Source organism: Alteribacillus sp. YIM 98480 (assembly GCF_009765375.1).
Classification (GTDB): domain Bacteria; phylum Bacillota; class Bacilli; order Bacillales; family Marinococcaceae; genus Alteribacillus.
Window position 1 is genome coordinate 1 of the sequence record NZ_VTOK01000002.1, and the last position, 57,671, is coordinate 57,671.

Sequence of the window (57,671 nt, forward strand, 5' to 3'; positions counted from 1 at the left end):
GTGGTCCTCACCAACGTATTGGCGAGGACCACTCTTTTTAATTACTGGGTTTTGTCCCAGCCTCTTTTGTTTGGGTGATGCTGATTAAAAATTGCTAGCAACATCCACTACTGTAGCAACGATGAAAATTAAGGAAAAGAATACAAAGGATGCTATAAAGGCTACCACGGAGTCATTAAAATCATTCCGTTTACTTTGTACGTCTTTTTCAAACTGATTCACAATGAATCCCTCCTTGCTAGTGCACTCTTTTCCTAGTATAAGACAAGCGTCTGCAAAAATCCATAATGACATAAAAAATCTTATATTACTTAAAAAGAGCAGCAGGAGGACATTGGCCTTGCTGTAAAGAGTTGTCACCTATAAGCACGGCAAACATAGGATATCCTAAAAGAGAAAAGATGAACATCGTTGATGAGAAGGGTTCCTAGGCCTTTTTATCAACGTTTATCATAAATGGAAAGTGCTGAATAAAGCACTTTCCTTTTCTCCATGATTAGTCCTCTTTAGAATCATCATTGCGAAATACAAACGTAATGGATACGATAGATAAAGAAGACAATTAGTATGATAAATGGAGTGCGGATTATATGGATCATATGCAGCTTTCTAAAGATATAGAACAAAAAGGAGTCAAGCCAGTATACTTATTATATGGTAAGGAAGATTTTTTCATTAAAGACATTACGGAAAAAATTGTTTCTTCTGTTTTAACAGAAGAGGAAAGAGATTTTAACTATTCGATTTATGATATGAAAGAAATGCCTGTAGAGGCCGCCGTAGAAGAAGGAGAAACATTGCCGTTTTTTGGAGAAAAAAGAGTGATTCTATTAAGAAACTGTTATTTTTTAACGGGCGTTAAAGATAAAGAAAAAATAGAACACCATTTACCCACTTTTGAACAATACCTAGACAATCCTCCGAATGAAACAATTATGATCGTAACGGTATCATATGAAAAATTAGATGAACGAAAAAAAATCGTGAAGAAACTAAAAAAGCAAGGAATGGTATTAGAAGCTGCTCCGTACGATGAAGCTAAAATGTTTCAATGGATAGATACCTATACAAGAGAAAATCAGCTTTATCTTACACACGAAGCCAAAGAATTATTGGTACAGTTAGCGGGAAAAGAGATGATGATGCTTGCTTCAGAGATGGATAAACTCTCCTTATATGTAACGGAATCAAATGAAATAACAGTCGATATTGTTGAAAAATTAGTCGCAAGAACGCTTGAGGATAATGTGTTTGAATTAGTAGACCATGTCGTGCAAGGCCGTTCAGAAAAAGCTCTTCGTATATATTTTGATTTATTGAAGCAAAACGAAGAACCGATTAAAATTTTAATGCTGCTTGCTAGACAGTTTCGCATGATTTTGCAAGTCAAACAATTAAAGCAGCGAGGTTATTCACGCAAAAAAATGGCATCTCAACTAAAGGTCCATCCCTTTGCTGTAAAAATAGCCGAGGGGCAAATAAAAAATTTTGATGACATTGCACTTAAATACATTTTAAAAGAGTTGGCTGATGCAGATTATGAAATGAAAACGGGAAAAATGGATAAATCTCTTCGGGTAGAATTAGGTATAGCAAAAATCGTGGGCTTTCATAATAATTATAAACAAAAAACGACTCTTTAGGGAGTCGTTTTGTTTACTTATTGAGCAATTTTATTTAATCGTTGCTGCATGTCTGATTTCGTACGCGCTGCAGCGTTTTTGTGAATCATCTTTTTATCAGCGGCTTTATCAACTTTTTTTGTAGCAAGTTGGAAAAGTTCTTTGGCACCTTCCAAATCTTTATTGTCAACTTTTTTATTAAATTCCTTAACCGCCGAACGCATTGATGTTTTAAACGCTTGATGTTTCACGCGTCTGTTTTCGTTAGTAAGTACACGTTTCTTAGCAGATTTAATGTTTGCCATATTAGTCACCTCCTTGTAGTGTTCCATTAATCTTAAAGACCAATAGGAACTCAAGAGGATTCTAACAAAAAACACTTAGAGGCGCAAGATAAGAATAAATTGAGAAAGCTTTCTCATACTAAGAATTAAAAGACAAAGAGTGCTGCAAGAAAGCGGGTGCAATGATGGGAAAACAATTAGATTTGTCAGCTTATTCTGTCCGTACAGATTTGGCGATTGAAGAAAAAGAATTATTAGAAGAAAAAGAACTACAGGGAACTCCTAAAAATACAGAAAAAGGTATTTGGATCCAGGAGAAAGAAGAAAATGGGGTTAAAATTACGAGAGTGAAAATAAAAGAAGCTGGGGCAAAACAAACTGGTAAAAAGCCAGGAGAATATTTAACTTTCGAAGCGCAAGGGATAAGAAAACAAGATACAAAACTTCAACAAAAAGTGGAAGAAATATTTGCTCGGGAATTTTCTGCCTTTATGGATCAGTTAAATATTTCAAAAGATGCTTCTTGTCTCGTAACTGGACTTGGAAATTGGAACGTTACGCCAGACGCTCTTGGACCGATGGTAGTAGACAAACTTGTCATTACTAGACATTTATTTAAAGAAGCACCTGAACACGTAGAAGATGGTTTTCGGCCGGTAAGTGCATTTGCACCTGGGGTAATGGGCATGACAGGTGTAGAAACGAGTGATATTATTTCGGCTGTTATCGATAAAACAAAACCAGATTTTATTATTGCAATAGATGCTTTGGCATCACGGTCAATAGAACGAGTAAATACAACAATCCAAATTTCTGATACAGGGATTCATCCGGGCTCAGGAGTAGGTAATAAAAGAAAAGAATTAAGTAAAAAGACTCTCGGAATACCGGTTATTGCCATTGGTATACCGACAGTGGTAGATGCTGTCTCTATCACCAGTGATACGATTGATTTTATTTTAAAACACCTGGGAAAAGAGATGAATACAGAAGATACTGCAGGAAAAGCATTAACTCCTGCCGGAATGACATTCGGGGAGAAAAGAGAATTAACGGATGAAGATTTGCCCGAAGAAAAAGAGAGAAAAGCTATGCTTGGTATGATTGGAGGATTAGAAGATATAGAAAAACGCCAATTAATACAAGAAGTGCTTGCTCCATTAGGACATAATTTGATGGTAACACCGAAGGAAGTCGACGTATTTATGCGTGATATGGCAAACGTAATATCAGAAGGTCTTAATGCTGCCCTTCATGGAAGTATTTCACAAAATAGTACCGGTACGTATACAAAATAGAAAGCTGCTTTATTTCGCGCATGTTGGTTCGGCAGATAGAATTCAATAAAATGATGTCATTGCTTAAAAAACTCGCCAATTGGCGAGTTTTTTACATGTAATACAACAGTTTTAACCAGAAATACTTGTCAAAAAACCGAGTGTTTTGTTCCTTCTTATTTGCACCTTACAGGTTCTAATCTAGCAGGTGGAACTCATAGATTAGAGCAAGGAGGAAGGAATGATGACCCCTAATTTTAAGAAAAAAAATGTAAGCTTAAATAGGACAAGTTTTAAACAAATTATCATTGCATGTTTAACCGGATACTTATTTATTATGTTTTTAATAGCTGTTTTAACTTCTGTGGAACAAGACAAATATTTTTCTTCCCGTAATCTGCATGCTTGGAGTTCTCATGTTCAAAACGAACTTTTAGCAGCTTTTTTTATCTATGAAAATCGTTATTTTTTAAATGCAGATGAAATAACAAATCCGGCAGTATCTAGTATGGTGTTTGAATTTGTCACAAGGCTTGATATAAAAGATCCTAGAACTTTACTTGGACGAGAACTGCCGGGATTTGCTTCATTTGACGGTAAAATCATAGTCGCTGGGGATGGTACTGATTTTACAAATATGCCGGTGGAATCTGCTCCGCCTATGGAAGTGCTGATGGAAGAAAGAGAAGCAACTTCTAAAAGGCTCGAGATTGCTGAAAAAACCGAAGATAGTCCTAATCAGGAAGCGGCAGGGGAAAATCCTATTGCTCATATTATTCATTCGCACAGCAGAGAATCATATTTACCTGAATTAGAAGAAGGAACAGATGTAGCTTTTCATCCGGAGGTTAATATTACACTCGTAGGCGATCGCCTCGGACAAGAACTTGAAAAACGAGGAATCAGTACCAAAGTGAATAAAACGGATATTGAACAGAAACTACATGAAAATGGATGGGATTTTCCTCAATCATATGATGTTTCCAGAGAAGTTTTACAAGAAGCTATTTCTCAAAATGAAGAGTTAGAACTTTTCTTTGATCTTCATCGTGACTCTCAAACGCGTGACGTCACAACAGTAACTATAAATGGTGAAACGTTAGCTAGGACAATGTTTGTTATAGGCGAGAATAATCCTGATTATGAGAAAAATTTAGAAATGGCGACGGAGCTTCATAATAAATTAGAAGAAAATTATCCAGGTTTAAGCAGAGGGGTTATAACAAAAGGCGGGGGCGGATCCAATGGTCGTTATAACCAAGATCTTTCCAAAAACTCCGTTTTAGTGGAGATGGGCGGAATGGAGAATAATTTAGAAGAGACATATCGAACAACAGAAATATTGGCTGAAGTAATAAGTGAGCAATATTTTGAAGCAGAATCTGTGGAGGGAGAGGAGTAAAGTGCGGTTCGTAACGCTTTTGTTAGGTGCAGGTTTACTCTTTATGTCCGGAATGATTACCGGTTATCACTATGCACAAAGTCATTGGCTGGATGCAAAAGGGGATTCAGATTTAGTTGAAGAAGAGCAGCAAGTAATGGAGTTAAAGAAAGAAGAACAAGAAAATAGTGACGATCTTGCTTCTGATCTATTAAAGAAGCAAGCGGGTATAAAAGAAAAAGGAGCCGAAAATATATTTTCCAATATTGGACAGTCTCTTGACGTTTTTAATCCTTCCTCCAATGGTAATTAAAGCCAGTCTTTTAGCATTACGGTAAATATTGAAGAACCCTTGCTCCATTGATATAATAGACATTAGTGCTTTAGTACGGAAATCGCTGTAGTATTCTCTACAGCGATTTATTCATAGATTTTTCATGTTGGCCCACACCTCAACAAAAAAGGTGATTTTCCCTCATCCATGGGATGAGGCTTTAAAAGTATTGGTACTTTTCTTAACCTGTAAAAGACAAACTACGTTTATCGTCATTAAGATTGCCAAAAAGTCATGTTTTTCTAATAGGAGTGAGTATAGAATGAACAATCGAGAAAGAAAAGAACGGCAAAGCAGGATTAGGAATTTTTCTATTATTGCCCATATCGACCATGGTAAGTCCACCCTGGCTGACCGGTTGTTGGAATCTACTAGTGCATTAACGCAAAGAGAAATGAAAGATCAAATGCTTGATGCTATGGATTTAGAAAGGGAAAGAGGTATTACTATAAAACTAAATTCAGTTCAGCTCAAGCATAAACATACGGATGGGGAAGAGTATATTTTTCATTTAATTGATACACCTGGACATGTAGATTTTTCATATGAAGTTTCAAGGAGTCTGGCTGCTTGTGAAGGGGCCCTTTTAATTGTAGATGCTGCCCAAGGCATTGAAGCGCAGACTCTGGCTAATGTATATTTAGCTCTAGACAATGATCTCGAGATTATCCCGGTTATAAATAAAATTGATCTTCCAAGTGCTGAACCAGAACGAGTAAAACAAGAAATTGAAGATGTAATCGGGTTAGATGCTTCAGATGCTGTGCATGCTTCTGCAAAAAGCGGCATTGGCACAGAGGAAATTTTGAGTCAAATTGTCGAAAACATCCCTGCGCCTGCTGGAGATCCGGAAGCGCCGCTGCAAGCACTCATTTTTGATTCGCTTTATGATACATACCGAGGCGTTATTGCCTATATTAGGGTGAAAGAAGGGACGATTAAAGCCGGTCAAAAAATAAAAATGATGGCAACAGATAAAGTATTTGAAGTTTCAGAAGTAGGGGTATTTACACCTAAGCCTGTTGTTTGTAATGAACTGACCGTAGGGGACGTTGGGTTTTTAACTGCATCGATAAAAAATGTAAGTGATTCACGTGTCGGAGATACCATTACAAGTGCCGATAAACCTGCAGATAATCCCCTGCCCGGTTACAAAAAAATGAATCCGATGGTTTTCTGTGGAATGTATCCGGTTGACGCCAATGACTATAACTCATTGAGGGACGCGTTAGAAAGATTAGAATTAAATGACAGCTCTCTTCAATACGAAGCAGAAACATCCCAAGCTTTGGGTTTTGGCTTTCGCTGCGGATTTTTGGGGCTTCTTCATATGGAAATATTGCAAGAAAGAATCGAACGAGAATATGGTATTGAATTAATTACGACGGCTCCAAGTGTAATATACAATGTGTATTTAACGGATGGGGAAATACTTGAAATCGATAATCCATCGAACATGCCTGATCCGCAAAAAACAGAATCAGTGGAAGAACCGTTCGTGAAAGCTACCGTGATGGTGCCAAACGACTTCGTAGGAGCTGTAATGGAACTATGTCAAAAAAAGCGCGGTGAGTTTGTAGACATGCAGTATATGGATGAAAATCGCGTTAATATCATTTATAATCTTCCTTTAACAGAAATTGTATATGACTTTTTTGATCAGCTGAAATCAAACACAAAAGGCTATGCTTCGTTTGATTATGAGTTTATAGGCTATAAAGAATCTAATTTGGTCAAAATGGATATTTTATTAAACGGGGAAACAGTAGATGCATTATCTGTCATTGTGCACAGAGACTCAGCTTATGAACGTGGAAAATCGATCGTTGAAAAGCTTAAAGAATTAATTCCCCGTCAGCAATTTGAAGTTCCTGTTCAAGCGAGCATCGGACAAAAAATTATTGCGCGTTCTAACATTAAAGCTATCCGTAAAAATGTTTTATCGAAGTGTTATGGCGGAGATATTACAAGAAAAAGAAAGCTTCTCGAGAAGCAAAAAGAAGGAAAGAAACGCATGAAAAGTGTTGGGAAAGTTGACATTCCACAAGAAGCATTTATGTCTGTTCTTCGAATGGATAATGATGACTAATATGTTAAGTCTTGAACGCAAGAGGTTGTCTCATGTAGCGGGATTTCTGTTAAACTGGCAAATGTCTTTATGGCTCCAGTTTTTCTCGCTTAGGAGAGAACCTCTCTTTTCATGAAAGGCTGACACCAGTATACACGTTTGATTTGATGCTTTTTTTAAAAGAAGGTGATGAAATGGCACCATCAGCAATTTATGTTCATATTCCGTTTTGTAAGCAAATATGTTTTTATTGCGACTTCAACAAATTTTATTTAGAAAATCAGCCCGTTAACGATTATGTGGACGCATTAGGTAAAGAGATTAGAGATACTTTTTCTATTAACCAGGGACAGTCTATTAGCTCAGTGTATATAGGAGGAGGAACTCCAACGGCTTTAAATAATGATGAATTAGAGAAAGTAATTCTCGATATAAAAAGCAATGCGCCGTTACTTGAAAATGAATTGGAATTTACGGTAGAGGTTAATCCGGGTGAAGCAGGATTAGATAAATTACAGTTAATGCAAAGCCTCGGAGTTAATAGATTAAGTATTGGAGTTCAAAGCTTTGATAGTTCTTTGTTAAAAAAAATAGGCAGAAGCCATTCTGCCAAAGAAGCTTTGAAAACGATAGATCTTGCACGTGAAGCAGGATTTGAGAACATTTCTATTGATTTAATGTTTGGATTGCCTGGCCAAACCATGCAAATGTGGCAGGAAACGATTGCAACAATGTTAGATCAGAATATACCTCATGTTTCTGCTTATTCTTTAAAAATAGAAGAAAAAACAATGTTTTATAATTGGCAGCGTCAAGGAAAACTGCAAACAATCCCTGAAGATAAAGAGGCTCAAATGTATGAAGAATTGGTTTCAAGGCTGCAAGCTTCGGGGTATGACACGTATGAAATCAGTAATTTTGCTAAAAAGGGATTTGAAAGCAGGCACAACCAAGTGTATTGGGAAAACAAAGAGTATTTTGGATTTGGAGCAGGGGCACATGGGTATGTTAATGGAAACCGTTACGCTAACATAGCCCCTTTGACACATTATATTAAGGCCCTTCAACAAGGTGAATCTGCTGTCAAAGAAACACATAAAGTTACAACACAAGAAATGATGGAAGAAGAAATGTTTATGGGGCTTCGTATGAAAAAAGGTGTTAAGGAAGAAATTTTTAAAAAGAAGTACGGCAGCTCATACTTTGATGTTTTTCAAGAAGCTATTCAAGACCTGCAGCATAAAGAGCTGTTAAAGGACACAGGCAGTTCTTTGCATTTAACAAAAAAAGGACGCTTGTTAGGTAATGAAGTATTTGAGAGGTTTCTGTTTGAGTAATGTTAAAAAGAAAATAATAGTTGAAAAATCTCAAGTTTGTGGATTGACAAACACCTAACCGTTTGATAACTTTACAATAGATTTAGCACTCGTTTATCAAGAGTGCTAACAGAGGTGATGTTGGCATGCTTACAGACCGCCAATTGTTTATCTTACAGGCAATTATAGACAACTACATTCAATCAGCTGAGCCAATTGGTTCTAGGAGTATTTCTAAAAGTGACGGGATGAGTTATAGTCCTGCTACGATTAGAAATGAAATGGCTGATTTAGAAGAGCTTGGTTTTCTGGAAAAACCACACAGCTCCTCTGGAAGGATCCCTTCGGAAAAAGGATACCGTCATTATGTAGATCATTTGCTGCTTCCTCACCGTCTTTCAAAAAAAGAGATTCAAAATGTAAGATCTCTTTTTGCTGAAAAGATTTTGGAAGCAGAACAAGTTGTTAAGCAATCTGCGACTATTTTGTCTGATTTAACAAGTTATGCATCTATTGTGTTAGGTCCTGAAGTATTTGAATCGAAGCTAAAACATGTACAGATTATTCCACTAAATGCTCAAGCTGCAGTAGCTATTCTTGTGACTGATACCGGTCATGTGGAAAATCATACAGTCACACTTCCTGAGTCATTAAATAGCACTGATCTTGAAAAGATCGCTAATATTTTAAATGACCGCTTAGAAGGTGTACCGCTTTATAAGCTGCAAGAAAAAATCTATAAAGAAGTGGCTGGACTTTTAAAGCAGCACGTAAACAGTTTCCACGATGCTTTCCGTTTTACGGAAGAGACATTGCAAAAAAGTAAACAAGAAAAAGTGTTTTACGGTGGAAAAACGAATTTACTGTCTCAACCAGAATTTAAAGATATAGAAAAAGTAAAAATGATTTTTGAAATACTTGAACAAGACCATACAGTACATGAACTATTGAAACCTGAACAAGATGGATTAGTCATTCGTATTGGGCAAGAAAATAATTACGAGGCTTTTGAAGATTGTAGTATTATTTCAGCCACTTATTCTTTTGACGGAAAACCGGTCGGCACCATTGGAATTGTTGGACCAACAAGAATGGAATACCCTAGAGTTATTGGGTTAATTCAGCACTTGTCCAAAGGACTGTCAGATGCTTTAACAAACTTGTATACTAGCGGCAACTAATGATAATATATATTTTTGGTTACAGGAGAGTTTATTCTCTCCTCTCTCTATGTAAATGAGTTAAAGTCTTATCCTGTCTATTTCGTCATGAAGAATTGGCGGGATTTAGGCTTTTTTCAAACCTTAAAAGTTTTGCGCGCTGCTGCTGCCTATTGTCGGTGCTAAGCTCTAGACTAGGCATGGATTAAATGAGTATTTAACAGAACTTAATTTGACCGGGGGCGTACGCGCTTTTCTTAATAATAAAGCAAATACGGGAGGTGAATGAAGTGAAAGAAGAGTCTATGGAACAAGAAGCAACTGCTGAGGAAACCACTTCAATGGAAGATGTTCATGAGGATGAATCTCAACAAGAGGAAGAGACACTTTCCCAAGAGGAGAAGTCATCTGATGAAATAAATGAAACAGAAGAACAACAAGAAATAGAAAGATTAAAACAAGAGGCAGAAGAGTGGAAGAACCGTTCCTTGAGAGCCCAGGCAGACCTTGACAATGTAAGACGCAGGGCAAAAGAGGAAAAAGAAAAGGCAGCAAAATATCGAGCTCAAGATCTTATTGAATCGCTTCTTCCCGTGTTAGATAACTTTGAGCGGGCTATCAGTGCTTCCCCAGAAAGTGAAGAAGCATCTTCTTTGCTAGAAGGGGTGAATATGGTATATTCTCAATTCTTAGAAGCTGTGCAAAAAGAAGGGCTTGAAGTTATTGAAACAAAAGGACAGACATTTGATCCCCATCAGCATCAAGCTGTAATGCAGGTTGAGGAAGAAGGATTTGAATCAAATCAGATCGTGGAAGAATTGCAAAAGGGATATAAACTAAAAGACAAAGTAATTAGACCAGCTATGGTTAAGGTTAACGCATAAACTACATAGTTGATTTTAATAGGAGGCTGACAAGACAATGAGCAGAGTTATTGGTATCGACCTTGGAACAACAAATTCTTGTGTAGCAGTGATGGAAGGCGGAGAAGCACAAGTCATTCCAAATCCGGAAGGAAATCGAACAACCCCTTCAGTAGTGGCTTTCAAAGATGGAGAACGTCAAGTAGGTGAAGTAGCTAAGCGTCAAGCCATTACCAATCCTAATACGATTCAATCCATCAAACGTTACATGGGTACAGATCATAAAGAAGAGGTAGAGGGAAAAGAATACACACCTCAAGAGATATCAGCAATTATTTTGCAGAAATTAAAAAGTGACGCGGAAAGCTATCTTGGTGAAACAGTAACAAAAGCTGTCATCACTGTACCTGCTTACTTTAATGACTCTCAGCGTCAAGCTACAAAAGACGCTGGAAAAATTGCAGGTCTTGAGGTTGAGCGTATTGTGAACGAACCGACAGCAGCATCCTTAGCTTATGGTTTTGAAAAAGAAGAGGATCAAACCATTTTGGTATATGACCTTGGTGGAGGAACATTTGACGTATCTATTCTAGAACTTGGGGATGGATTTTTTGAAGTGAAATCTACTTCAGGTGACAACAAGCTTGGCGGGGATGATTTTGACCAAGTGATTATTGACCACCTTGTATCTGAATTCAAAAAAGAAAATGGTATCGATCTTTCCCAAGATAAAATGGCGGTACAGCGCTTAAAAGACGCTGCAGAAAAAGCGAAAAAAGACCTTTCCGGTGTATCTCAAACTCAAATTTCGCTACCGTTTATTACTGCAGACTCAAGCGGACCAAAACATCTTGAAATTACGATGACACGTGCTAAGTTTGATGAATTATCTTCCCATTTAGTAGAGAAAACAATGAAACCTACACGCCAGGCTCTGCAAGATGCAGGTTTGAGTGCAGGTGAAGTGGATAAAGTTATTCTTGTCGGTGGTTCAACACGTATTCCAGCTGTACAGGATGCAATTAAGAAATTGACAGGAAAAGATCCTCATAAAGGCGTTAATCCTGACGAAGTAGTAGCACTCGGTGCAGCTGTTCAAGCTGGTGTACTGGCTGGGGACGTAAAAGATGTCGTTCTATTAGATGTAACTCCGCTTTCATTAGGAATTGAAACAATGGGCGGTGTTTCTACAAAACTGATTGAACGAAATACAACCATCCCAACTAGTAAATCACAAGTATTCTCGACAGCAGCAGATAACCAGCCATCAGTTGATATTCATGTGCTACAAGGAGAGCGTGAAATGGCAGCTGATAATAAAACCTTAGGTCGTTTTCAGCTGACTGATATTCCGCCAGCTCCTCGTGGTGTTCCGCAAATCGAAGTAACTTTTGATATTGATGCAAACGGAATTGTAAATGTGCGTGCCAAAGATTTAGGTACGAATAAAGAACAATCCATTACAATCACTTCGTCTTCCGGCCTTTCCGAAGATGAAATTGATCAAATGGTTAAAGACGCAGAAGAAAACGCAGAAGAAGATAAAAAACGTAAAGAAGCAGTAGAAGTTAGAAACGAAGCAGATCAATTAGTATTCACTACAGAAAAAACACTTGAAGACCTTGGTGATAATGTAGACCAATCTGAAAAGGATAAAGCTGAAGAGGCCAAAAATAAAGTGAAAGAAGCGCTTGAAGGCGATGATATTGAAGCAATTAGAACAGCAAAAGATGAACTGCAAGAAATCGTTCAGCAGCTGTCTACGAAATTGTATGAGCAAGCCGCTCAACAGGCGCAGCAAGCACAAGGTGCTGAAAATGAAAATACAGAAAATAATTCAGCTGACGATGTGGTGGATGCAGATTATGAAGAAGTGGAAGATGACGAGAAAAAAGATTAATAAATATTACTTCTGGGGAGAACCTTCTTTAATATAAAACTACCGTCTCTTCCCCCCTGCCGTAGGGAATTGAATGAAATAAAGGTAATAGAATAGATTGATCGGTATTAGGGGCTGTCCCAATGGAAGGTAAAGCTGTGCTAACATTCCGGGCCAGCCCCTTTTTTTGCATTGTTAAGAATGAATGCATAAAATATGCTGATCTACAGGGAATCTCGGCAATCCACCTTACAGGATATACTAATGCCGCCGTTGCCGCAGGATTTAGCGTTTTGCATTATTAGATAATATTAAGGGCAACTACATCTCTGTTTTCGCCTTTTACGCTCACCAATTGGCGATTTTTCTTTAGGCGGTTTTGTTAACAAGCGGCAAGCCGAGCTTTTCTAATGGAGTTGAATAACTTTTAAAGATAATGATATGATTATCGTTATGGACTAGGGAACGGGAGTGAAGAAACATGAGTAAACGTGATTATTATGAAGTACTTGGGTTGGACGAAAATGCTTCGGTTGATGAGATAAAAAAAGCATATAGGAAACTTGCCCGTAAATATCACCCTGACGTAAATAAAGAAGAAAATGCAGAAGAAAAATTTAAAGAAGTAAAAGAAGCATATGATACGCTTAGTGATCCTCAAAAGAAAGCGAATTATGACAGGTTTGGCCATGCTGATCCGAATCAAGGATTTGGCGGTGCTGGAGGTGCTGGAGACTTTGGTGGCTTTGGTGATATTTTTGATATGTTTTTTGGAGGCGGTCGAAGAGATCCAAATGCACCCCGGCAAGGATCTGATTTACAATACACCATGACACTAACTTTTAAAGAAGCTGCCTTTGGTAAAGATACAGAAATTGAAATTCCTAGAGAAGAAACGTGCAGCACATGCAGCGGCAGCGGTGCTAAGCCTGGTACGCAACCTGAAACCTGTACGAAATGCGGCGGTGCAGGACAATTGAACATTGAACAAAATACACCGTTTGGCCGTGTAGTGAACAGACGAGTTTGCGACCGCTGTCAAGGCACAGGAAAAATGATTAAAGAAAAATGTACTACCTGCGGTGGGAACGGAAAAATTCGTAAAAATAAAAAAATCAGCATTAAAGTTCCGGCTGGTGTAGATCATGGACAACAGATAAGAGTTGCTGGTCAAGGGGAGCCTGGAGCAAACGGCGGACCTCAAGGTGATCTATACGTCGTATTTAATGTCCAGCCTCATGAATTTTTTGAACGAGATGGTGATGATGTATATTGTGAGATGCCGCTGACATTTGCACAAGCAGCTTTAGGTGATGAGATTGAAGTGCCAACTCTTCGCAGTAAAGTGAAATTGAAAATACCGGCAGGTACGCAAACGGGTACAAGTTTCCGTCTTCGCGGGAAGGGAATTCCTAATGTCCATGGTCGAGGACAAGGAGACCAGCATGTTAAAGTTCGAGTGATAACACCTAAAAAACTTAATGAAAAACAAAAAGAGCTTATCCGCGAATTTTCAGAACAGAGCGGTGATGAACAGGTAGATGAGCAGAGCCATAATTTTTTTGAAAAAGTGAAACGAGCGTTTAGGGGAGAATAACTTTTAATACTACAGGATGGCGCATTGTTCTAGCTGCAGCGCCCAGTCTCCGAATGTATTAAGTATGAAGACGTGCTATTAAAACAGAATTTCCATGAACAGCTATTTAAACTTATATGGAAAAAAGTCCCCTTTATGAAATTTAATAATTAGCGAAGAAGCAGTTTCTAAAGGGGGCTTTGTTCGGCTGACTAGAACACTCGCGCTTTTCTTAATGGAGCAGGTGGGAATAGTGAAATGGATTGAATTTGGTGTTCATACAACACAAGAGGCAGTTGAGCCTATATCTAACATTTTACATGAGTCAGGGGCAAGCGGAGTTGTTATAGAAGACTCGAATGACCTTGAAAAGGAATGGGATGGAACCGAGGATGAAATTTATGAACTTTCCTCGGAGGATTATCCCGAAGAAGGAGTGTTAGTAAAGGCATACTTTCCAGTGAATAGTTTTGCCAAAGAAACAGCCGAAGAAGTAAAGCAGTCTATTAATGATTTACTTCTTCATAATATTGACCTTGGGAAAAATGAAGTAACCTTAACAGAAGTACATGAAGAAGATTGGGCAGAAGCATGGAAAAAGTATTATAAGCCAGTAAAGGTAACTCAATCTTTAACGATTGCTCCGAGTTGGGAAAATTATCAGCCTGTATCCACCGATGAACACGTTATCGAATTGGACCCAGGTATGGCGTTTGGTACGGGGACGCACCCATCAACTGTTCTTTGTTTACAAGCACTAGAACGTATAATAAAGGGTGGAGAATCTGTTATAGATGTAGGAACAGGTTCTGGGATTCTTTCTATAGCAGCTGCTAAGTTTGGGGCAAAAGAAGTCCAGGCTCTCGATGTAGACGAAACGGCTGTTGAAAGTGCCCGCCTTAATGCTTCCTTTAATAATACAGAACATATTATTGAAGTGAATCAGAATAATCTGCTTGAACAGAGGGAAGAGTACGCAGATATCATTGTTGCAAATATACTGGCCGATATTATTCTTCGAATGATTGAAAAGTCATATCACTTACTGCGTACTGGTGGATATTTTATTACATCTGGCATTATTTCTAGTAAAAAAGAAGTAGTAAAAGCAGCATTGATGGAACATGGCTTTATAATTAAGGAAACAATAGAAATGGAAGATTGGGTTGCTTTTGTAGCGCAAAAAAATTAATAGCAGCTGGAGTGGCTTCTATGCAAAGGTATTTTGTAAAACCTGAAAATATGACAGATTCTCATGTCACTGTGACAGGAGAAGATGTTAAGCATATTACAAAAGTAATGAGAATGGCACCAGGAGAAAAAATAGTTTGCCTTAATAATCAAGGCAGGCAAGTTGTATCCCAAATTAATGATATTGAGCAAGAGTTTGTGAAAGCCGATATTATCAAGGAAATACATGAGAACAGTGAGCTGCCCCTCCATGTAACAATAGCTCAAGGATTAATTAAAGGAGATAAACTAGACCTTGTTATTCAAAAAGGTACTGAGTTTGGGGCTTCTGATTTCTACCTCTTTTCTGCAGAACGATCTGTGGTAAAATGGGATGGAAAAAAAATTAATAAAAAGCTAGAACGGCTTAAAAAAATAGCAAAAGAAGCGGCAGAACAATCAGGAAGGCTGATTATTCCTTCGGTTACATTTTTTTCTTCTTGGAAAGAAATGTTAAAAGAAAAACAGAATCATGAGGCGAATGTGTTTTTGTATGAAGAAAACGCGAAGAAAAAGCATCATAGTGACCTTTCAGAAGTACTGGACTCTTCACCTGCCTCGCTTTTGGCATTAATTGGCCCTGAAGGAGGGGTGAGTGAGGAAGAGGCATCAGCATATAGAAAAGAATGTTTTCGAAATATAAGTTTGGGGCCGAGAATTTTACGAAGTGAATCCGCTTCGTTGTACCTATTGGCTGCTTTATCCTATCAATATGAATTACTGAGGTGAATGTTATGGCAACTGTCGCCTTCCATACTCTTGGCTGTAAAGTCAATCATTATGAAACGGAAGCTATTTGGCAGCTTTTTAAAAATGAAGGGTATGAAAAGACTGAATTTGAAAAACGGGCAGATGTTTACGTAATTAATACATGTACTGTCACAAACACCGGAGATAAAAAAAGCCGGCAAGTCATTCGTAGAGCTGTTAGAAAAAACCCGGAGGCTGTTGTTTGTGTAACCGGCTGTTACGCACAAACTTCTCCGGCAGAAATTATGGATATACCTGGAGTAGACATTGTTGTCGGTACACAGGACCGTTCGAAAATGATTGGATATATTGAAAAATATAAAAAAGAACGAGAACCTATAAACGGCGTTAAAAACATTATGAAAACCAGAGTATATGAAGAACTAGATGTTCCTCATTTCACAGACAGAACAAGAGCTTCTTTGAAAATTCAAGAAGGCTGCAACAACTTTTGCACATTTTGCATTATCCCATGGGCAAGAGGACTGCTCCGTTCAAGAAAACCTGAAGATGTTCTTTCCCAAGCCAAACAGCTGGTGAATGCTGGTTACAAAGAAATAGTTTTAACTGGTATTCATACGGGCGGTTATGGTGAAGATATGAAAAATTACAGCTTATCTGATTTGCTAAAAGAGCTAGAAGAAGTAGATGGCCTAAAGCGAATTCGTATTTCATCTATTGAAGCTAGTCAAATAACAGATGAAGTAATTGAAGTTATTGGACAGTCGAAAAAGATTGTCAATCATCTGCACATTCCACTCCAATCAGGTTCGAATTCTGTGTTAAAACGTATGAGAAGAAAATATACAACGGAATTTTTTGCTGAAAGATTAGAGAAGTTGAAAAAAGCACTTCCAGGGCTTGCTGTAACTTCTGATGTTATTGTCGGTTTTCCTGGAGAAAGTGATGAAGAGTTTAAGGAAACTTTCCAATTTATTGCGGACAATAAGTTTTCAGAATTACATGTGTTTCCTTATTCAAAAAGAACAGGTACGCCAGCAGCACGTATGGACAATCAAGTAGAAGATGATGAGAAAAATCGAAGAGTACACGACTTAATAGAGCTTTCTAATCAATTAGCTAAAGAATATGCTTCTTTGTACGAAGGTAGTGTGCTTGAAGTAATACCGGAAGAAAAAGATAAAGAATCAGGACTTTTAACTGGCTACACTTCTAACTATATGAAAGTAAGATTTACTGGTAATGAAGACATGATTGGAAAAATTGTTAAAGTGAAAATAATACAACCTGGGTATCCTTACAATAATGGTGAATTTGTGCGTGCAGCAGATGACCATGAAGAAATGATATTAGCTTAAATATCACGTACAGAAAGGATTAAATAGTTAATGATGTCTTTAGCCCGTTTAATTGATCATACGTTGTTAAAACCTGAATCTACTGCAGACCAAATCATTACACTTGCAAAAGAAGCAAAAGAATACGAATTTGCTTCCGTTTGTATTAATCCATCTATGGTCCCTGCAGCGTTTGAAGTTTTAAAGGACTCAAAGGTAAAGGTATGTACGGTCATCGGCTTTCCTTTGGGAGCAACCATGCCGGAAGTAAAAGCGTTTGAAACAAAAAGTGCGATTCTTAATGGAGCTTCTGAAATTGATATGGTGCTAAACATTGGTGCGTTAAAAAGTGGAGATGAGAGTTTTGTTAAAGCTGATATAGAGGCAGTTGTAGAAGCTGCAAGGGAAAAAGCAATCGTAAAAGTTATCATCGAAACCATATTGCTGACGACAGAAGAAAAAGAAACCGCTTGTCGTATAGCAGTAGAAGCAGGAGCAGATTTTGTGAAAACTTCTACTGGTTTTGCAGGTGGCGGTGCAACGATAGAAGACGTTAAGCTCATGAAAAAAACAGTTGGTGAACAAGCAAAAGTTAAAGCAAGCGGCGGCGTTCGTGATAAAGAAACTGTGCTGGCGATGATAGAAGCAGGCGCCGACCGAATTGGAACTAGCTCTGGAACTGCTATTGTGTCGGGAGAAGAAGGATTTGCTGGCTATTAATTTTTATTTGCTTTAGTTAGTTAATTTTTTATTAATAATACTATTGTTATTATTAATATAGAGCAAAGGTTTATTGCTTTTTTTGTTGTTTTGTTTTATAATTTGATAAAATGGCCAATATATTTCTGTTAAAATATAGCTTAGCTACTATGAGGAGAATTGTTATGAGACCATTTGGTGTACAGGCATTTCTCATATTTTGATAGACTATTGGCTGTATTGGTTGTTCGGAGGGAGGGAATCATATGGCTGAGACCCGGGTTCGCAAGAACGAGAATATCGATGCGGCTCTTCGCCGTTTTAAGCGCTCGCTTTCTAAAGAAGGAACTATGGCAGAAGTTCGTAAAAGAAAGCATTATGAAAAGCCGAGTGTGAAACGTAAGAAGAAATCAGAAGCGGCAAGAAAACGAAAGTTCTAAGAGAGGATGCTTAACACTGGAACTCATGGATCGTTTAAATGAAGATATGAAAAGTGCTCTTAAGGCTAAAGAAAAGAAACGGCTTTCTGTTATTCGCGGGGTTAAATCTTCCCTTCAAAATGAATCCATTAAAGTTGGAAGAACTTTGAATGAAGAAGAAGCGATCAATGTGCTGAATCGTGAACAAAAACAACGGAAAGATTCCCTCCATGAGTTTAAGAAAGCAGGCAGAGAGGACTTGGCAAAAGAAACGGAAGAAGAATTGATCATTCTCTCTGAGTATTTGCCAGAACAGCTCACAGAGAAAGAAATTGAAGATATTGTAAAGCAAGTAATACATGACACTGGGGCATCTTCAAAAAGCGATATGGGAAAAGTGATGTCTGCTGTCATGCCTAAAGTAAAAGGCAAAGTAGATGGATCACAAGTGAACCAGCTTGTACAAAAGCATTTATCTTAATGAAGGAGCATCTCCTGAGCGGAGGTGCTCTTTTTACATTCGCTGAATGCTGTATTATGGTAGAGAATAACTCATAAGTGGTATAATTAGTTATATCTCAACTTTTTTGAAACCATTTGTTAACCAGCCCGTAAAGTGTAGAAGATCTTTTATTTTAGCTGCTTTCATACATATAGGATTAATTGAGTAGGAAACGAGGGAAGTGAATGTTTAAGCATAATAAAATAATAGTCTTCCTGTTGTTTTTCATTGTTTTCTTTTCAAGTTCAGAGCCAGGTTATTCTCAAACTTCTTCGAATGATTTAGTGTATGTAATCCCAGTAGAACAAACAGTGGAACGAGGCTTAGAAGCTTTTCTGGAGCGTTCAGTGAATGAAGCAGAAGAAGCAGGAGCTGATCATATTATTTTTGAAATTGATACTCCTGGCGGAGCTGTTGATGCAGCTGGAAATATCGCAGCAATTATTAGGAATGCGCCTGTTCCTACAACTGCTTTTGTAACAGATGAAGCTATGTCTGCTGGAGCTTTTATCGCTTTAAATGCTGACGAGATAGCCATGGCTCCTAGCACAGAAATGGGAGCAGCTCAGGTTATAGATGGGTCTGGTAACGCAGCCGGTGATAAAGCTCAATCAGCTTGGATTAAAAATATGAAGGGTGCTGCCGAGTTAAATGGGAGAGATCCAGAATACGCCATTGCTATGGCAGACCCCTCCGTTGATCTTGAAGAATATCGTGCTGGAGAAGGAAGTCTCTTGTCTTTAACTGCATCAGAAGCAGAAGAAGTAGGTTACACAGAACATATTGTAGAGGACAGAGTAGAGTTGCTTTCGGCTTTAAATTTAGAAGATGCGGAGATTCAAGAAGCAGATGTTTCTATTGCAGAACATATTGCGCGTTTTGTTACAAACCCAATCATCATTCCAATCTTATTAAGTGTAGGAAGCCTGGGTTTAATTCTTGAATTGTACTCTCCAGGATTTGGAATTCCAGGAATCATGGGGGCCGGTTCTTTGTTTTTATTTTTCTTCGGGCATGCTATTGCCGGATTCGCTGGAATGGAATCTATTGTGCTCTTTGTTGCGGGATTAGTACTGCTGATAATAGAGCTTTTTGTTCCAGGGTTTGGGATATTTGGGTTTTTAGGTATAGGAGCGATGATTGGCAGCATGATATTAGCTTCTTTTTCTACCTTAAATATTGTATTATCAATTTTAATTGCTGCCGTCGTATCTATAGCTGCTGCTGCTCTTCTTTTTAGTGTATTCGGAAAAAAAGGACCAATGAAACGGTTGGTTCTTGAAGATTCAGTCAATACAAACGAAGGGTATATTTCCAATGTCAGCCGCAACGAGCTAGTGGGAAAAACGGGGAAATCATTAACACCTCTGCGTCCTTCTGGTTCTATTTTAGTCGGGGAGGAGAGACTTGACGTTGTAACGGAAGGAGGATATATTGAACAAGGTAAGAATGTGAAAATCGTAGCGGTACAAGGTTCAAGAATTATTGTTAGAAATCTTTAGTATAAAAGAGGAGGAATAGAATTGGACATGTCATTTGACTTAACTTTAATTATTGTATTGGCATTGGTACTAATTGCCCTTGCCGTATTATTTACATTTGTTCCGGTTATGTTGTGGATCTCCGCACTTGCCGCCGGAGTGAAAATTGGAATTTTTCAATTGGTGGGAATGAGGCTTAGAAGAGTTATTCCAGCAAGGGTTGTAAACCCGCTGATTAAGGCTGAAAAAGCTGGCTTGGATATAGAGTTAAACAAACTCGAAGGCCATTACCTTGCAGGTGGTAATGTAGACCGTGTAGTTAATGCCCTTATTGCTGCTCAAAGAGCCAACATCGAGCTTACGTTCGAGCGTTGTGCGGCGATTGATTTAGCAGGACGAGACGTGCTGGAAGCAGTACAGATGAGCGTAAATCCAAAAGTTATTGAAACACCTTTTATAGCAGGTGTAGCAATGGACGGAATTGAAGTGAAAGCAAAAGCGCGGATCACCGTTCGGGCTAATATCGACCGTCTCGTTGGGGGGGCTGGAGAAGATACAGTTATTGCAAGGGTTGGGGAAGGTATCGTTTCAACAATAGGTTCTTCTACCGATCACAAAGCTGTGTTAGAAAATCCAGACATGATTTCACAAACTGTCCTTAAAAAAGGACTTGATTCAGGTACAGCTTTTGAAATTTTATCTATCGATATTGCTGATATCGACATTGGCAAAAACATCGGTGCAGGGCTTCAAACAGATCAAGCTGAAGCAGATAAGAAAATTGCTCAGGCTAAAGCGGAAGAACGCCGTGCGATGGCTGTGGCTCATGAGCAAGAAATGAAAGCGAAAGTAGAAGAAATGCGCGCGAAGGTAGTAGAAGCCGAAGCTGAAGTTCCAATGGCTATGGCTGAGGCTCTTAAATCAGGGAACCTTGGCGTCATGGATTATATGAATATCCAAAACGTTAGTGCTGACACAGATATGAGAGAATCCATCGGTAAAGAAACAAAAAGTAATGAAGACGGGTATGATAATTCAGGACCAACTAAAAACAGATAATAACAGCTTGTACATTTAGGGGGTGCACCCTTGGAAGCCATTTTTGAATTATTAATGAATAACTTTCTTTTCATTGCTCTTTTAATTGGCGGGCTTATTTCCGTCTTCAATCGAAACAAGCAGCAAGAAGAAGCAAATAAGAAAACAAAGCAGGAAGACACCAACAGAAAAGAAGTAGATTGGGAAACAATTTTTCAACAGGAAAGTGATCGAAATGACGTTCCCGAACACAGACGTCCGACAAAACCAGTACCGGAGGCAGAAGCAGAATTAGTCAAACCAGAAAACCAAGAAATAAGCAAAACGCATGAACAATATAAGGAGAGAATAGAAGAACTTAGAAAAAAAAGAGAGACAGCGGAAGAAAAAATGAAAAATATAGAAGCTTCTCCGGTGTTTGATGAGGGGATTGGCAGCGATGTACCAATAGCCCAGCAATCACGCAGTATTTCTCGGTCTCGGTTTGCTTCTATTTCACGGAAAGAAGCAATCAACGGAGTCATTTGGTCTGAAATTTTAAGTGAGCCGAAAGCCCGCCGGCCTCATGCGAATAATTTTTACCGAAAATATTATAAAAAAAGCTGAGTCAATTTGACTCAGCTTTTTTATTTCAAAGTATAAGGTTTATAAATAATATAAGCAAGGATTTAACGTACTGGAGGTGGTACGACTACAGCCGTTGACCTTTTGTTAGGCAGTTTCCTTTACATACAAGCCGAATTTTCAATATTTATGAAAACTGTACAACCATTTAACAGGGACCCTGCTTTTTGTATAAATATTTAGCCGAAGCCAAGTTCTTTAAATGGTGATACATAAAATGCATCTGTCATATGAATAGAATTAGAGGGGGGCATGTGGATGTTGGAGCGCTGGAAACAATCCGCTAAACAATGGGTAACCGGTAAAATGAACCTGCCAGAAGACGTACTCTTGGACGTGCCTCGTCTAACGATGATAGGACAGCTTCACTTGCATGTTGAAAATCACCGCGGAGTTTTGCACTTTTCTAAAGAACTTGTGCGGTTGAAACTTTCGTATGGTGAGCTATCCATAAAAGGGAAAGACTTTGTAATAAAAACCATTCTTCCAAACGAATTATTATTAGAAGGAACGATTGATGAAGTTCGTTATTTAAATGGAAGAGAAACGGGAGGAGCACATGAATAGACGACATGGACCTTCTGATATATACGTCAAATTAACTGGTAATTATACTGAAGCTGTAGTTAATCAGTGTTTAAGAGAAGGAGTTATTATTAAAAACATTACGCGTGCTGAAGGAGAAAGCATGGAATGTTTTATTCCATCATCTGAACTTTCGTATTTAGAACGAATTGCAGAAGAGAGTGACTGTGAAGTTGAGGTATTAAAAGTTTCTTTAATTGAAAAATACACTACTCTGATGAAAAAGAGAGCAGGTTTCATAGCCGGAATGCTAATGTTTATAATATTGTTAATATTGTTATCGCAAATGGTTTGGAAAATTGAAATAGAAGGAGCACAGCCGGTTTTAGAACATAACATACAGAAAAACCTTCAAGACATGGGAATAACGACGGGAACATTTGCGTTTTTCTTACCTTCTCCTGAAGAAATTCAAAAAGAGATTCTTGACAAAACAGAAGGCACAACATGGATTGGAGTGGAGAAAAGAGGGACAACCTACCATTTTGAAGTGGTTGAACAATCACTTCCAGAAAAAGAAACACTGCCAGCACCCCGCCATATTATCGCAAAAAAAACAGCGGTTATAAATACTATTTATGCTGAAAAAGGACAGGTCTTAGTAAAGAAAAATGAGCTTGTTCACGAAGGAGACATTCTTATATCTGGTTTTATTGGAAAAGATAAACACGCTAGAACCGTAGCAGCGAAAGGAGAGGTGTTAGGTGAAACATGGTACAAGGTATCAGTTGAAATTCCTATGAAACCTCAAGCAGATACACTAACAGGTGAATCGGAAAAAAAATACTTCTTAAAAATGTTTGGATATGAACTTCCAATTTGGGGATTTTCTGCAGAATCAGCATTTGATGTATATAAAAAAAGCGATAGAAAATACGATTTAGAATTGTGGGGAAAAGTATTTCCTATCAATTGGAATGTAACGACCTTTCAAGAAAGTAACATAGTTAATCAATCTTCTTCTAGTAAGGAAACATTTCGACAAGCAAAGCATGCAGCTGAAAACAAAATAAAAAACCGGCTAGGTGGAGAAGCTGTTATTAAAGAGGGGAAAATTTTGCACGAGGAGTCTCAGAATGGTAAAGTAAAATTAGTTATGCATTACCAAGTATTAGAAGACATTACATCGGAAGCACCGATCATCCAAGGAGAATGAGAAGATTGACAGAAAAGCAAGTTATTTCACTCCAAGTAAAAGATACAAACGAAATACAAATGTTGTTCGGACCTAATGATGTACATTTAAAACGTATGGAAGAAAAATTGAATGTCTCCATTATTACTAGAGGCGAATCATTGATCGTTTCAGGGTCTGATAATACTGCAAATTTAATAAAAGAAGTACTCGATGCGCTTATTCGCATGTTAAGAAACGGAATGAAGCTCTCTGAACGAGACATTATTTATGCGATCCAATTAGCGCAGGAAGATAAGCTTGATCAACTTGAAGATTTATACCAAGAAACAATTGCGGTCAATACTAAAGGGAAACCAATTGTTGTAAAAACGCTTGGACAAAAAGAATATATTGATACGATTAGGCATAAAGATCTCATTTTTGGAATTGGACCAGCCGGGACAGGTAAAACGTATTTAGCTGTAATCATGGCAGTGAATGCTTTAAAAGATGGAAAAGTAAAACGAATTGTTCTCACTCGTCCTGCAGTAGAAGCAGGAGAAAGTCTTGGTTTTTTACCAGGTGATCTAAAAGAAAAGGTTGATCCTTATTTAAGACCTTTATATGATGCTCTTCATGACATTTTCGGAGTGGAGCATACGGCCAGATTGATGGAGCGGGGAACTATTGAAATCGCGCCGCTTGCGTATATGCGAGGACGTACACTTGAAGATGCCTTTGTCATTTTAGATGAAGCGCAAAATACAACAAAAGAGCAAATTAAAATGTTTTTAACCCGACTTGGCTTTGGATCAAAAATGGTAGTTAATGGCGATCTTACGCAAATTGATTTACCAAAAGGCCAGCAGTCTGGATTGAAAACAGCTGTGCAAATTTTAAAATCTATTCAAACCATTGGATTGGTGTACCTTCAGCCAACTGATGTAGTTAGACATACGCTTGTACAGCAAATACTAGATGCATATGACGAAGCCGAGCCTTCTCGATTTTCCAGCAGGCAGTCTAACCAAAGTAAAACGAACGGAAGCACGGGTTAGGAGGACTATAATGAATGTCACAATAGACCTAATTGATGAAACTGGATCCTTGACTGATAAAGATATGAACTTACTGCAAAATATCCTTCAAAAGGGCTGTGAACGTGAACAAGTACCCGCAGATTCAGAGCTGTCAGTGACTATTGTAGATAACAAAACGATTCAAAGCATGAATCATCAATACCGCGGGATCGACAAACCTACCGATGTTATCTCGTTTGCATTAAATGATGAAGAAGAAATGCCTGATGATCCAAACGTTCCTAATTTACTTGGAGATATATTGATTAGTCTTGAGAAAGCTAAAGAGCAAGCTGAAGCTTATGGACACAGTTTAGAAAGAGAGCTTGGATTCTTAGCCGCTCACGGATTATTACATTTACTCGGCTACACACACGATACCACAGAAGCAGAGAAAGATATGTTTATCCGTCAAGAATCCATTTTGAGAGATTATGGTCTTGAAAGATAGGGGGAAAAAAGGATGGGGACGGTTTTTTCGTTCTTTTAAGTATGCTTCCCGCGGATTAATATATGTATTATCAAAAGAGCAGAATATGCAATTACACACCGCTTTCGCCGTGCTCGTGGTAGTAATTGCTTTTCTTTTGCGTATTTCTTTGCATCACTTAATCATATTAATCGTTGTTATTGCCGGGGTACTGGCTTTAGAAATTGTTAATACGGCCATTGAAAGAACCGTCGATCTCGTAACTGATGAATATCACCCTTTAGCAGAACGGGCTAAGGATATTTCTGCTGCTGCAGTTTTTGTATTTAGCATTGCTGCTGTGGTCATTGGTATATTAATTTTTTATGAACCTGTTTTGTCGTTGTTTACTAAATAATAAAAAAGGAGAATGGAATAATGACTACGGAAAAAGATTTGCTTAAGGAAGCAATCGAAGCCAGAAACCAAGCTTATGTTCCTTATTCTAACTTTCCCGTTGGAGCTGCAGCAGTCAACGGAAACAATGAAATATTCAGCGGATGCAATATCGAAAATGCTTCCTATGGTTTAACAAATTGTGCTGAACGTACGGCAGTCTTTAAAGCTGTCAGTCAAGGTAATCATGATCTGAAAACGATAGCTGTTGTAGCAGATACTGATGGACCTGTGTCTCCATGCGGTGCCTGCAGGCAAGTGTTGTCTGAATTTTTCCCTCCTGCAGGCAAAGTGATTTTAGGGAACTTAAAAGGTGATATTCAAGTAACAACTGTAGCAGAACTTTTACCTGGAGCATTCCAAGCGGAGGATTTTCAAGATGGACAAAATGTTTAAATCAGGTTTTGCTGCATTAATAGGCAGACCAAATGCAGGGAAATCAACATTATTAAATCATATTATTGGTGAAAAAATTGCAATAATGAGCGATAAACCGCAAACAACGAGAAATAAAATTCAAGGGGTATATACAACTTCTGACTCTCAGATTGTTTTTATTGACACCCCGGGTATTCATAAACCGAAACATAAATTAGGGGACTTCATGGTCCAAACTGCTGTACAATCCTTACAAGAAGTTGATATCATATTATTTCTTGTTGACGCTGCTCAAAAGTACGGTGCGGGTGAAGAATTTATTATTAATAAGCTGAAACAAACGTCCACACCCGTTTTTTTAGTTATAAATAAAGTGGATCAAATTCATCCTGACAACCTGCTTGAGAAAATTGAGCAATATCGTAAGCTTGCTGATTTTGCAGAGGTAATACCTATTTCAGCTCTTAAAGGAAATAATGTAGAAACGCTGCTTGAGCAGATTACACAGTACATGGAAGAAGGGCCGCAATACTATCCGGAAGACCAGATCACGGACCATCCGGAACGTTTTGTCATTAGTGAGCTCGTCCGTGAAAAAGTTCTTCATTTAACAACAGAAGAAATACCGCACTCTATCGCTGTTTCGATTGAACAAATAAAAGAAAGAGAAAATGGAGCGGTATATATATCTGCTGTTATTGTGGTCGAACGTTCTTCGCAAAAAGGAATTATTATTGGCAAACAAGGAAGGATGCTAAAAGAAATTGGCCAACGCTCCCGCCATGACATTGAAACGCTTTTAGGTTCAAAAGTGTTTCTTGATCTATGGGTTAAGGTTCAAAAAGACTGGAGAAACAATCAATATCAGCTTAATGAACATGGTTATAAAGAGGATGAGTATTAATTTTACGAACCATCACTTGGAAAAATATACAGCAGGTTAAGCGGCTCAAATGCCCCCGATAAATTAAACTTTTACGAATGTATCCATATAGGGAAAAATTACAGGTCATGCTTTTTGGTTATTAAGCCATTCTATGTAATAACAGCAATTATGCTGGAAGAAGAAAGGGTGGCTTACCATGTTTGAAGACCGTGATTTTTCCTGGAAATACTTTTTTATGACAGGAAACATTAACGCTTATCTTTTAACAAAAGAATTAGAACAGGCTAACTTCTCCGAAGAAAATGAAGATCAGCTCTCTTTCATGGAGGATGAGATGGAGTAAAGCACAGTGCCTGTTAAGGAATGAAAGCCATGCTCGATAAAGCAGAAGGAATTGTTCTGCGAACGATATCTTATGGAGAAACAAACGTTATATTAAGGTTGTACACACGGGAAGTTGGAAAAATTTCCGTTATGGCACGCGGAGCTAAAAAACCAAAAAATAGGTTTTCCGCTGTAGCGCAGCCATTTGTTTATGGAATGTTTTTGTATTACAAGGGGACAGGTATGAGTACCCTGAATCAAGGGGACAGTATAGATTCTTTTCGAATCGTCCGAGGCGATATTTTTAAAACGGCTTATGCTTCCTATATGTCTGAACTGCTTGATAAGCTGACAGATGAAAAAGAGAGGAATCCTTATTTATTTGAAATGTTTTTACAGTTATTACAGAAAATGAATGAAGATAATGATCCAGAAATTTTGACCAGAATTTTTGAGACAAAAATGACTGCTCAAGCTGGTATAAAACCGGAATTTGATAAATGTGTACGGTGTAGCAGGACAGAAGGAACGTTTAGTTTTTCTGTTAAAGAAGCAGGGTTTTTGTGCCAGGTTTGTAAAGCAGCAGATGATTACCGGTTCGACATTCAACCCAAAACGGTACAGCTATTAAGAACCTTTTTTTACATGGATGTAGAGAGGCTTGGTGAAATATCGTTAAAAAAGCAAACAAAAGATGAGCTAAAACAAGTATTACACACTTATTATGACGAATATTCCGGCTTAATTTTAAAATCCAAACGCTTTTTAGAACAAATGGAGAACTGGAATTTATAAGAAGGTTTTAGAAGAAAACTTGACAGTACGATTTGAATTAAGTATGATGCTAATACATTCATTATAGTGTGTGTAGATGGAAAGTAGTAGTTGTCCTATGTTTATTTAGCGAACGCAGGATGGTGAGAGCTGCGGTAAATATGGCAATGAAGGCGTTCCGGAGCAATTAAGAATTAAAAGCGGCTTAGTATTTAATACGAAGCAAATAGGGTGGAACCGCGGGTTTGTCCCGTCCCTATACCAGATAAATGTATCTGGTGTAGGGACGGGATTTTTCGTTGGATCACAGTATAAATCAAACGCAGGTTTTCACCGTTATAAACGTACTGCTTTTCTAAATAATGAGGAGGGATTTGATTGAACGTACAAGATATGATTTTGACGTTGCAAAACTTTTGGTCAAGACAAAACTGTTTAATTATGCAAGCTTACGATGTAGAAAAAGGGGCAGGAACAATGAACCCGATGACGTTTTTACGAAGTATCGGGCCAGAGCCTTGGAATGTAGCGTACGTTGAACCTTCTAGACGCCCTGCTGATGGAAGGTATGGAGAAAATCCAAATCGCCTTTATCAACACCATCAATTTCAGGTTATTATGAAACCATCTCCTTCTAATATTCAAGAGCTTTATTTAAAAAGTTTAAAAGAATTAGGTATTGACCCGGCCGAACATGATATACGTTTTGTAGAAGATAACTGGGAAGCTCCAACATTAAGTGCTTGGGGACTTGGCTGGGAAGTATGGCTTGATGGTATGGAAATAACTCAGTTCACCTATTTTCAACAAGTAGGAGGAATTGACGCTAATCCTGTAGCAGTTGAAATTACATATGGAATCGAACGGCTGGCATCCTATATTCAAGACAAAGAAAATGTTTTTGATCTTATCTGGGTAGATGACTTTACTTATGGAGATGTTTTTCATCAGCCGGAATATGAACATTCTAAATATACTTTTGAAGTAGCTGATCATAACATGCTTTTTAATGAGTTTAATACGTATGAAAAGGAAGCGGAGAGAGCCATTGCTGAAAATCTTGTATTTCCGGCGTATGACTATGTACTAAAATGTTCTCATGTATTTAATTTGCTGGATGCTGGGGGAGCAATATCTGTGACAGAAAGAACAGGTTATATTGGACGAGTCAGAAATCTGGCTAGAAAGTGTGCAGCTGCTTATTATGAGGAAAGAGAACGTCTTGACTTTCCAATGCTCAGCAAAAAGGGGGGCGAAACCAATGAGCAATAATAACTTTTTACTAGAAATAGGTCTTGAAGAAATGCCGGCTCGTTTCGTAACGGATGCCATGAATCAATTGCAAAATAAGCTCGAAGAATGGATGAAAGAAAAACGAATTTCTTTCCAATCTATTGAAGCGTTTTCTACGCCGCGTCGTTTGGCTGTGCGTATAAATGAATTGGCCGAAAAGCAGGATGATATCACAGAGGAAGCGAAAGGACCTTCAAAAAAAATTGCATTAGACGATAATGGGGAATGGACAAAGGCTGCTATTGGCTTTGCAAAAGGACAAGACGAAGATCTAAACGCTCTATTTTTTAAAGAGTTAAAAGGAACAGAATACGTTTTTGCTAATAAAGACATAAAAGGGAAGTACACGTCTGAACTTTTATTAGAGCTCGAAGCTATAATTACCAACTTAAGTTTCCCTAAAAACATGCGCTGGGGTTCTTATTCTTTAAAATACGTACGCCCTATACATTGGATTGTTGCAATATTTGGCGACAAAGTCATTCCTTTTCATATTACGGATGTAAAAAGCGGAAGGAAAACATTTGGACACAGGTTTTTAGGAACAGAAGTAGAAATTTTTGATACCAATCATTATGAAGAAGAATTACTTAATCAATATGTCATTGTAAATCCCCACAAGAGAAAAGAAGCGATTCGCCAGCAAATAGATGAAATTGCAGAAAAAGAGAATTGGTCTATTCCTGTTGATGATGGTTTATTAGAAGAAGTGAATAATCTGGTAGAGTATCCAACTGCGTTTTACGGTTCATTCGATGAGGAATTTCTTAACATTCCAGATGAAGTACTAATAACGTCGATGCGTGAACATCAGCGCTATTTTCCAGTAGAAGATAAATCAGGGAAACTGCTTCCTTACTTTATTGCTGTGAGAAACGGCAACAGGGAATACTTAGACAATGTTAAAAAAGGAAATGAAAAAGTATTAAGAGCCCGTTTATCAGACGCGAAGTTTTTTTATCAAGAAGATCAGAAACTACACCCAGAGGAAGCTGCTGCTAAATTAGATCATATTGTCTTTCAGGAAGAGCTGGGAACGATTGGGGATAAAATCAGACGTCTTAAAAAAATAGCTCCAGCTTTCGGACAAATACTCGGAGTAGAAAAAAACAAACATATTGATATTGAACGGGCTGCTGTTCTTTCAAAATTTGACCTTGTAACGTTAATGGTAGATGAGTTTTCAGAACTTCAAGGTATTATGGGAGAGAAATACGCACTAATGGCAGGCGAAAATGAAAATGTGGCCGCAGCTATTAAGGAGCATTATCAGCCTAGATATGCAAGTGATGAGGCTCCAAGTACTATTACAGGTGCTGTTCTAGGTTTGGCTGAAAAGCTGGATACGATCACCGCCTGCTTTGGAATTGGAATGATTCCTACCGGCTCTCAAGATCCATACGGATTAAGACGTCAAGCAGCAGGTGCTGCGCAAATTTTGCTAGAGCATGATTTCTCCGTACGTTTGGAAGATTTAGTTAATATAACGATCGAAAGCCTTGAAAATTCCGGCATATTGAAGCGAACTAGTGCGGAGGTGAAACAGGACATTTTATCCTTTTTCGGTTTGCGGTTGAAAAACATTTTGTCAGAGCGTTCTATCCGTTATGATATCGCTGATGCAGTACTTGAAAAGACAGGAGAACCAGTCGGTCTAGTTGTAAAAAAAGCAGAATTTTTACAGACAAAACTACAAGATGAAAACTTCAAAGATACCGTCGAAGCGCTAAGCAGGATAACTAATATTGCTAAAAAAGAAAATAACAACGAGAACAACGTGAATACAAATTTACTAGCAGAAAATCAAGAAAAAGAATTATATGAAGCATATTTAAGGCTAAGACAAGAACTTCCGAATCAACTAGCAGCTGCAAAGGTAGAAGAAGCGTTTACTTTACTTGAAGAGATAAAACCTGTAATTCACCATTATTTTGATCACGTTATGGTTATGAGTGAAGATGAGGAAATAAAAGAAAATCGACTTACTCAAATGTCCAAATTGTCTTCTGAAATTCATCGTTTCGCAAACTTTCAGCACATTGTATTTTCCTCCTGATAAGTGTTATCGATAGTCATACATTAGGGCAGTAAGATATAATGGGATTAGAAAAACTCGGCTTGCCGCCGAGTCCTATGGCGGAAGACGTAGTTTTACTTATACTTTGATCCTCTAATAAAGTTAAACTTTCCTAAAGTATAAAAAAAAGAGCTCTCCGGAATTTTAGGAGACATATAGTGAATGCTCATCGAGGACGTTTATCGTAAGGAGAGAGTCTTAAGGCGGTGATGACAATCGAACTTACAGGGAGACAAGAAGAAATATTAGGTATTGTAAAAGACAGTGGGCCGATCACTGGGGAACAAATTGCTGAGAAGCTTTCTCTTACAAGAGCCACACTCCGACCCGATTTGGCTATATTAACGATGGCTGGATTTTTAGACGCCAGACCACGAGTGGGTTATTTTTATACAGGTAAAACAGGTTCACAGCTATTAACGGAAAAAGTAAAAAAGCTTACTGTTCAGGACTACCAATCCATACCGGTTGTTGTAAATGAATCGAGTTCTGTCTATGATGCTATTTGCACAATGTTTTTAGAAGATGTGGGAACATTATTTGTCGTTAATAAAACAGCTTCTCTTATCGGGGTTTTATCAAGAAAAGACTTACTTCGGGCAAGCATTGGAAAACAAGATTTAGAGACGATGCCTGTTAGTATTATTATGACTAGAATGCCTAATATAACAGTGTGTGAAAAAGATGATCTCGTTATAGAAGTTGCAAACAAATTAATTGAAAAGCAAATTGATGCCTTACCTGTAATAAAGAAAGATGCGGATAATAATCTCGAAGTGATAGGAAGAGTTACAAAAACAAACATGACGAAAGTACTTGTAGATTTATCACATGATCAGCTTCTATAAAGCAAATGACCTGGAGGGAAGGGGATGGCGAACATGAACAGCCAACGTCCAATCGTTTATGTGGTATCGGATTCGGTTGGAGAAACCGCAGAATTAGTAGTGAAAGCGGCTGCTAGTCAATTTGGTGAGAAAGGAATGGAAATTCGCCGAATTCCTTACGTAGAAGATGAAAGTACCATTGATGAAGTTATAGACCTGGCAAAAGAGGTCAAAGCTATGATTGCTTATACTCTTGTAATACCTGAGAAAAATAATTATCTTTTAGAGAAAGCAAAAGCAGCTGGAGTAGAAACGGTTGACATTATAGGTCCTATGCTTAATAAAATGGTGAGCGTTACAGGCCAGGAGCCAAAATACGAACCAGGCCTAGTTTATCGATTGGATGAAGATTATTTTAGAAAAGTAGAGGCAATTGAATTTGCTGTCAAGTACGATGATGGAAGAGATCCCCGCGGGATTATTAGAGCAGATATAGTGCTTGTAGGAGTCTCAAGAACTTCAAAAACTCCTTTATCTCAATACTTAGCACACAAACGTCTAAAAGTGGCAAATGTCCCGCTTGTTCCAGAAGTAGAACCGCCGGAAGAATTATTTAAAATATCGCCTAAAAAATGTATAGGCCTGCGCATTAGTCCAGAGAAATTAAATGATATTAGAACGGAGCGGCTAAGAGCTCTTGGATTAAAAGCAGAAGCTAATTATGCAAAATTAGAGCGTATTAAAGAGGAACTAGAATACTCCGAAAAAGTAATGGGAAAAATCGGCTGTACTGTTATTGATGTATCAAGTAAAGCTGTCGAGGAAACGGCAAATTTAATTACAAATATGTTTCAAAAAGGTTAGAGCTGCTCAGTAAAGAGCAGCTTTTTCTACTATTCATGAACGATAACGAGGTAATTTTATACAATGTTCGTTTATGATGATATAGAAATGAATTATGAAATTCATTCATATTAATAGTTTTTTAAGAAAAAATAGTTTATAATGAAATATTGTGTGAAAAAATTGATTAGATGAATAATTTCTTTAAAACAAATTTCGAAGTGGAAGGATTTTGTTTAATGTTGTCGAATTAAGAGAAAGGACGATCAGCTATAGTTATTTTCACGGATGCAGACGCATGCCCTGTCAAAGAGGAAATAGATACTTTAGCCAAAACATATCAGATGGAATCCTATTTTGTTTTCACTTTTGCACATGTTACTACAACAAATTATTATTCCCAAACTGTCACTTTAGATGCAGAACCGGAAGCAGTAGACATTTATATATTAAATCATATTTATTCAAACGATGTCGTCATTACTCAAGACAATGGTCTAGCTGCTGTTGTACTCCAAAAAGGAGCAAACGCTCTTTCACCGAGAGGACATCTTTATAACAATGGAGAAATTGATTATCTATTGATGAACAGATATGAGGGAATTCAAATGAAAAGGGGAAAAACCAAACCAAAAAGCACGCCTTCCTTTAAAAATGAGGACAAAAAAAGGTTTGTTTGTGCACTCGAAAAGTTATTAACAAAGACTAGAGATTAAAGGTTTTATTGACTAAGAAGACAGGGGGATCAGCACTTGGCACAGTATATACCAGATGAAACCGTTGCTGAAATCCGCCAATCCCTTGACATTGTAGAAATTATCAGCGAATACATTCAATTAAAAAAACAAGGAAAGCACTATATGGGACTGTGTCCCTTTCATGGGGAAAAAACTCCCTCCTTTTCCGTGTCTCCCGATCGTCAGCTATATCACTGCTTTGGCTGCGGGGCAGGTGGAAATGCGATTACTTTTGTCATGGAAATGGAGAAAGTCGGTTTTGTAGAAGCTTTAGGAAAACTTGGCTCTAAAGCTGGAATATCCGTGCCTGAAACCGGTTATTCTAAATCGGGACAAGCTGGCTATTCTACGCATCACAAGAAAATAGAAGCTCATGAACTTGCAGCGAGATTTTATCATCATTTGCTAATGAATACCGAACAAGGCAAAGAAGCATATGATTATTTACTTCGTCGTGGATTTTCGCCTGAAATGATGGAACGTTTTCAATTAGGTTATTCTCCGGATCATTCAAATGTTTTAAAGGGTTTGCTAGAAAAAAGAAAATTTAATCTTCAAGAAATGGAAGAGGCGGGATTGCTTCTTCGACAAGAATCTAATTGGGATTTAAAAGACAGGTTTAGAAATAGAATAATGTTTCCGATTCAAGATATACAAGGGCATACTGTTGGTTTTGGGGGAAGAGTGCTTGGAGAAGGTGAACCAAAGTATTTAAACAGCCCTGAAACATCAATATTTAAAAAAAATGAAACACTTTACGGTATGCATTTGGCAAGGAAGGAGATCCGGAAATCAAATACAGCAGTGTTATTTGAAGGGTATGCTGATGTAATAGCAGCCAGTAATGCAGGTATTACGAATGCAATTGCTGTATTAGGGACCTCCATGACAGAAAGGCAAGCAAAAATCATACGCAGAAACACCGAACGTATTATTATTTGCTTTGATGGTGATAATGCGGGACAAGATGCTGCAAGAAGATCGGCTCAAATTCTTGAACAAGAAGGGCTAATTGTGCAGGTGGCCCTTTTACCTGATAAGGAAGACCCGGATGATTATATCAAAGCTAATGGCGCAAAACGATTTAAATCCGAAGTAATAGAGGCAGCTGTTCCATTGATGGCATTTAAAATGCAGCTGTTAAAACGGAAGAAAAACCTCCAGGATGAAGGAGAAAAACTTCAATATATAGAAGAAGTATTAAAAGAAGTGACGTATCTTTCAAAAGCAGTCGAACGGGATTTTTATTTAAGGCAGTTGGCTGACGAGTTTTCTTTATCGCTGGATGCTTTAAAACAAGAACAGTTTCGCATTTATAAAGAATCAAAACGTTATTACAATGATAAAAGAAATGATTCTACGTATGGAAGCCGGGCCAAACGATGGGGCTTGGATTCATATAAAAACAAGCAGCTTTTACCTGCTTTTCAAAATGCGGAAAGAATGCTGCTTGCTCATATGATGAAGGATAAAACAGTGTGTATGGAAGTTCAAGAAACAATAGGCGGGGACTTTAATGTTGAAGAACACGTTGCAATTGCTGCCTATCTTTATGCTTATTATGCAGAGGGAAACAAGCCTGACCCGGGACATTTTATTAATCAACTGCAAGATCCTGATTTAATTAAAAAGGCTTCTGAAATCGCAATGCTTGACATCAATAAACACTTATCAGAAAATGAATTGGTTGATTATATTCGTCAGATTAAGAATTACCCAAAATGGGTAGAAATAGAAGAAATAGAGCAAAAAATGAAAGAAGCTGAAAAAAAACAAGACATACAGTCAGCTGTTCAATTAGCCACAGAATTAGTTGACATGAAAAAAGCTTTAAAAAAATAAACTCGTTAAAGTAAGTCTAAAAATGATTTTTCAGCAGACATCGAGGGGCGAAAGATGACGTGCCCTTTTCCTTTAGAAGGTCGGAGAGTTCAAACTTTGTTTAGAATAGATTGTTGTGTACAGATAAGATGTGGTGTGAAGAATGGAAGGAGGGGATCGAATGGCTGAGAAACCGATACGCCCATTGGCGGAAGGTGAAATGTCTATCGATCAAGTCAAAGAACAATTACTCGAGTCCGGAAAAAAACGCGGGGTTTTATCTTACGCGGAAATAACAGAAAAACTTGCTCCATACGATCAAGATTCAGACCAAATGGACGAGTTTTTTGAATACTTGGGAGAACAAGGTATTGATTTATTAAATGAAGGCGAAGAAGTTCCGAGTATGGAACAGGTTGAAAAAGAAGAAGAAGAGTTAGATCTTAATGATTTAAGTGTCCCGCCTGGAATTAAAATTAATGATCCCGTTCGCATGTATTTGAAAGAAATCGGCAGAGTTCCACTGTTATCTGCAGAAGAAGAAATTACCTACGCAAAACAGATTGAAGAAGGAGATGAAGAAGCTAAACGACGTTTGGCTGAAGCGAATCTTCGGCTGGTTGTTTCTATTGCCAAAAGATATGTAGGCAGAGGAATGCTGTTTTTGGATTTAATACAAGAAGGTAATATGGGCCTTATCAAAGCAGTCGAGAAGTTTGATTATAATAAAGGTTATAAGTTCAGCACCTACGCTACTTGGTGGATTCGTCAAGCAATTACAAGAGCTATTGCTGACCAGGCTCGTACAATTCGTATACCAGTTCATATGGTAGAAACAATTAATAAATTGATTCGAGTGCAAAGGCAGCTTCTTCAAGACTTAGGGCGTGAGCCAACACCAGAAGAAGTATCAAAAGAAATGGATTTAACTCCTGACAAGGTAAGAGAGATTCTAAAAATAGCTCAAGAACCTGTCTCATTAGAAACGCCTATAGGGGAAGAAGATGACTCGCATCTCGGCGACTTCATTGAAGACCAGGAAGCTTTAGCTCCTTCTGATGCTGCTGCTTATGAATTATTAAAAGAACAACTTGAAGACGTTCTGGATACACTTACAGATAGAGAAGAAAATGTGCTTCGACTTCGTTTTGGTCTAGATGATGGAAGAACTCGGACACTCGAGGAAGTTGGTAAAGTGTTCGGTGTTACGAGAGAACGAATTCGTCAAATTGAAGCAAAAGCTTTGCGTAAGTTGCGCCACCCAAGCCGCAGTAAACGCTTAAAAGATTTTCTTGATTAATAACAAGAAGGAAGAAGGGATTGTCTCCAGAATAATAAATGGGGGCAATCCTTTTTAACTTGTTAGGTTTATGTTAACACACACTTTTTGGGACAGCAGGGGAGTTTTATTATGACGGAAGAAAGAAAAAAAATAATTATTAAAGAAATTAAATACTGGAAAAAAAATCATTTGCTGCCTGAACACTATTGTGATTTTCTTTTAATGCTATACTCAGAAGGTGAAGAACTAGAAGAAGAAACAACAAAACAATCTCCCCGTGTCTCATTGTTGATAAGCACTTTGGTATTAGCATTTAGTGCATTAGGATTAACATTTATTGTCATTTATTTTACGTCTTTATCGTTGCAAGTGCAAACGCTATTAAATACATTGTCTCTTATATTCGTAGGGATTTTAGCATACTACATAAAAAAAAAGGATATTGTTTTGTTTCACATTATGATTGCCATAGGGGCTTTAATCATTTTTTTAGCAAGTACTACGGCCGTGATGAATTTAGAAGAAAATTATTTATTCTTAACTGTTACCATTTTTATTAATTGTTTCATTTGGTTATCAGCCGGCTTGTATTGGAAGTTGTCTTATTTGAAATGGTCAGGTACAGTTGGTCTTATATTAGCTGCTACGTATTATTTTGCTCAGTGAATAGCTTGTATAATTGAACAGGAAGTGACAAAAACTATAAAAGTCCGCTTTATATCTTTTCTAATTAATTATAATAAAGTAAAATATAAAAGGAATGCGGATTCATATCGCCACATTATAGGATACATAGGAAGAAGGGGGAAAGAGCGTGAAAAATAAACCGCTGATTCCATTCTTTTTAACCGCAGTAGCCGGTTTATTATTGATGCTTGGGTTATCCCTTGTCGGATTAAACCAGCAAGCAGATGACGAGAATGGAGAGGGAGAAGAACAAGATCCGGTAGAATACGGAGAAGAGTTAGTTAATGAAAACTGTATTTCCTGTCACGGAGATAACCTTGAAGGACAGGGAGACTACCCTGCAATTAATGATGCAGGTGAAAACTTTTCCGCAGAAGAAATAGCAGATATTGCGCAAAACGGTATTGGAGATATGCCAGGCGGTATTGCTAATGCGGAAGAAGGAGAAGCGATTGCAGAGTACTTAATGTCGCTTTCTGAAGAATAATGGAAGCAGGGGAGGGAGCGCTTTGTGCTTCCTCTTCTTTTTTTAAAGGTAAGAAATTATAAATTTTTGGCTTTTTATATGTCTAGCTCCAGCGCCTACTCGCTCGATGTTCCTTCGGTTCGTCAATGGAAAGCAAAGATCAGCTTTCCATATGCCGCCCCTCCAGGACTTGTCGCTTGTGAGCAAGGCGCTTACGCTTTTCTAAGACAGGGACGAACGAGGTGTATGTAGTAGAAGTTCCTGTACCTTAGCCTACCTTTTTTCAGGGAGCTTTATCTTTTCTTCATTAAATAACTCTTAAGAAGGAACAACAATCAGAGAGGAAAAAGAACATGAATGCAGAACACTTATCAAGACGATTATCTGTCATAGCACAAGAGATTCCGTATCAGGTACGGATGGCAGACATAGGGACAGATCATGGATATCTTCCTGTTTATTTAGTAAAACACGGGAAAGTTGAATGGGCATTAGCTTCAGACGTAAATGAATCACCACTTAATTCCGCTGTGGAGAAAATTAAAAGAGAAGGCCTGGAAAAATATATTGAAACAAGAGTCGGCCCAGGTTTAGCTGTTATTAAGGAAGAAGATAATATTGATACGGCGGTTATAGCTGGGATGGGAGGATCGCTTATTTCCAGCATTTTAGAGGATGGAAAGAATTCATTAAAAAATATAAAGCGATTAGTATTGCAGCCAAACGTAGGAGCTGTCCAAATACGGAAATGGATGATGAGAAATAATTGGCAAATTATCAATGAACATATCATAGAAGAAGATGAACATATTTATGAAATTTTAATCGCAGAACCTGGAGATCCTTATCTTCCTTATCAGACTCTTGGAATGAGTGAAGAAGCAGGGCAATTATTTGGACCATATTTAATAAAAAAGCAGCCTTCTGCTTTTATAAAAAAATGGAAACGGGAAAAAGAAAGCTGGCAGTATGTTTTACAAGAGATAGAAAAAGCCTCTGAAAGAGGAGCTGTACTTTCAAAAAAGAAAGAATTAATGAAAAAATTAAGCCTGTTAGAGGAGGTTTTTAAAAATGAAACGAGCTAATGGACAAACGATTATTCAATTATTTGAAGAGTGGTCCCCAAAATCTTTAGCCGTGGAGGGGGACAAAGTTGGTTTAATGGTTGGAACCCTAAATAAGCCGGTACACAAAGTAATGATAGCATTGGATGTCCTTGAAGATGTTGTTGATGAAGCGATTGCTAAAAATGTAGATATGATTATTGCCCATCATCCATTGATTTTTAAACCTTTAAAACAAATTGATACTTCTAAAGGACAAGGTCCAATTATTGAAAAATGCATTAAGCATGATATTACTGTATACGCTGCCCATACAAACTTGGACATTACAAATGGGGGCGTAAACGACATGATGGCTGATGCATTAGGACTTCAAGAAACCAAAGTGCTCGTACCTACTCAAGAGGTGCCATTGAAAAAGTTAGTTGCTTTTATTCCTGAAAGTCATGTGGAAGAAGTTCGACAGGCTTTAGGTGATGCAGGGGCAGGTTTTATAGGAGGATACAGCCATTGTACGTTTTCGTCTGAAGGGACAGGTACATTTATTCCTGGAGAGGATACAAATCCATACTTAGGGGAAAAAGGGGAAATGGAGTTTGCCGCGGAAAAAAGAATGGAAACCGTAGTTCCCGAACCAATTCTAAAAAAAGTGCTTCGAGCTTTAGAAAAAGCTCACCCTTATGAGGAACCAGCATATGATATTTATCCACTTGATTTAGAAGGAGAAACGCTTGGTCTAGGACGAATTGGAAAGCTAGAAACCCCTGTTTCTCTTGAGGACTTTGTAAACAAAGTAAAAAAGGCATATGATGTGGAGCATGTTCGGGCAGTAGGTTCCCTTTCTGATACAGTAAAAACAGTAGCCTTGTTAGGCGGAGATGGCAACAAATATTGGTCTTATGCGAAGCTGCAAGGTGCTGATGTCTATATTACAGGCGATCTTTACTACCATGTTGCACATGACGCCCAAATGGAAGGGTTAAATCTAATAGATCCAGGCCATAATGTTGAGAAAATAATGAAAGATGGAGTAAAGAATAAATTGGAAGAATTGCTCGATACTAAAAAATATAGTACTGATTTTATTGCTTCAAACGTGTCGACTGATCCGTTTACGTTTTTATAAAAAAAGATTTGGCCTCATTTAAGAGGTCAAATCTTTATTAGTAAATAATAATGTCCTTTTTCAGGGGCCCGCGCTTTTGTACATAAAAAACTTACTTTTTTGTCTTTACTTTAGGAAGGATTTTAGAGTTTTCTACTTTTTTCTCTATTTTCCAAGTGGAAGGATCGTTTTCATCATATTGCTGTAAAAACTGAATAACTTCTTTCGTTATTGGAGTAGGTGTAGAAGCACCAGCAGTAACTGCAATTTTCTCAATTCCCTGCAGCCATTCCAAATTTAGTTCAGTTATATCTGCGATTCGATAAGCTGGCGTACCAGCGATTTTTTCTGATACTTGTGCAAGCCTATTTGAGTTGTTGCTTTTTGGATCTCCAATAACAAGCATTAAATCAGCCTCTTTTGCTTGTTCTGCTACTGCTTCTTGTCTTACTTGTGTTGCCATACAAATTTCATTATGAATTTCTGCGTTAGGATAACGGTTTAGTGCTTCATTCATAATATCAGAAACATCCCATTGACTCATCGTAGTTTGATTGGTGATAATGATTTTTTCTGCGTCGATTTTTAGATTCTTTACGTCTTCGATGGATTCAACGAGATGAACAATATCGGGAGCTACCCCGATGGCACCTTCTGGCTCAGGATGTCCTTTTTTACCAATATAAATGACGTTATATCCATCTGCTTTTTTATCACGAATAAGGTCGTGAGTTCGAGTAACATCAGGACAGGTAGCATCAACAGTTGTTAGTCCTTTATCTTTAGCAAGCTTTCTAACTTCTGGAGAAACACCATGTGCTGTAAATATAACAGTGCCATTATCAACTTCTTTTAATATTTCTAGACGGTTAGGCCCGTCCAAGGAAATAATGCCTTCATCTTCAAATGCTTCTGTGACATGTTTATTATGAACGATCATTCCCAAAATATAAATAGGGCGAGGCAAATCCAGGTTGCTTGCTGCCTGTTTTGCCAGCACCATTGCATCAACGACACCGTAACAATAGCCCCGTGGGGAAATCTTAATAACTTCCATAACAGCCTCCTCTGAAACTGATTGCTTACATCAATTGCATTGTTGAAATGCTAGGGTCATTATACTATTTGTATTAGCAATTGTAAAAAGGTGTCGACATAAAAGATATTGATTCTACACTATATATAAAGTTTTGGAGGAGGAGCTTCTGAAAAATATGATGCATCTTCAGCCGTTTCTTTGAAGACAGGTTTTTCTGAATAATTTGAGTCATCCATTGATTCGTTAATCGTACTTGTGCTGTTAGAATCTTCAGAGGTTTGGTTCGTAGATGAGAGCATACTCCAGAGTGCAGGAAGCTGTTTAACCAATGGATAGTATTGACGGACCATAGGAGTCACTGTCTGGGCTACATTAATCATCTTTTGAACGGAAGGTATTAACGTTGAAAATCCTCCAGGATGAGCTACAGCAGGAAACATAGATGAAGCTTGGGGGCCAGAATTAAAAATGCCCGGTAAAAACCTGTTTATCATCTGAACGGGAGCGGTTTGCGGCGGCATAGGCGGCCCTCCCATATAAGGCGGGTGGGGTGGAAACAAAGTAATCATCCTCTCATTTATAAATAGGGTTTAGTGGTGATAGAACGTAAAAATCAAATGTTTAGCATTTGTTCGTGATTCTCCATTTGGCACCGTACCTAATTGATAAGCGCAGCTGTTAAGTGGAGTTTTTGAGCTGTGTTTTGACCAGGTTTATGATAAAATATGATAGCATCTGCCTAGATGTGCAAATTAAACAATATGATATAGTTTGAGGATAGAACCTTTTGAAATAGAAGGCGGTGTTACGATGAATGCATTTCAGCGATTTGACTTGCCCCCATTTTTAATTAAATCTTTACAAGAACAAAACATTGAAAAACCAATGGAAATACAGGAACGGCTGATACCAGCTATCATAAATGGTCGTGATGTTATTGGACAATCACATACCGGATCGGGCAAAACGCTTGCTTTTTTGCTCCCTATCCTGACTAAAATACGACCGGAGCATGAATACATTCAAGCTGTAATTACCGCTCCTACTCGAGAGCTTGCTGGTCAGATCTACAATGAACTACAAAAGCTTTTGAAAAATGACCGTGATTCAATTATTAAAGCAATGCGGCTAACAGGCGGTACAGATCGAAAGCGTACAATGGAGAGACTTCAAAAACCACCTCATATTATAGTTGCCACACCAGGTCGATTAAATGATATGACGAAAAACCAGGCGATTGATGTTCATCGAACGGAAATGTTTGTAGTAGATGAAGCAGATCAAATGCTAGATATGGGATTTATTGAAGAAATAGATCCAGCAGCATCTCTTATGCCGGATAACTTGCAAATGATGGTATTTTCAGCCACGATACCAGAACAATTACAGCCATTTTTGAGAAAATATATGAAAAATCCAAGACATGTACATGTGAAGCCAGAACAAACAGCTCCTGCAAAAATGAAGCATCAGTTTATACTTGTAAAACATAGAGATCGAACTGAATTAACAGTACATTTAGCGAAAAGCCTGCGTCCATACTTTGCTATTATTTTTACAACGACAAAAGAAGACGCTGATCAAGTATTAGAAGCAATGCTAGCTGCCGGTTTAAATGCAGATGTACTGCATGGCGGATTGCCGCCTCGTCAAAGAAAGCAAGTAATGCGCAAAGTAAATGGATTACAGATTCAATATTTAGTTGCAACTGATTTAGCAGCCAGAGGGATGGATATCAAAGGCGTCTCACATGTCATTAATCACTCGCTGCCAAAAGAACTTGAATATTACGTTCATAGAGTGGGACGGACTGCTCGTGCCGGGCAAACAGGAGAAGCTTTTACATTTATTGAAAAAGAAGAATATACAGAGTTAAAGAAACTTCAAAATAAGGGCATTTCGGGTCAGTTTCTAGATTTGAAAAAAAATGAATGGACAGTGGTTGAGAATCCATTAATCAAAAACCAAAACATGAAATCAGAAAGTAATAAAGGGCCAGTTATACCAAAGCCTAAACCGAAAAAGATAAAACCTGGCTATAAAAAGAAGGCTCGCTGGAAAGCAGAGCGGCAGGAGAAGCGGCAAAAAAGACTAAATAAAAGAAAAAAATAATTGGGGGAATTTTATAATGTTATTAGGTTCACACGTCTCTATGAACGGAAAGAAAATGCTGCTTGGTTCAAGCGAGGAAGCTGCATCTTACGGCGCTTCCGCGATGATGATTTATACCGGAGCACCACAAAATACACGCAGAAAACCGATCGAAGAGCTGAATATTGAAGCAGGCAAAAAGCACATGCAAGAAAATGGTGTCAAAGAGGTAGTAGTTCATGCTCCTTATATTATTAATATTGGCAATACAACTAAACCAGAGACCTTTCAATTAGGCGTAGAATTTTTGCGCTCTGAAATCGAACGGACAGAATCCATTGGTGCAACACAAATAGTGCTGCACCCAGGCGCTCATGTCGGCGCAGGAACAGAAGCCGGACTGAGTAAAATAATAGAGGGTTTAAATGAAGTGATCGATCCAGATCAAAATGTCCAAATAGCCTTAGAAACAATGGCTGGAAAAGGGTCGGAGTGTGGCCGCACTTTTGAAGAAATAGCGAATATAATAGAGGGAGTTACTCATAATGAAAAGCTTTCTGTTTGCTTTGATACTTGTCACACTCATGACGCAGGATATGACATAGCGAGGGATTTTGATGGAGTGTTAAACACATTTGATAAAGTAATTGGTTTGGACCGTTTGAAAGTGCTGCATGTTAATGACAGTAAAAATGAATTAGGAGCCGCGAAAGATCGCCATGAAAATATCGGTTTTGGTTATATAGGTTTTGAAGCTCTCAATTATGTGGTTCATCATCCAGCGTTTGAAAATATCCCAAAAATACTAGAAACACCTTACGTCGGGACAGACAAAAAGAATAAAAAACCACCATATAGACATGAAATTAATATGTTTAAGGAAGAAACATTTAATGAAGATTTAAAAAAAGAACTTATTTCTTAAACACTACAAACCAGCAGTTTTTCAAAAGAAAAGCTGCTGGTTTTACATATTCTTAAATACAATTTATCCTATGAAATTTTTGAACAACTGTTTTAAGAGGGCATATGTTTCAGGTGAGACGGTTTCTTTTGCCTCTTCTAAAATATTTGTCATGGATTGTTTGTCATCTATCGACCAATGACTAGATTGAACAAGATGCAGCAAATCAGAGGCTTCTTCAAAAGATACAGTAACGCCGTATAAAGCACCGTAGTGAATAAGGTCTTTTGGGTGAAGTTCGGATATCTTATATTTAATCCATTGGTCTTTAAAACGGTTCACATGGATCGCTCCCTTATCCAAATTGTCGAAAAGATGATTCAATTTTCTTTCTCATCATATGTATTTATGGAAAATAAGTGAGAAAGCCAAGGAATAAAGTCTAAAAATATAAGTAAATAAACATGCAAAAAAAGTATGCATTTTTTGTAATTTTTAGTATAATCAAAAGGGAGGCAGGAAATGGAATAAAAGCAGATTGGATGGATGTTTGTTTAATCATAAATAAAATGCTGAGGACAAGCAGCGATACTTAACGGGGGTTTGGTTAAACAAGGAGGGGTTATATGTACGAATCATTACGTACATTAAATACGATTGATTTTAAAAATGAGTTCGAAAATTTAAGGTCTGATGCAGAGTTAATTCTTAGCAAAGAAGGTCACATCATTTCCTTGAATAGTATAGCAGAAGAGCTCTTTAACGACAGCCGCTATTTTTTTGATTATTTTACCTCTTATTATGCTGAACAAGCACTTTACTATATAAAAAAAATTTGTGACAAGGGATTACATTCTGGTTTTTCTTTGCTCCATCGTTTTCATAATAAGGAATCTTATATGCAATATAGTGGAGCTTTAAAAAATGGATATATTTTGTTGACTGGAAGAGAAATGGTGGCTCCATTGCCTTCCTTAGAATTAAATGATCTTCTATCACAATTTGAGCATGCTTATGCCATTGTCAGCCCGTCCCTTAATATTGAGCAAAGCAATGAAATGTTTCGCCAATATTTCAGTGAAGATACTAAAAAGAACTGCGGACATAAATTAAATATTCAACTATTAAAAGAAGGCAGTGAAGGACTTGCTGTAGCATCCCGATTAGTTAAAGATGTACTAGAAAAACAAACATCACTTCAATTAGAAGTGAAAAATGATCACAGCGGAGAATGGCTGAACTTAAAAGGGGTGTATCTTCAAGATATAAACAGTGTACTGTTAATGATTTATGATTTATCTTATGAGAGAAAATACACTCATCTTCTGACCTATCAAGATCAGATGGAGTCTGTTTCGTATTTATCTGCAGGGGTTGCTCATGAGTTGCGAAATCCTTTATCTGTTATAAAAGGATTTTTACAATTGTCTGCCTTAACAGATAGTTTTGATAAGTATTCTGATACTATCCTCTCTGAAACAGAACGAATGAATGAAATTATCGATAATTTTTTATCAGTTGCAAGAAAAAAAGCAAAAAAAGAAACAAGAAATCCTAAATACTTATTAGAAAGTGTAATTGACATTATAAGATCAGAATGTTTAATGCAAGGCATACATTTTCACTATAATGTTGAGCCTGTTCTTGATAAGGTAGAGGTTAATGAATCATCGTTTAAACAAATTATTTTAAATGCACTGAGAAACTCGATTGAAGCTTTCCCAGGGGATAATAAAAAAAATGTATTTACGCTTCAAAGTTTCGCAGAAAAAGGATATTTAGTTATCAAGTTGAGGGATAATGGAGGCGGTATTCCAAATGATGTATTAACTAACATCGGAAAACCCTTCTTTACCACAAAAGATAAAGGGACAGGTGTTGGGATCCCTTTATGTAAAAAAATTATGGAAGAACATAATGGTACTTTTGCAATTGAAAGTAAGGTTAATGAGGGAACAGTAATAACACTAGCGTTTCCATTAAAGAAAAACATGTAGATAAAAGTATATAAAAATGCCGGAACTGTAAAGTTCAGGCATTTTTTTGTGCTTTTTTACAAGTGATCTAAACGTATTGACCCTGTTACATTGATTTGATAAAAACATATATCGTAGGTGTTTTTATTAGTAATGAGCAAAAAGTTTTAAGGCAAAGTTATTGGGGTAAATAGCTGATGTTGCTGAATTGCTATATTCCCTCTCTTTAGACGTAATCGGAGGTGCCAAAATGAATTCCATACGATATATATTAACCACTATTATTTTACCTGCTTTATTTTTGATGACAGGTTTTGAAAAAGACCATATAGAAGAGCGTCTTGAAAAGCTTGAAAATAAAAGCGAAGAATTAGATAAAGCGAAAGACTTTGAAAAAAATATCGGGTTTTTAAAAGAAACAACAGATATTAAATGGAATGCCGATTACTATGAATGGGCAGAGGCAAGAAAGCAAGCTGAACATTTATATGAAGATAGTAACGGCAGATTTGAACGTGATTGGGGAACATTTTTAGTTCATCAAGCAAAAAAGAAAAATATTGATCCGGCCATTGTCTTTGAACTTTTGAATGTAGAAACCGGAGGGAAATTTGATCCGAATCTGGTGGGACCTAAAACAAAATATGGAAAAGCTTATGGTATGGCGCAGTTCATGAAGAATACAGGGCCTTGGATTGCAAAAAAAGCGAACATGCCTTACAGCCATTCGTGGTTATTTGATCCGTATTATTCCATTCAATTATCCATTGAGTATTTAGATTATCTTCATGAAAAATATGATAATTGGAATAAGGCTTTAACTGCTTACCACCGGGGGATAGGCGGATTAGAAGCTTATGAAGATAAACATGGGAACGCAGAAAGCTGGTATGCTCTTGAAATTCAGGAAAATGCAGAAGAAAAACAGGATGTACTAGTTAGCCAATAAACATTTTTTCTTTTGGTATACGGCATGTTAGCTTCAGCGCTCAATAATAGGAGCGCTGAAGCTAATCTATTATAAATAGTTTATCGACGTTTGTATTTATTCATCTTCGTATTCTTTCCATTGAGAAGCCATTTCAAAAAATGCGAGCTGACTTTCCAGCGGTTTTTCTTCTGCATGACGCAAAACATATTCATAAATGCCTGTTTTATCTTGCACGCGTGCTTTGATATTGTCACTCAACGTTAGCTTCAATACATTTCGCAAACGTTCCTTTAATGTATAATCTAAGATAGGAAACATAATTTCAATACGTTTGTCCATGTTACGGGTCATCCAATCAGCAGAAGATAAAAATAGTTTATCTTCACCATTGTGATGAAAATAAAAAATACGAGTATGTTCTAGAAAACGTCCAACGATGCTTCGCACGTGTATGTTTTCACTTATCCCTTTAATACCTGGACGAAGACAACAAATACCTCTAACAATCAGGTCAATAGAAACACCAGCAATAGAAGCTTCATACAATTTTAAGATAAGTGGTTTATCGGTTAATGAGTTCATTTTTACAATAATTTTTCCATTTCCATGTTTTTGGTGAAGGGCAATTTCTTCATCAATATACTGTAATAAATGTTCACGTATTTCTCCAGGTGATGTGCTGATTTGATTCCAAATAGGTTTCTTACTATATCCACTAAGATAATTAAAAAAATTAGTAGCATCTTCACCAAACTCTTGTTTGCTGGTAAATAACCCCATATCGGTGTAAAGTTTTGCCGTTGAATCATTATAATTTCCAGTACCAAGATGGACGAATCGTTTAATTGTTCCATTTTGCTTTTTGACAATCAGGGTAATTTTACTATGCGTTTTTAAACCCGTTATGCCATAAATAACATGAACGCCTGATTTTTCTAGTTTTTTGGCCCATTGAATATTGTTTTCTTCATCGAAACGTGCCTTTAGTTCTACCAATACAGTAACTTGTTTTCCGTTGCCAGCCGCTTTCTCAAGAGCTTTTATGATAGGGGAGTCTCCGCTTACACGATATAATGTTTGTTTAATAGCTAATACCTCTGGATCTCTAGCTGCTTTGCTAATAAATTCAATCACTGGTTGAAATGATTCGTATGGATGATGAAGTAATATATCTCTTCTTGAAATAGTTGAAAAGATGTCTTCTTCCCCCATTAAATCTTGAGGCGGCTGAGGGATAATTGATTCATGGACGAGATGATCATATTCACCTGCCAGCCTGTTCCGTAATGGCAGCAAAAACGTGAGATCTAAAGGTCCTCTAAAGTGATATACATCCTTTTCATGTATTTCTAATTCAAATGTGAGATACTCGAGCATTTCTGAATCCATCAACCCCTCTTGATACTCAAGGCGAACAGCAGCCCCCCATTTTCTCTTTTTAAGTTCTTTTTCGATTTCGCTGAGTAAATCACGCGCCCCTTCTTCATGAATGGTTAAATCTGCATTTCTAGTAATACGAAAAGGAGATACCGACATTACTTCATATCCTTCAAAGAGTTCGCCGATAAATTCACTTATCACTTGTTCAAGCATGATGAAACTCGTGTTGGATCTAGAAGACTCTGGGAGCTCCACGGCGCGGTTTAAAACAGAAGGGACTTGTACGATTGCTAAACTTCTTTTTGATTGTGTTTCTTTTTTTTGTAGAAAAACAGCAAGATTTATCGATTTATTTAGCAGCATCGGAAACGGCCGGTAGGCATCTACAGCCATTGGAGTTAACACAGGGAATACATATTCTTTAAAGTAAAATTTTAAATAACGCATCTGCTCGTCATTCAATTCTTTTATTGTTAAAAAAGAAATACGTTCACGTGAGAGAAGAGGAAGCAATGTTTCTACATAATAATTGTCCTGTAAACGCACTAATGCACGGTTTTTCTCTGTAATCGCACTTAATTGCTGTTTGGGAGTTAATCCAGCTTTATTTTCCGGTTTGTTAAAACCTGCTTTAACTTGATCCTTTAAACCTGCAACCCTAACCATGAAAAATTCATCAAGGTTCGCACTGAAGATCCCTAGAAATTTTAATCGTTCGAGGAGCGGGTTTCTTTCATCTAAGGCTTCTTCGAGCACTCTTTCATTGAAAGCAAGCCAGCTTAGTTCTCGGTTATTATAATAAGCTGCATTATTTAAATTAGGTAATTTGGTGCTAAATTTCGTAGACATTAATATCAATCACCTTTCTAATACAAAGCCCTTTTCTAAGTTGCAGTACTATATTACCATTTAAATATTAATTTTTTGTAAATTTTGAGTGAGAAGTAAAATGAAGATGTACTGACCTTTTAATTGCTTTTTCAATGTGTTTTTTATATTTATTGCTTTTGACCTCTTCAAAATAACTATTTCTGTTTTTACGACAATAAATGTATAAATGAAGAGTTCTACCGATTTTTTTGGCAGTAAGATCTTGTACTACTTTTCGCTGTGTCCTGTTTAAAGAATAGGACAGTTTTAAAATACTTCCTAATAGTTCATATCGTTTATATTCTTCTTTAGTGATTAAAGATTTAAACGGACGTATAAAGCGTTTATACCAGGATTTCGACTTAAATGAAGCAATACAAGCCATAGCGAGCCTCTCTGGATGAGATATCCCATCGATGGACCTGTTTGTTAAAACATAAAACGTATGCTGACTGCTCGCTTCATGGCTGATAAATTCACCTATATATAAGACTCTTGCACTTTGTTTTAATAAATAAATGTTTTTATCGTTTTTAAACATTGCAGGTAGATAAGGCTCCATTGCTCTGTAAAGCTTGTGGGCAATTTTACCAACCTCAAGGACATAATCTTCGTTGATTTCAAATTCACGGCTTAGTTGAAAAAAACTTTCTTCAGAAACGTCAGGAAAGTAATCTGTAGAATAATCTCTTAACATCTCCTCAAACAAAAGACCGTCCCTTAATCCTTTATTGCTCATTAAAAAATAATCAGCTGCTGTGTATTCAAGCAGCATAAAGATCACTCTGACAGCAGGAATAATGACATCTGCTCTATCTTTGGATAAACCGTCTATATTTTCCCTTTCTTTAAGTGAAGAATTTTCTAAAAGCGCCATCGTCGTATTTATATCATTAGCGTCCATTTTATATTGATGCAAACCTGCTAGAGAATAATTAATCTGTGATTGATGGACTAGAGACATATTACGTGCGCTTCCGCCAATTCCAATAATCGGAAGGTTATGTGCATGTTTCAACCAAGCAAGGGTCGAAAATTGTTCCTTAATAAAATGTGTTAGTTTTTGCAGGTCATTTTTATCTGGTTCTTTTTTGGGGAAAAATTGTTTTTTTAATGTTAGAGCGCCGAACGGAAAACTGTGGGAGTGAACAAGTTTTTTGTTTTGAAATAATGTAATTTCTGTGCTTCCCCCGCCAATATCGATAGTAATACCATCGGAAAGAAAAGTAGAATTAACAACAGCAAGATATCCATAAAAAGCTTCTTCTTCTTCCGTCAGCACTCGTACTTGAAGAGAGGTTTCCTGCTTAATAAATGAAAGAACTGCTTCACGATTACTAGCATTTCGAATAGCAGCTGTTGCTACTGCTTTTATATTTTTAATGTTATGAAAATGGATGACTTCCTCTATTTGCTGCAGAGATCTTTTTAAAATAGTGAATCCTTCATTCGTTAATCTGTTTTCAAGATCAATGTGATTACTTAATCGTGCTGTTTTTTTGAGATTATGTATTTCTTTGGATCTTCCTTTTTCATCCACGTCATGTATAACAAGCCGAATAGAGTTGGAACCTATATCAATCACTGCAATTTTTTCTTTACTTTGAGGCATGCTATTTCCTCCTAGTATAAATATATTTCTTCCTCATTATCTTATATGCTGATTCTTAAAAGAACAAGAAAAGGATATGCTCTATGATTTACAACAAAATGGAGATCCTGTATACTCAAAAAAGTATAAATCGTAATGATTCTTATCAGTTTCCGATTTTAATGAGGTGAGCTTATGTATAAACATACGGAAGAAAGCTTAGCTGTTCAAATAAAAAATGTGACATTTCAGTATGGAAATCAGCCAGTACTGGAAAATATTGACCTTTCTATAAAAAAGGGGTCGTTTTTAGGATTAGTAGGACCGAATGGCTCAGGGAAATCTACATTAATAAAAATCTTGCTTGGTTTAAAAAAACCTATAGAAGGTGAAGTGAGTCTATTTAATACACCGCTTCAAAAATTTAAAAAATGGGAGAAAATAGGATATGTTTCCCAAAAAGCAAATAGTTTTAACACCGGTTTTCCAGTTACAGTGTATGAAGTTGTTTCAATGGGTCTTTATGGGAAAGTTGGCTTATTAAGATTCTTAAATCGCAAGCATAAACAACAAATTTATGAAGCACTGCAAAGGGTTGGAATGAGTGATTTTAAAGATCGAAACATTGGAGAGTTATCAGGAGGTCAGCAGCAGCGAGTTTTTATCGCCCGAGCACTTGTTAGCAATCCTGAAATCTTGATTTTGGATGAACCGACAGTAGGTGTGGATTCAACTTCCGTACAGCATTTTTATAAGCTGCTGGCACAGTTGAATCAACAAAAAAACATAACGCTTATTCTTGTCACCCATGATATAGGAGTTATGACAAGCTATGTATCAGATGTTGCATGTTTAAATAAAACACTTCATTTTCATGGTTCTTCAAAAGATTTCGAAGAAAGTGATTTATCATCTTTATACGGTCATGACGTACAAGTTATTACTCATGATCATGGGGGGGCACATTAAAATGCTGGATTCCTTTTTTAAATATGAATTTCTTCAAAATGCATTTTTTGTGGGCCTAATGATTGGATTTTTAGCACCTGTTTTAGGCGTATTTATTGTAGTTAGAAAACTAGCCTTAATAACTGATGCATTATCTCATATTACGTTAACAGGTATTGCTTTTCATTTGCTGATTGCTCAAAGTATCGTTTGGCTGCAGCCTGTCAATCCATTATATATGGGAATGTGTTTTTCAGTGGCAGGTTCCTTGTTTATGGAAAAGCTTCGACACATATACACAGCTTATCAGGAATTAGCTGTTCCTATCATATTATCTTCTGGAATAGGTCTTGGTGTTGTATTTATTTCTTTAGCAGATGGCTTCAATAACGATCTTTTTAATTATTTATTTGGCAGTGTGATTGCGGTGACACGAAATGATTTATGGACCATTGCTTTTGTAGCAGTTGCTATTACTGGATTATTATTGTTTTTATATAAAGAATTACTTTTTTTATCATTTGATGAAGAGCAGGCGAAAGTCAGCGGTATTCCAGGAAAGTGGATAAATTCTCTCTTTATTATAATGACAGCATTAGTGATTGCTTCATCCATGAGGATTGTTGGCATTCTGCTTGTTTCTTCTTTAATGATACTTCCTGTCGCAGCCGCTATTCAATTAGCTAAAAGTTTTAAGCAAATGTTTTTATATGCAGTCCTAATTGGAGAAACATCAGTCATAACAGGGCTGGTATCTGCTTTCTATTTAAATCTGGCTCCTGGCGGAATGATTGTTATTATCGCTCTAACCATTTTGTTAGTTGTATTATTTGGCAGAAAATTAGCAGGACTGCCGCTACAGACATTTAGAAAAAAAGTTCAGAGTGTGTAGTTTGTGTAATTAGGTGTGTATCTTGTAAAATATATTGTAACTATAAAAAATGAGATGATAGAAATGGAATTGTCATTTATTGAACGTGGAATTGTTGCAGCAGTGCTTATAGGCTTGATTGCGCCGATGATAGGATCAATATTAGCTGTACGCCGTGCTTCTATCATTTCTGATTCGCTTTCACATGTGACGTTGACCGGTATCTCGGCAGGAGTCTTACTTGGACAAACCATGAACTTTATCGAGATAAATCCACTTTACACTGGATTTGCTTTTTCCCTTATAGGTTCTTTAATCATAGAAAAATTAAGGCAAACGTATTATCATTTTCAAGAACTTGCAGCTCCAATCATTTTGTCTGCAGGGATTGGGATAAGTGCTGTAATTATGAGTGCATCACGTGCTGGTTACAGTGATTGGTATGACTATTTGTTTGGCAGCATTGTTTCAGTAACTGGTGAAGATTTAGTCTTTATTATATCAACTGCTATAGCAGTAATAATCATTTTTCTTTTGCTTTATAAAGAATTTATTTCCGTGTCATTTGATCAAGAATATGCTAAAGTTTCAGGAATCTCCATAAAATGGATTAACTTTCTATTTTCTCTGCTTGTTGCCTTAGTTATTTCAATGTCAATGAAAGTCGTTGGCGTATTGCTGGTTGGAGCACTTGTATCACTCCCAGTTGCGGCAGCTTTACAAGTTGCAAAAAGTTTTAAACAATTACTTTTATGGGGAATAATTTTAGGAGAAACAGCAGTTTTAGCAGGTGTATATTTTTCATATCATTTTGATATTGCAACTGGAGGAATGATTGTTGTCACTTCTTCATTTTTATTACTTATTATTATAATACAGAAAAATTTCCGGTATGCGTTTGACGGGAGGAAGAGATGATGAACGTACAACAAGCGTTAAATAAATTAAAAAAAGAAGGATTTAAATTTACAGGGAAGAGAGAAAATCTGCTTCATCTTTTTGCGGAAGAGAAGCGTTACTTATCGGCTAAAGACGTATTAACATTCATGCAAAAACTGTATCCCGGTGTTAGTTTTGACACTGTATATCGAAATTTGGCCTTATTTGAAGAAATGGGAATACTGGAAATGACTGAACTTGAAGGAGAAAAACGTTTTAGATTCAGCTGCTCGACGACAAAGCATCATCATCATTTAATATGTTTAGAATGTGGAAAAACAAAACAAATCCATTCTTGTCCGATGGATTGGATCGAAGAAAGTGTAGAAGGCGAATTTGAAGTGACCGGTCATAAATTTGAAATTTACGGTTATTGTACTGAATGTCAAACGCTTACTGTGCAAAATTAATATCAATGGAACTGTTGTTTGAAATTGGCAGTTTGAAAGGATAGCCCCGTGGGATAATAAGAATGCTCTTTTTTCTATGGTTTTTAAGAAGCTTTAAAAGAGCAGGGAGGGGCAGCAGCATGGACGAAATGGATAAGCAAAATAATGAGTTGGAAAATGAGGCGAATCTTCTTGCAAACGAAGGAGAATATCCAGAAGATAATCTCGCGGATACAGATTATAATATGGAAACAGCTTCAGAAGTAGCAGCTCCTGGAATTGGTAATCGTTCGAATTTAGCAGAACCTGAACGAGAAGAAGAAGAGCAGGATGCGACAATGGAAGCAAATGTCAATGATGAATCCATGGGAAAAGGACTTGGTATAACAGCGTTGATTTTAAGCATCTGTTCTTTATTCTTCTTACCCGTGATAACTGGCGGGGCAGGAATAGTACTCGGTATCTTTGCAGCACGAAAAGGAGCCAATGCTTTAGGATACTGGTCTATTGGTTTAGGTGCTTTTTCGATTGCTATGACCGTAATTTTTGCACCATTTTTCTAGATACAAAGTAACTTTTTCCAATTATATTAGCAAAATGGAAAAGAAAAGAGCTGTTCCGATTTATCTCGGAACAGCTCTTTTAAATAAATCGTTGAACACGACATTGGTGAGCTTAGCAGAAGTTCCTTTACCTTCTTAATTAGTGGAAATTTCTACTTTCAGGTCTTGCGCTTTTCTTATTAGGTCGTAGCTGTTTCTTCCTTTTTATAATGTTCTTCCGCTATTTTATCGACTTCTTTTTTTAATTCCTCTACCATGGTTTCTTCTGGAACCTTGCGTATAATTTCTCCATGACGGAATAAGAGACCTTCTCCTCGAGCACCGGCAATGCCAATGTCAGCCTCTCTTGCTTCTCCTGGACCGTTTACAGCACAGCCAAGCACCGCCACTTTAATTGGTGCTTTAATAGTGGAAATGTAATCTTCCACTTCATTTGCAATGCTGATAAGGTCAATTTCAATGCGTCCGCAGGTTGGACAAGAAATCAGCGTTGCTGCATTAGAAGCCAGCCCGAATGTTTTTAGTAGTTCTCTGCCAACTTTTACTTCTTCAACCGGATCCGCACTTAAGGAAATACGTAATGTGTTTCCAATGCCTTTACTTAAAATAGCGCCAAGTCCTGCCGAACTTTTCACCGTTCCAGCAAATTGTGTTCCAGATTCGGTAATCCCTAAATGAAGAGGATAAGAAAATGCTTTGGCTGCTTTTTCGTATGCTTCAATAGCGAGGTTTACATCAGAGGCTTTCATTGAAACAATAATGTCATAAAAATCCAAATCCTCCAGGATTTTAATATGATGCAGAGCACTTTCCACCATACCATCCGCGGTTGGATAACCATATTTGTCTAAAATTCGCTTTTCAAGTGAGCCGGCATTGACACCAATTCGAATGGGTATATTTTTCTCTTTTGCCGCTTTCACAACGGCTTCTACTTTTTCTCGTTTCCCAATGTTACCAGGATTAATTCGAATTTTGTCTGCTCCGCCTTCGATAGCTTTAAGAGCGAGCCGGTAATCAAAATGTATATCAACCACAAGCGGAATGCTTATCCTTTTTTTAATTTCAGGAATTGCCTCCGCGGCTTTCATATCGGGACACGCGACACGAACGATTTGGCACCCGGCTTCTTCTAAACGTTTTATTTCAGTGACTGTTTTTTCTACATCATGGGTTTTTGTAGTGGTCATACTTTGAACGACCACTTCGTCATTTCCGCCAATAACCAGATTTCCTACTTTTACAGGTCTGGTTTCTGTACGGTGAGTGATATGGCTCATGTATCCATTCGCCCCTTTGTGGTATTAGTGTGATATTTTTGGTGGCATTTATGGTAATTTAAAATGATCACGTCGTTATTGTATCAGCGTTTTGAATGATTTGGCAAGCAGAGCTTTTCCTTGCAGCACCACTATGAATTCGATTCATAAATTGGAAAGAAATATGACTTGTCCACTTGAATGCTATCCGGAGACAAACCATCATTTAATTTCTCAAAGTCGCTGCTGATTTGTTCGATTGAAGCTGGAACGGGGCCGTCATGCAGCTTTTCAACAACAGATAATACGGTTTGGCCAGGTTCAACTGTAACTTCTATTTTATTTTGGTCGTCTATGGTATCAGAGGAAGGGAGGGACGCTTGTCTACTGTCTGATTCAATAGGTGATGTAAACAATGTGCCTTCAGTTATATCATAATATATGGAAGTGCAAACTAGTAAAAAAAGAAGAAAAAATAACAGTTTTTTCATTTTCCTTAATCCTCCGTTACATTCATACAAGTTATAATGTATACGTATGATTAATATAGTGTTTTATGCTTTAAAGTTGGACAAGTTGAAAAAAAGGAGAGTTGGATTATAAATGAAAATGTGGAATAGGGTATTACTAGGATTTATAACTGCAGTGATTATAGCTGCTGTTCCTTCAGCTGCTTTTGCAGATGCTGTAGAAGGAGAAGTTACAGTAACTTTAGGTGAAGACTTAAGTGAAGAGCAAAGAAGCAGTTTGCTTGAAGAAATGGATGTGACAGAGGACGTTGAAGTGGTAACAGTTACAAATGAAGAAGAACACGACTATTTAGGAGAATATATGGATGCTTCTGATATTGGGAGTAAAGCATTGTCCTCTTCTAAAATTACTGCAGGTCAAGAAGGCGAAGGAATAAATGTAGAAACGAATCATATTACGAAAGTGACAGAAGGTATATATGCCAATACGTTAGTCACAGCGGGAATTGAGGATGCAGATGTTTATATAACCGCTCCTTTTGATGTATCAGGAACCGCAGCTCTTACAGGTATTATTAAAGCGTATGAGATACAAAACGACATCGATATTCCGGAAGAGCAGAAAAAAGTGGCTAATGAGGAAATGGTAAAAACCTCGGAACTTGGGGAACGTATAGGAATGGAAGAAGCAACAGAGCTCATCACAAGAATTAAAGAAGAAATCGGTGATCAACCAGTCGAATCAGAAGAAGATTTACGCGATTTAATTGAAAGAATTGCGAATGAGATGGGTATTGAGTTAACAGATGAGGAAATGAACGGACTTGTTTCCTTATTTAATCGTATGAAAGATTTAAATATTGATTGGAACCAAGTGCAAGATCAAATCACACATATTAGAGATAATTTAGACGAATTCTTAAACCGGGAAGATACACAATCGTTTATCTCCAGCTTTTTAGATTTTATTAATGAATTAATTGATTCACTCAGAAGCTGGTTTGGCGGAGAAAACGAATCAACTTAACAAATATAAAAAACAAGGTTTGCACTGTTTAGGGTGCAAGCCTTGTTTTTTAGTCTTTTAATGTGATTAATAAGCCGCCTTTTTCTTTTGGATTTTATATCGTGAAAATCTGTGGAAGAAAGGATAAAATAGAAGTGAAACGGTTTAATGCAGCATACGTATACTTAATTGAACTCAATGAATTTATGCTCAAAAAAGGGGCTGGGGAATAATGGAACTGTTAAATTATGCAAGTATTGGGTTTTTAATTGTGTTTTTTGGGACTGTTTTTTTAACAGGGGAAATGTTAGTAAAAGCAAAAGGATTATTTGCCGTTTTAGGAATAGCTTTTATGAGTTTGTTCTTTTCTGTTCATATTGACTCAGCATCTAGTATGTGGATCCTTATTTTATATGCCGCTGGTCTTGGCTTG

Annotated in this window: 60 protein-coding genes (1 of these 60 running past the window's edge); 51 read left to right on the plus strand and 9 right to left on the minus strand. The window is 37.3% G+C overall.

The genetic code is table 11. The annotated features are described in order from the left end of the window. Positions 1-84: 84 nt before the first annotated feature. Entirely contained in the window at positions 85-222 is a 138-nt protein-coding gene (locus FZF09_RS02625; protein WP_158735043.1) for a YqzM family protein, read from the minus strand. Positions 223-590: 368 nt separating this feature from the next. Between FZF09_RS02625 and holA the strand changes: the two genes are divergently transcribed. Beyond that, entirely contained in the window at positions 591-1,643 is a 1,053-nt protein-coding gene (holA, locus tag FZF09_RS02630; protein WP_158735044.1) for a DNA polymerase III subunit delta, read from the plus strand. A gap of 17 nt (positions 1,644-1,660) precedes the next feature. Here the strand turns inward: holA and rpsT are convergent, their stop codons facing one another. Then, positions 1,661-1,927, minus strand: coding sequence for a 30S ribosomal protein S20 (gene rpsT, locus FZF09_RS02635; RefSeq protein ID WP_158735045.1), 267 nt, complete (start codon positions 1,925-1,927; stop codon positions 1,661-1,663). 161 nt (positions 1,928-2,088) lie between these two features. Here rpsT and gpr point away from each other — a divergent pair, with 161 nt between their 5' ends. The 39 genes from gpr to FZF09_RS02830 all read left to right on the plus strand — a co-directional run bounded on the left by gpr (position 2,089) and on the right by FZF09_RS02830 (position 40,032). Next, on the plus strand, positions 2,089-3,204 hold the full coding sequence (gene gpr, locus FZF09_RS02640) for a GPR endopeptidase (protein WP_370514417.1): 1,116 nt from the start codon (positions 2,089-2,091) through the stop codon (positions 3,202-3,204). Between the two features lie 220 nt (positions 3,205-3,424). Next, complete coding sequence (spoIIP, locus tag FZF09_RS02645) at positions 3,425-4,585, plus strand: stage II sporulation protein P (RefSeq protein WP_158735046.1); 1,161 nt, start codon at positions 3,425-3,427, stop codon at positions 4,583-4,585. Position 4,586: 1 nt separating this feature from the next. Continuing rightward, the gene (locus FZF09_RS02650; protein ID WP_158735047.1) at positions 4,587-4,877 is read left to right on the plus strand and encodes a hypothetical protein; all 291 of its coding nucleotides are present in this window, start codon (positions 4,587-4,589) and stop codon (positions 4,875-4,877) included. Between the two features lie 283 nt (positions 4,878-5,160). Then, the gene (lepA, locus tag FZF09_RS02655) at positions 5,161-6,987 is read left to right on the plus strand and encodes a translation elongation factor 4 (RefSeq protein ID WP_158735048.1); all 1,827 of its coding nucleotides are present in this window, start codon (positions 5,161-5,163) and stop codon (positions 6,985-6,987) included. 173 nt (positions 6,988-7,160) lie between these two features. Next, a complete protein-coding gene (hemW, locus tag FZF09_RS02660; RefSeq protein WP_158735049.1) occupies positions 7,161-8,303 on the plus strand; it encodes a radical SAM family heme chaperone HemW in 1,143 nt (380 codons plus the stop codon). Positions 8,304-8,428: 125 nt separating this feature from the next. Next, complete coding sequence (gene hrcA, locus FZF09_RS02665) at positions 8,429-9,463, plus strand: heat-inducible transcriptional repressor HrcA (protein WP_158735050.1); 1,035 nt, start codon at positions 8,429-8,431, stop codon at positions 9,461-9,463. A gap of 284 nt (positions 9,464-9,747) precedes the next feature. Further along, a complete protein-coding gene (grpE, locus tag FZF09_RS02670) occupies positions 9,748-10,326 on the plus strand; it encodes a nucleotide exchange factor GrpE (RefSeq protein WP_158735419.1) in 579 nt (192 codons plus the stop codon). A gap of 37 nt (positions 10,327-10,363) precedes the next feature. Then, the gene (dnaK, locus tag FZF09_RS02675) at positions 10,364-12,205 is read left to right on the plus strand and encodes a molecular chaperone DnaK (RefSeq protein WP_158735051.1); all 1,842 of its coding nucleotides are present in this window, start codon (positions 10,364-10,366) and stop codon (positions 12,203-12,205) included. A 460-nt stretch (positions 12,206-12,665) separates the two neighbouring features. Continuing rightward, positions 12,666-13,781: a molecular chaperone DnaJ gene (dnaJ, locus tag FZF09_RS02680; protein WP_158735052.1), complete on the plus strand. Its 1,116-nt coding sequence runs from the start codon at positions 12,666-12,668 to the stop codon at positions 13,779-13,781. A gap of 232 nt (positions 13,782-14,013) precedes the next feature. Next, positions 14,014-14,952, plus strand: coding sequence for a 50S ribosomal protein L11 methyltransferase (prmA, locus tag FZF09_RS02685; RefSeq protein WP_158735053.1), 939 nt, complete (start codon positions 14,014-14,016; stop codon positions 14,950-14,952). Positions 14,953-14,972: 20 nt separating this feature from the next. After that, positions 14,973-15,719 (plus strand): 16S rRNA (uracil(1498)-N(3))-methyltransferase, encoded by a 747-nt coding sequence (locus tag FZF09_RS02690; RefSeq protein ID WP_158735054.1) that lies wholly within the window; start codon positions 14,973-14,975, stop codon positions 15,717-15,719. A gap of 5 nt (positions 15,720-15,724) precedes the next feature. Further along, positions 15,725-17,059 carry a tRNA (N(6)-L-threonylcarbamoyladenosine(37)-C(2))-methylthiotransferase MtaB gene (gene mtaB / locus FZF09_RS02695; protein ID WP_158735055.1) on the plus strand — a complete coding sequence of 445 codons (1,335 nt, stop codon included), beginning with the start codon at positions 15,725-15,727 and terminating at the stop codon, positions 17,057-17,059. A gap of 30 nt (positions 17,060-17,089) precedes the next feature. Then, positions 17,090-17,758, plus strand: coding sequence for a deoxyribose-phosphate aldolase (gene deoC, locus FZF09_RS02700; protein WP_158735056.1), 669 nt, complete (start codon positions 17,090-17,092; stop codon positions 17,756-17,758). A gap of 245 nt (positions 17,759-18,003) precedes the next feature. Beyond that, complete coding sequence (rpsU, locus tag FZF09_RS02705; RefSeq protein WP_091587149.1) at positions 18,004-18,177, plus strand: 30S ribosomal protein S21; 174 nt, start codon at positions 18,004-18,006, stop codon at positions 18,175-18,177. Positions 18,178-18,193: 16 nt separating this feature from the next. Then, positions 18,194-18,637, plus strand: a complete 444-nt coding sequence (locus FZF09_RS02710; protein WP_158735420.1) for a GatB/YqeY domain-containing protein — start codon at positions 18,194-18,196, stop codon at positions 18,635-18,637. A gap of 206 nt (positions 18,638-18,843) precedes the next feature. Then, a complete protein-coding gene (locus FZF09_RS02715) occupies positions 18,844-20,160 on the plus strand; it encodes an NfeD family protein (RefSeq protein ID WP_158735057.1) in 1,317 nt (438 codons plus the stop codon). A gap of 27 nt (positions 20,161-20,187) precedes the next feature. Continuing rightward, positions 20,188-21,198: a flotillin-like protein FloA gene (gene floA, locus FZF09_RS02720; RefSeq protein WP_158735421.1), complete on the plus strand. Its 1,011-nt coding sequence runs from the start codon at positions 20,188-20,190 to the stop codon at positions 21,196-21,198. 30 nt (positions 21,199-21,228) lie between these two features. Beyond that, on the plus strand, positions 21,229-21,783 hold the full coding sequence (locus tag FZF09_RS02725) for a hypothetical protein (RefSeq protein ID WP_158735058.1): 555 nt from the start codon (positions 21,229-21,231) through the stop codon (positions 21,781-21,783). Positions 21,784-22,059: 276 nt separating this feature from the next. Next, on the plus strand, positions 22,060-22,368 hold the full coding sequence (yqfC, locus tag FZF09_RS02730; RefSeq protein WP_158735059.1) for a sporulation protein YqfC: 309 nt from the start codon (positions 22,060-22,062) through the stop codon (positions 22,366-22,368). Next, complete coding sequence (gene yqfD, locus FZF09_RS02735; protein WP_158735060.1) at positions 22,361-23,542, plus strand: sporulation protein YqfD; 1,182 nt, start codon at positions 22,361-22,363, stop codon at positions 23,540-23,542. Before yqfC ends, yqfD begins: the two co-directional genes overlap by 8 nt. 5 nt (positions 23,543-23,547) lie before the next feature. Then, positions 23,548-24,561, plus strand: a complete 1,014-nt coding sequence (locus FZF09_RS02740) for a PhoH family protein (protein ID WP_158735061.1) — start codon at positions 23,548-23,550, stop codon at positions 24,559-24,561. Between the two features lie 10 nt (positions 24,562-24,571). Beyond that, positions 24,572-25,033, plus strand: coding sequence for an rRNA maturation RNase YbeY (ybeY, locus tag FZF09_RS02745; protein ID WP_158735062.1), 462 nt, complete (start codon positions 24,572-24,574; stop codon positions 25,031-25,033). After that, on the plus strand, positions 25,017-25,409 hold the full coding sequence (locus FZF09_RS02750) for a diacylglycerol kinase family protein (RefSeq protein ID WP_158735063.1): 393 nt from the start codon (positions 25,017-25,019) through the stop codon (positions 25,407-25,409). Before ybeY ends, FZF09_RS02750 begins: the two co-directional genes overlap by 17 nt. 20 nt (positions 25,410-25,429) lie before the next feature. Further along, entirely contained in the window at positions 25,430-25,843 is a 414-nt protein-coding gene (locus FZF09_RS02755) for a cytidine deaminase (protein WP_158735064.1), read from the plus strand. Continuing rightward, the gene (era, locus tag FZF09_RS02760) at positions 25,827-26,729 is read left to right on the plus strand and encodes a GTPase Era (RefSeq protein WP_158735065.1); all 903 of its coding nucleotides are present in this window, start codon (positions 25,827-25,829) and stop codon (positions 26,727-26,729) included. Before FZF09_RS02755 ends, era begins: the two co-directional genes overlap by 17 nt. A 178-nt stretch (positions 26,730-26,907) precedes the next feature. Then, on the plus strand, positions 26,908-27,054 hold the full coding sequence (locus tag FZF09_RS02765; RefSeq protein ID WP_158735066.1) for a YqzL family protein: 147 nt from the start codon (positions 26,908-26,910) through the stop codon (positions 27,052-27,054). Positions 27,055-27,083: 29 nt separating this feature from the next. Then, the gene (gene recO / locus FZF09_RS02770) at positions 27,084-27,830 is read left to right on the plus strand and encodes a DNA repair protein RecO (RefSeq protein WP_158735067.1); all 747 of its coding nucleotides are present in this window, start codon (positions 27,084-27,086) and stop codon (positions 27,828-27,830) included. A 357-nt stretch (positions 27,831-28,187) separates the two neighbouring features. Beyond that, positions 28,188-29,081, plus strand: a complete 894-nt coding sequence (gene glyQ / locus FZF09_RS02775) for a glycine--tRNA ligase subunit alpha (protein WP_158735068.1) — start codon at positions 28,188-28,190, stop codon at positions 29,079-29,081. Further along, positions 29,071-31,158: a glycine--tRNA ligase subunit beta gene (gene glyS / locus FZF09_RS02780; protein ID WP_158735069.1), complete on the plus strand. Its 2,088-nt coding sequence runs from the start codon at positions 29,071-29,073 to the stop codon at positions 31,156-31,158. The genes glyQ and glyS overlap by 11 nt, the downstream gene beginning before the upstream one ends. A gap of 227 nt (positions 31,159-31,385) precedes the next feature. Continuing rightward, positions 31,386-32,027: a transcriptional regulator CcpN gene (gene ccpN / locus FZF09_RS02785; protein ID WP_158735070.1), complete on the plus strand. Its 642-nt coding sequence runs from the start codon at positions 31,386-31,388 to the stop codon at positions 32,025-32,027. 33 nt (positions 32,028-32,060) lie between these two features. Continuing rightward, entirely contained in the window at positions 32,061-32,870 is an 810-nt protein-coding gene (locus FZF09_RS02790) for a pyruvate, water dikinase regulatory protein (protein WP_370514418.1), read from the plus strand. A gap of 296 nt (positions 32,871-33,166) precedes the next feature. Next, positions 33,167-33,565 carry a DUF188 domain-containing protein gene (locus FZF09_RS02795; RefSeq protein ID WP_255450348.1) on the plus strand — a complete coding sequence of 133 codons (399 nt, stop codon included), beginning with the start codon at positions 33,167-33,169 and terminating at the stop codon, positions 33,563-33,565. Between the two features lie 36 nt (positions 33,566-33,601). Continuing rightward, positions 33,602-35,428 (plus strand): DNA primase, encoded by a 1,827-nt coding sequence (gene dnaG / locus FZF09_RS02800; protein ID WP_158735073.1) that lies wholly within the window; start codon positions 33,602-33,604, stop codon positions 35,426-35,428. Between the two features lie 160 nt (positions 35,429-35,588). Further along, on the plus strand, positions 35,589-36,707 hold the full coding sequence (gene rpoD, locus FZF09_RS02805) for an RNA polymerase sigma factor RpoD (protein ID WP_091587166.1): 1,119 nt from the start codon (positions 35,589-35,591) through the stop codon (positions 36,705-36,707). Positions 36,708-36,818: 111 nt separating this feature from the next. After that, positions 36,819-37,355: a hypothetical protein gene (locus FZF09_RS02810; protein ID WP_158735074.1), complete on the plus strand. Its 537-nt coding sequence runs from the start codon at positions 36,819-36,821 to the stop codon at positions 37,353-37,355. A gap of 148 nt (positions 37,356-37,503) precedes the next feature. Then, complete coding sequence (locus tag FZF09_RS02815; protein ID WP_158735075.1) at positions 37,504-37,863, plus strand: c-type cytochrome; 360 nt, start codon at positions 37,504-37,506, stop codon at positions 37,861-37,863. A 24-nt stretch (positions 37,864-37,887) separates the two neighbouring features. Continuing rightward, on the plus strand, positions 37,888-38,094 hold the full coding sequence (locus FZF09_RS02820) for a hypothetical protein (RefSeq protein WP_158735076.1): 207 nt from the start codon (positions 37,888-37,890) through the stop codon (positions 38,092-38,094). A 101-nt stretch (positions 38,095-38,195) separates the two neighbouring features. Next, positions 38,196-38,927, plus strand: a complete 732-nt coding sequence (locus tag FZF09_RS02825; RefSeq protein WP_158735077.1) for a tRNA (adenine(22)-N(1))-methyltransferase — start codon at positions 38,196-38,198, stop codon at positions 38,925-38,927. Next, a complete protein-coding gene (locus tag FZF09_RS02830) occupies positions 38,914-40,032 on the plus strand; it encodes a Nif3-like dinuclear metal center hexameric protein (RefSeq protein ID WP_158735078.1) in 1,119 nt (372 codons plus the stop codon). The genes FZF09_RS02825 and FZF09_RS02830 overlap by 14 nt, the downstream gene beginning before the upstream one ends. 91 nt (positions 40,033-40,123) lie before the next feature. Here FZF09_RS02830 and FZF09_RS02835 read toward each other — a convergent pair whose 3' ends face one another. Beyond that, positions 40,124-41,068, minus strand: a complete 945-nt coding sequence (locus FZF09_RS02835) for a 4-hydroxy-3-methylbut-2-enyl diphosphate reductase (RefSeq protein ID WP_158735079.1) — start codon at positions 41,066-41,068, stop codon at positions 40,124-40,126. Positions 41,069-41,187: 119 nt separating this feature from the next. After that, a complete protein-coding gene (gene vrrA, locus FZF09_RS02840; RefSeq protein ID WP_158735080.1) occupies positions 41,188-41,571 on the minus strand; it encodes a VrrA/YqfQ family protein in 384 nt (127 codons plus the stop codon). A 289-nt stretch (positions 41,572-41,860) separates the two neighbouring features. Between vrrA and FZF09_RS02845 the strand changes: the two genes are divergently transcribed. Beyond that, a complete protein-coding gene (locus FZF09_RS02845; protein WP_158735081.1) occupies positions 41,861-43,162 on the plus strand; it encodes a DEAD/DEAH box helicase in 1,302 nt (433 codons plus the stop codon). Between the two features lie 13 nt (positions 43,163-43,175). Then, entirely contained in the window at positions 43,176-44,066 is an 891-nt protein-coding gene (locus FZF09_RS02850) for a deoxyribonuclease IV (RefSeq protein WP_158735422.1), read from the plus strand. A gap of 63 nt (positions 44,067-44,129) precedes the next feature. Here FZF09_RS02850 and FZF09_RS02855 read toward each other — a convergent pair whose 3' ends face one another. Further along, positions 44,130-44,387, minus strand: a complete 258-nt coding sequence (locus FZF09_RS02855; RefSeq protein WP_158735082.1) for a DUF2624 family protein — start codon at positions 44,385-44,387, stop codon at positions 44,130-44,132. Positions 44,388-44,671: 284 nt separating this feature from the next. Here FZF09_RS02855 and FZF09_RS02860 point away from each other — a divergent pair, with 284 nt between their 5' ends. Beyond that, positions 44,672-46,042 (plus strand): ATP-binding protein, encoded by a 1,371-nt coding sequence (locus FZF09_RS02860; protein WP_158735083.1) that lies wholly within the window; start codon positions 44,672-44,674, stop codon positions 46,040-46,042. Between the two features lie 229 nt (positions 46,043-46,271). After that, a complete protein-coding gene (locus tag FZF09_RS02865) occupies positions 46,272-46,970 on the plus strand; it encodes a lytic transglycosylase domain-containing protein (protein ID WP_233269383.1) in 699 nt (232 codons plus the stop codon). A gap of 96 nt (positions 46,971-47,066) precedes the next feature. Here FZF09_RS02865 and FZF09_RS02870 read toward each other — a convergent pair whose 3' ends face one another. Together FZF09_RS02870 and FZF09_RS02875 are read right to left on the minus strand one after the other, a co-directional pair. After that, positions 47,067-49,181 carry an RNA degradosome polyphosphate kinase gene (locus FZF09_RS02870; RefSeq protein ID WP_158735084.1) on the minus strand — a complete coding sequence of 705 codons (2,115 nt, stop codon included), beginning with the start codon at positions 49,179-49,181 and terminating at the stop codon, positions 47,067-47,069. Between the two features lie 67 nt (positions 49,182-49,248). Next, a complete protein-coding gene (locus FZF09_RS02875) occupies positions 49,249-50,814 on the minus strand; it encodes a Ppx/GppA family phosphatase (RefSeq protein ID WP_158735085.1) in 1,566 nt (521 codons plus the stop codon). 174 nt (positions 50,815-50,988) lie between these two features. Here FZF09_RS02875 and FZF09_RS02880 point away from each other — a divergent pair, with 174 nt between their 5' ends. From FZF09_RS02880 to FZF09_RS02900, 5 genes are all read left to right on the plus strand, one after another. Next, positions 50,989-51,762 carry a metal ABC transporter ATP-binding protein gene (locus FZF09_RS02880; protein ID WP_158735086.1) on the plus strand — a complete coding sequence of 258 codons (774 nt, stop codon included), beginning with the start codon at positions 50,989-50,991 and terminating at the stop codon, positions 51,760-51,762. 1 nt (position 51,763) lies between these two features. Beyond that, on the plus strand, positions 51,764-52,633 hold the full coding sequence (locus FZF09_RS02885) for a metal ABC transporter permease (RefSeq protein ID WP_158735087.1): 870 nt from the start codon (positions 51,764-51,766) through the stop codon (positions 52,631-52,633). A 63-nt stretch (positions 52,634-52,696) separates the two neighbouring features. Continuing rightward, a complete protein-coding gene (locus tag FZF09_RS02890; RefSeq protein WP_233269384.1) occupies positions 52,697-53,530 on the plus strand; it encodes a metal ABC transporter permease in 834 nt (277 codons plus the stop codon). Beyond that, the gene (locus tag FZF09_RS02895; RefSeq protein WP_158735425.1) at positions 53,530-53,961 is read left to right on the plus strand and encodes a Fur family transcriptional regulator; all 432 of its coding nucleotides are present in this window, start codon (positions 53,530-53,532) and stop codon (positions 53,959-53,961) included. Before FZF09_RS02890 ends, FZF09_RS02895 begins: the two co-directional genes overlap by 1 nt. 119 nt (positions 53,962-54,080) lie before the next feature. Then, positions 54,081-54,503 carry a DUF4190 domain-containing protein gene (locus FZF09_RS02900; RefSeq protein WP_233269385.1) on the plus strand — a complete coding sequence of 141 codons (423 nt, stop codon included), beginning with the start codon at positions 54,081-54,083 and terminating at the stop codon, positions 54,501-54,503. 179 nt (positions 54,504-54,682) lie between these two features. Here FZF09_RS02900 and ispG read toward each other — a convergent pair whose 3' ends face one another. Together ispG and FZF09_RS02910 are read right to left on the minus strand one after the other, a co-directional pair. Then, on the minus strand, positions 54,683-55,783 hold the full coding sequence (ispG, locus tag FZF09_RS02905) for a flavodoxin-dependent (E)-4-hydroxy-3-methylbut-2-enyl-diphosphate synthase (protein WP_158735088.1): 1,101 nt from the start codon (positions 55,781-55,783) through the stop codon (positions 54,683-54,685). A gap of 131 nt (positions 55,784-55,914) precedes the next feature. Then, a complete protein-coding gene (locus FZF09_RS02910) occupies positions 55,915-56,253 on the minus strand; it encodes a hypothetical protein (RefSeq protein WP_158735089.1) in 339 nt (112 codons plus the stop codon). 112 nt (positions 56,254-56,365) lie between these two features. Here FZF09_RS02910 and FZF09_RS02915 point away from each other — a divergent pair, with 112 nt between their 5' ends. Both FZF09_RS02915 and FZF09_RS02920 read left to right on the plus strand, forming a co-directional pair. After that, positions 56,366-57,259 (plus strand): DUF1002 domain-containing protein, encoded by an 894-nt coding sequence (locus tag FZF09_RS02915; RefSeq protein ID WP_233269386.1) that lies wholly within the window; start codon positions 56,366-56,368, stop codon positions 57,257-57,259. 211 nt (positions 57,260-57,470) lie between these two features. Beyond that, positions 57,471-57,671: the start of an NfeD family protein gene (locus FZF09_RS02920; protein WP_158735090.1), read on the plus strand. It continues 441 nt past the right edge of the window; only the first 201 of its 642 coding nucleotides appear in the window; the start codon lies at positions 57,471-57,473; its stop codon lies beyond the right edge, outside the window.

Excerpts from the sequence above, each read along its gene's own strand:
- holA (WP_158735044.1), top strand. The coding sequence starts at position 591 with ATGGATCATATGCAGCTTTCTAAAGATATAGAACAAAAAGGAGTCAAG.
- rpsT (WP_158735045.1), bottom strand. The coding sequence starts at position 1,927 with ATGGCAAACATTAAATCTGCTAAGAAACGTGTACTTACTAACGAAAAC.
- gpr (WP_370514417.1), top strand. The coding sequence starts at position 2,089 with ATGATGGGAAAACAATTAGATTTGTCAGCTTATTCTGTCCGTACAGAT.
- spoIIP (WP_158735046.1), top strand. The coding sequence starts at position 3,425 with ATGATGACCCCTAATTTTAAGAAAAAAAATGTAAGCTTAAATAGGACA.
- lepA (WP_158735048.1), top strand. The coding sequence starts at position 5,161 with ATGAACAATCGAGAAAGAAAAGAACGGCAAAGCAGGATTAGGAATTTT.
- hemW (WP_158735049.1), top strand. The coding sequence starts at position 7,161 with ATGGCACCATCAGCAATTTATGTTCATATTCCGTTTTGTAAGCAAATA.
- hrcA (WP_158735050.1), top strand. The coding sequence starts at position 8,429 with ATGCTTACAGACCGCCAATTGTTTATCTTACAGGCAATTATAGACAAC.
- grpE (WP_158735419.1), top strand. The coding sequence starts at position 9,748 with ATGGAACAAGAAGCAACTGCTGAGGAAACCACTTCAATGGAAGATGTT.
- dnaK (WP_158735051.1), top strand. The coding sequence starts at position 10,364 with ATGAGCAGAGTTATTGGTATCGACCTTGGAACAACAAATTCTTGTGTA.
- dnaJ (WP_158735052.1), top strand. The coding sequence starts at position 12,666 with ATGAGTAAACGTGATTATTATGAAGTACTTGGGTTGGACGAAAATGCT.
- FZF09_RS02690 (WP_158735054.1), top strand. The coding sequence starts at position 14,973 with ATGCAAAGGTATTTTGTAAAACCTGAAAATATGACAGATTCTCATGTC.
- mtaB (WP_158735055.1), top strand. The coding sequence starts at position 15,725 with ATGGCAACTGTCGCCTTCCATACTCTTGGCTGTAAAGTCAATCATTAT.
- deoC (WP_158735056.1), top strand. The coding sequence starts at position 17,090 with ATGATGTCTTTAGCCCGTTTAATTGATCATACGTTGTTAAAACCTGAA.
- rpsU (WP_091587149.1), top strand. The coding sequence starts at position 18,004 with ATGGCTGAGACCCGGGTTCGCAAGAACGAGAATATCGATGCGGCTCTT.
- FZF09_RS02715 (WP_158735057.1), top strand. The coding sequence starts at position 18,844 with ATGTTTAAGCATAATAAAATAATAGTCTTCCTGTTGTTTTTCATTGTT.
- floA (WP_158735421.1), top strand. The coding sequence starts at position 20,188 with ATGTCATTTGACTTAACTTTAATTATTGTATTGGCATTGGTACTAATT.
- yqfC (WP_158735059.1), top strand. The coding sequence starts at position 22,060 with ATGTTGGAGCGCTGGAAACAATCCGCTAAACAATGGGTAACCGGTAAA.
- yqfD (WP_158735060.1), top strand. The coding sequence starts at position 22,361 with ATGAATAGACGACATGGACCTTCTGATATATACGTCAAATTAACTGGT.
- ybeY (WP_158735062.1), top strand. The coding sequence starts at position 24,572 with ATGAATGTCACAATAGACCTAATTGATGAAACTGGATCCTTGACTGAT.
- FZF09_RS02750 (WP_158735063.1), top strand. The coding sequence starts at position 25,017 with ATGGTCTTGAAAGATAGGGGGAAAAAAGGATGGGGACGGTTTTTTCGT.
- FZF09_RS02755 (WP_158735064.1), top strand. The coding sequence starts at position 25,430 with ATGACTACGGAAAAAGATTTGCTTAAGGAAGCAATCGAAGCCAGAAAC.
- era (WP_158735065.1), top strand. The coding sequence starts at position 25,827 with ATGGACAAAATGTTTAAATCAGGTTTTGCTGCATTAATAGGCAGACCA.
- FZF09_RS02765 (WP_158735066.1), top strand. The coding sequence starts at position 26,908 with ATGTTTGAAGACCGTGATTTTTCCTGGAAATACTTTTTTATGACAGGA.
- recO (WP_158735067.1), top strand. The coding sequence starts at position 27,084 with ATGCTCGATAAAGCAGAAGGAATTGTTCTGCGAACGATATCTTATGGA.
- glyS (WP_158735069.1), top strand. The coding sequence starts at position 29,071 with ATGAGCAATAATAACTTTTTACTAGAAATAGGTCTTGAAGAAATGCCG.
- FZF09_RS02790 (WP_370514418.1), top strand. The coding sequence starts at position 32,061 with ATGAACAGCCAACGTCCAATCGTTTATGTGGTATCGGATTCGGTTGGA.
- rpoD (WP_091587166.1), top strand. The coding sequence starts at position 35,589 with ATGGCTGAGAAACCGATACGCCCATTGGCGGAAGGTGAAATGTCTATC.
- FZF09_RS02810 (WP_158735074.1), top strand. The coding sequence starts at position 36,819 with ATGACGGAAGAAAGAAAAAAAATAATTATTAAAGAAATTAAATACTGG.
- FZF09_RS02825 (WP_158735077.1), top strand. The coding sequence starts at position 38,196 with ATGAATGCAGAACACTTATCAAGACGATTATCTGTCATAGCACAAGAG.
- FZF09_RS02830 (WP_158735078.1), top strand. The coding sequence starts at position 38,914 with ATGAAACGAGCTAATGGACAAACGATTATTCAATTATTTGAAGAGTGG.
- FZF09_RS02835 (WP_158735079.1), bottom strand. The coding sequence starts at position 41,068 with ATGGAAGTTATTAAGATTTCCCCACGGGGCTATTGTTACGGTGTCGTT.
- vrrA (WP_158735080.1), bottom strand. The coding sequence starts at position 41,571 with ATGCCGCCGCAAACCGCTCCCGTTCAGATGATAAACAGGTTTTTACCG.
- FZF09_RS02845 (WP_158735081.1), top strand. The coding sequence starts at position 41,861 with ATGAATGCATTTCAGCGATTTGACTTGCCCCCATTTTTAATTAAATCT.
- FZF09_RS02860 (WP_158735083.1), top strand. The coding sequence starts at position 44,672 with ATGTACGAATCATTACGTACATTAAATACGATTGATTTTAAAAATGAG.
- FZF09_RS02865 (WP_233269383.1), top strand. The coding sequence starts at position 46,272 with ATGAATTCCATACGATATATATTAACCACTATTATTTTACCTGCTTTA.
- FZF09_RS02870 (WP_158735084.1), bottom strand. The coding sequence starts at position 49,181 with ATGTCTACGAAATTTAGCACCAAATTACCTAATTTAAATAATGCAGCT.
- FZF09_RS02875 (WP_158735085.1), bottom strand. The coding sequence starts at position 50,814 with ATGCCTCAAAGTAAAGAAAAAATTGCAGTGATTGATATAGGTTCCAAC.
- FZF09_RS02880 (WP_158735086.1), top strand. The coding sequence starts at position 50,989 with ATGTATAAACATACGGAAGAAAGCTTAGCTGTTCAAATAAAAAATGTG.
- FZF09_RS02885 (WP_158735087.1), top strand. The coding sequence starts at position 51,764 with ATGCTGGATTCCTTTTTTAAATATGAATTTCTTCAAAATGCATTTTTT.
- FZF09_RS02890 (WP_233269384.1), top strand. The coding sequence starts at position 52,697 with ATGGAATTGTCATTTATTGAACGTGGAATTGTTGCAGCAGTGCTTATA.
- FZF09_RS02895 (WP_158735425.1), top strand. The coding sequence starts at position 53,530 with ATGAACGTACAACAAGCGTTAAATAAATTAAAAAAAGAAGGATTTAAA.
- FZF09_RS02900 (WP_233269385.1), top strand. The coding sequence starts at position 54,081 with ATGGACGAAATGGATAAGCAAAATAATGAGTTGGAAAATGAGGCGAAT.
- ispG (WP_158735088.1), bottom strand. The coding sequence starts at position 55,783 with ATGAGCCATATCACTCACCGTACAGAAACCAGACCTGTAAAAGTAGGA.
- FZF09_RS02910 (WP_158735089.1), bottom strand. The coding sequence starts at position 56,253 with ATGAAAAAACTGTTATTTTTTCTTCTTTTTTTACTAGTTTGCACTTCC.
- FZF09_RS02915 (WP_233269386.1), top strand. The coding sequence starts at position 56,366 with ATGAAAATGTGGAATAGGGTATTACTAGGATTTATAACTGCAGTGATT.